Source organism: Terriglobia bacterium, assembly GCA_020073495.1.
GTDB lineage: Bacteria > Acidobacteriota > Terriglobia > Terriglobales > Acidobacteriaceae > JAIQFD01.
The window spans coordinates 634,386-684,211 of sequence record JAIQFD010000003.1 but is presented as its reverse complement, the minus strand read 5'-3'; the positions used below and the strand labels follow the sequence as shown (position 1 = coordinate 684,211).

The following is a 49,826-nucleotide window of genomic DNA, read 5'->3' as shown; positions in this document are numbered from 1 at the left end:
GACGGAAACAAGTTCAACATCAGCGCCGTGGTGGTGGATACGGACAAGCACTCCGGCACCAGGGTCACCGACGAAGGCAAGATCAAGGGTGCGGGAGCGACGGGCGGGGACAAGAAGGAGATCGCGATCGGCACCGGGGCCGGGCTTGGCGTGGGGGCGCTGGCCGGCGGCGGCAAGGGCGCGCTGATCGGCGCAACCGTGGGCGCCAGCGTCACCGTGGCCCATTGGCTGACCAAGCGTCACTCCGCGGAGTTGCCGGCGGGCTCGGAGATCACCATGGAGTTGAGCCGTCCGATGGCGATGACGGGCGCGGGAAAGTAAACCGTTGGGAATCGGCAGTCGAAGGGAGCGCGAAAGCGCTCCCCTTTTCGGTCTTCAAGTCCCAGAATCAGCCCGTAACCGGTCGGAGCGCCGAACAAGTTGGCGATTTGGACGGCGGCGGCGGCACTTTCCAACGCGGAAATCGCGTGGCTGACAATCGTGCCGAGCGCGCGTAAGCTGTACGCCGCTGGACATGGGCTGGGAGCTTGGTTGGCGAACTTCCCGCGGCCCTGTACCCGTCGTCAGGGACCGGCGCAAACGGCCCCGCACATTTTCGATGCCTGTCATTGTTTGCAGGAAAAGGTCATGAGGGCCCTCCAAGCGACAGCCTGGATGCTGGTGTTATTCTCAGGGATGTTTGCCGCCGCGCAGTCCATCGTGGAAGGGCGTGTCAGCGACAATCACGGCCGGGTGCTGCCTGGGGCCGCGGTCGTCCTGAAGCACGGCCGCATCGAGCAGCGACAAACGACGGATGCCGAGGGGAATTTCCGCTTCCTTGGAGTGCCGCCCGGAGAGTACGAGATCACGGCGTCCGCGACTGGGTTCTACAGCGCGGAGTACGAGTTCGCGGCCAAGCCGCGCCAGCCGATCGTGGTGCAGATCGAACTCGTCGCCAAGACCACAGTGAAACAGGAGGTCGAGGTCCGCTCGGCCGATATCAGCATGAGCGAGACAGGCAACTCGCGGCTGCTGACGCACGCCGAACTCTCCGCCATGCCGTCCCCGCTCAAGCGGGACATCCCCACGCTGGCCTTGTACAACTTTCCCGGCGCCACCCTGAGCCACGACAACTTCGTCCACGTGCGCGGCAACGAAGTGTCGCTGCAGGAATTCATCAATGGAGTCTCGTTCCTCGAGAATCCGCAGGAGCAGTTCAGCCCGGGGCTGAGTCCGGACATGTTCGAGACGGTAGACATGGTGTCGGGGAGCTTCCCGGCGGAATTTGGGAACCGTTTTGGAGGCATCGTCGATGTGACCACGCGCTCGGGACACGATCTGAATGGACACGGATCCGCCAGCGTGGGAGGCGGCACATTCAAGAGCAGCGACACGACCGCGGAATACGGCGGCGTGTCCGGCAAGTGCGGCTATTATCTGTTCGGCAACGGATTCACCAGTGACTGGTTCCTGAACCCACCCGAGCCCCGGCAATTGCACGATTTCGGTTTCGGGCTGCGGGGAGCGGGACAGTTCGATTGCCGGCTCACCCACGACACGTTGAGCCTGTTCCTCACCGGAGGGGGCACGAACTTCGAGTTGCCGAATCTGGCGGAAGACCAGGAGGTGGGGCGCAACGCCACGCGCCGACTTCGCTCGCAGACCGCCGTCTTGAGCTGGCAACACACGTTTACGTCTCATGTCCTGCTCTCGACCTCGCTGTACGAGAGGACGCTGGAAGACCGGCTGGCGCCGACGACAGACCCAATCACGCCCTACGGCGACGGATTGCGAAACAGTCTCACGGCCGGGATCAAGTCCGATCTGGTTTACTCCCATGGCCGGCACATCTTTAAGGCCGGCGTCGATCTGACCCGGTTGCGTCTGCGGGAGAACTTCACGTTCGACTCGCGCGAGGTCCCGCTGCCGCCGGAGGACCCGCCAGCCTTCAGCTTCCGCAGCGCAATCCTCGGCGGACAGGCGAGCCTGTACGTGCAGGACCACATCTCGCTCACTCCCAACCTGAGCACAGATCTTGGAGTGCGCTGGGACCACTTCGACCTGACGAACACATTCGTGCAGGTGAGTCCGCGGTTCGCGCTCGCATACCACATCCCCTCGAGCCGGAGCACGATCCACTTTTCGTACAACCGGTTCTTCTCGCCGCCGCCGCTGGAATTCGTACAACTCGCGGACTTTTTCGGCACGTCGGCGCCGGACCCCGGCGACCGGGTCGGCACGATGAAGCCCTACCGCCAACACTACTTCGAGTTGGGCCTGAACCAGGAGCTTCACCCCAAGCTGACGTTCGAGTTGACCGGCTTCTATCACAAGGGGAGCACGCCGTTCGAGTACCGGGAGATCAGCGTCACGCGCCTGTTCCTGCCGATCAATTCGGCGGCCGGCCGAACCTACGGCGTGGATGCCGGATTCACGCTGAAGCAACTGGAGAAGATCGGGATCACGGCGCGGCTGCAGTACGCGTACCAGCGGACGTTCTTCTTCGGCCCAGCTTCGGGAGGGTTTGCCGTCGGCGAGGACATCGCGCCGGGGCAGATGTTCCTGCCGGCGTTCGACGAACCGCACAGCGGTACGGTGAGCGTCTACTACCGCAACAAATGGCGTGACCTGTTCGCCGGCACCAACGTGCGCTACGGCAGCGGCACGGCGGCCCAGAACGGGCAGGTGCGGCTGCCCAGCCATGGGACCGTGGACCTGGCGGCGGGGCTCAACATCTGGCACGCGGAACACCGCCGCGCGGTGTTCGAACTGAACCTTTTGAACCTCGGCGACAGCCGCTATCAGATCGCCAAGGAAAGCGAAGAGACCCCGATCCAGTATGCCTCGCCGCGGATCTGCTCCGGCCGCATCAAGCTCTACTTCTAACCTGCGAATGCTCGAAGCTCATCGTCGGAGAGGAGCTGGAGGTCGAGAGAGCCCTCGAGCGGAAGAGCGTCGATGGGAAGGCGGTCCCGCCAGAGGCTGAATCGGAGATGAAGCTTGTCGCCGGCCTGGGAACCGAGAGCGGCGAGCGGCAGCTTCATTTCGAAGGTCTTCTTCAGGTGGACCTCGAAGCCTTCGGGGGCAACAGAGGCGGCTTCCTTCCCGCCGGTGGTGGAGGTCACGGACGTGATCTTGCGATCGTCGATGGCGAGGTCGAAGCGGAGCTCATGCTGGGCGAGACCTCCAGCCGCTCTGGCGGCGGAATCTTTTGACTTCCCTTTGCCTTTGGTGCGAGCGCTGATGTGCTGCGCCAGGATGGCATTTGCCGCAACGCGGCCCTGACGAATCCGGGTGCGGCCGGAGGTGCTGGTGAGAGCCACGGTCTCCGCCTGGGACTTGGACGGGGCCGCGGCGCCCGCAGGTTCGCGTTCGATGCTGATGCGGAGGTCGAAGCGCCCGTCGGGGACCCCGCCGGCGAAATCCAGGCGTGCGTAGAGCCACTCTTCGTCGATGCCGGCATAAACGGCATCGAGCAGGAACTGCTTCCCGTGCATGGCCGAGGAACGGCGGTCGGCGGTGTACATGGCGGCGCCGATCCAATCGAAGTAGCCCGTGAGCTGGCCGTCGATGCGCGGATGGATGTGCGTGCTCTGGGGGACGAAGTAGGGGCGCACCACGGCGGCGGCGATGGGCTGCGCGAGGTGCTCGGGCGGGGTGGCGCCGAGCACGTGGTAGACGTTCGACAGGTGCTTGCGGTAGAGCTCGTCGAAGTCCCGGTCGTTGGCGGAGTGGTGCTCGGGGCCGTACCACCAGTTCCAGTCGCTGCCCTCGGCAATGAGGATCTCCTCGAAAGCGACGCGGCGCTGCGGCTCGGCCGCTTTGGGCGCGGCGGCGGAATAGAACTCGCGCGCGCCGTGCAGGTAATCCCAGGAGCGATTGTCCTCGGGCGCGCCGATCCAAACGTTGAAGTTGGCATTGATCCATGAGCCGGGGACGAGCTGCTTCAAAGGCGCGAACTGCTTCTGGCGGGCGATGGCCTCGGAGATGGTCACGGCTTCGATCTCCGGATCGCGGCTGAGCGCGTCGTACACGCGGCGCAGGAACTCGCGGCCGGATTGAGGATAAAACTCCCACGCATTCTCGCCGTCGAGGATGATCGGAACAACAGCGTCTTTCCCTGCTTTCAGTAATGGTTGCGCGGATTCTTTCAAGCGGTGGATGAGGTGCGTGGCGGCGTCCTTGGCGGGCATGCCGGAGTACACGAAGCCGATGAGGTCGGAGAGCGAGTGATCGCGGAAGATCATGTGCATCGCCGCTCCCGACTTCTGGTAACGATAGATGGTGTAGAGCTGCTCGGGGCCACGGTCGAGCAGCCGGCCTTCGCTGTCCCGGTGGAAGAACTGGCCGAGAGAGCGGCCAAGGACGCCCTCGTCGGTGGCCATCCACTCCAGTCCGACCTTGTGGCCGATGGCCAGGACCTCCTCGGAGACGCTGCCTTCCGAAGGCCATGCGCCGCGCGGGCGCATCCCGAAAATGCGCTCGTGCAGATCGAGGCCGCGGCGGAGCTGCTCCTCGGCATCTCCGGGATGGCAGAAGCGCTTCTGCGGCAGGGGCAGACCGGGCACGGAGGCGCGGCCCTCGTCAGTGTCGCAGAGCAAAGGAAGGATAGGGTGGTAGAAAGGCGAGGTCGAGAGCTCGATGCTGCCCTTCCTGGCCGCGTCGGCGTAGGCGGGCAGGACGCGCCGCACCAACTCCTTCTGCTTCTGGACGACGAATTGCTGGTCTTCCAATGAATAATTGCGCGCTTTCTTGACCAGTGCGGCGACATCGGGCTCGGCGAGGAAGAATTCGTCGAACCAGGCGAGCTGCGACAGGACCTGGAGATCGGTGTAGTCCTGCGTCTGAAAATACCGCATGGCCTTGTCGGGGTTTTCGCCGACGCTGCGGAATTGCACCCAGAGTTCCCGGTAGCGCGGGTACCGGCCGATCATGTTGGCGACGTTGGCCTGGAACAGGTACTGGATGGCGAAGCGGCGGTCGTCGGGCGAGAGGTCGCGCGCGGGCCGGGCAGCGACGTCGAGGAAGGGATCGCGCGCGGCGCCGGAGGCGTACTCCTCGATCTGCGCCATCAGCGAAGGGACCAGATTGAAGTTCTGGTGGACGCGGGGGAACTCGTCCAGCAGCTTCACCATCCCGTAGTAGTCCTTGAGCGCATGCAGCCGGACCCAAGGAAGCCGGTACTCGCCAGTCACCAGGTCCTTATAGAAGGGCTGGTGCATGTGCCACAGGAATAGAACACGCAACATGACAGCGCTAGGATAGCGCATGACCTCTCGAATCGAGGCCTCCTGTCGCGAGGCAGTCTTATCCCGGGAGGGGCGCTCCTGATTTTTCCATTTTTCTGGTCGCGTGCCGGCGCAAAATAGTCCACAATTCAGAAACTCTGGACCAATCCTATGACTCTAGTGGGGCAGGCCATTGGCATGAAAACTGCCAGCCGTCGTTTCCTCGAGATAATCCAGTTTGGACTCCTGATCTGGATTCTTGCCGGCGTTGCCGGCGGACAAGAGGCGTCCGACAGAGCGCCCCTCTCGCCGCCGTTGCGCAGCCTGCCCAAACTGTCGGCGGTACCGGACCGGCGCGTCGTGCCATTGCACCACCTCCCCGCGAAGCCCGGTGCTCAAGCCAGGGCCAAGGGTCTCCAACCAGCCGGCGATGCCGCTGCGCAAACGCAGCCGGGACCTGAGACACCAGACGTCCAGACAAGCAATTTCGAGGGAATGGGCGAGGGCTTCTCGGGCCCGAACGGCACGTTCAACGTCAACGTCGCACCGCCGGACACGGGCGGCGCGGTCGGGCGGACCCAATACGTGCAGCTGGTCAATACCTCGATCATGGTCTTCGATAAACAGACATTGACGAAGCTTTCCGGACCGACGGCGACGAATTCGCTGTTCTCCTCGCTGGCTTCGAATAATCCTTGCCGGACGACGAACGATGGAGACGGGATCGTCCTCTACGACCACCTCGCCGATCGCTGGATCATCACCCAGTTCGGCAACGCCAGCCCCACACCGGCGACCGGACCGTACTACGAGTGCGTGGCGGTTTCCCAGACTTCGGACGCGACCGGCTCGTACTTTCTTTACTTCTTCTCGTACTCGCAGTTTCCCGACTACCCGAAGATCGGCATCTGGCCGGATGCGTATTACATGTCCTACAACGTGTTCACTAGCCCGACCGGCAGCTTCGTAGGCGGAAAAGTGTGCGCGCTGGATCGCGCGAACATGCTGACCGGCGCCGCGACGCGAGGCGCGCCCGGACCTGCCGGGACGCCAAGTTCGAATCCGCCCAACGCGCCGGCAGGCAATAATCAGGTCTGTTTCAACATCACCGATTCCGGCCTGCTCCCGGCCGACCTGGACGGAGCGGCACCGCCGTCAGCGGGGTCGCCGAATTACTTCCTGGAGTGGTTCGATAACTCCGACCTGGGACTATGGAAGTTCCACGTGGACTGGACCACGTTGACGAATTCGACCTTAAATGGCGTGAACTGGGTGAGCCCGAATGGGCCCTCACCTAACAGTATTTCTGCAGGTCTGATCGCGGTGACGGCGTTCACGGCAACTTGCGATCCGAAGCCGGGAAACGGATTCAACACGGTCTGCATCCCGCAGAAAGGCACGGGCCAGCTGTTGGACTCACTGTCGGACCGCGTGATGCATCGCCTCGCCTACCGCAACTTCGGCACGCACGAATCGCTAGTGGTGAACCACGCGGTGGTGGCGGGAACCTCTTCCGGCATCCGGTGGTACGAGATCCAGAACCCGAATGGCACGCCGACTGTGCCTCAAACAGGTACGTGGGCTCCAGACTCGAGCTGGCGCTGGATGGGGAGCATGGCGATGGACCAGCAAGGGAATATCGCGGTCGGCTACAGCGTGTCCAGCTCGTCGCTGTTCTTCCCCTCCATCGCATACGCTACGCGGCTGGCCGGCGATCCTTTAGGAACGCTGGGCACGGAGACCACGCTGATGTCCGGGGCGGGGTCGCAGACGGGCGGGCTTGATCGCTGGGGCGATTACAGCGCGATGAGCGTGGACCCAGTGGACGACTGCACGTTCTGGTATACGAATGAGTACCTCGCTGCCAGTGGGAGCTTCAACTGGCACACGCGCATCGCCAGCTTCAAGTTTCCTTCCTGCAGTTCCCAGCCTGCGAACGTGTCCGCGTCGCCCCTGGGCGGCTTTGGCAACGCTCAGACCTTCACCTTCGTGTACTCGGATACGGGTGGCGCCAGCCAAATCACCATCGCCCAGGCCATCTTCAACACCGCGCTGAGCACCATCGGCGGTTGCGCCCTGGTCTACAACAACGCCAACAACACCATCACCATGTACGACGACGGCGGCTTCAACCTGCTGACTCCGATCCCGCTGGGGCAGGCGGGCACCTTGTCCAACAGCCGTTGCAGCCTCAACGCCGGCAGTTCGTCGAGCACGCCTTCGGGCAACAACCTGACCCTGCAGCTGGCCCTGACCTTCACCCCGGCCTTCGCCGGACAGCAGTTCGTCCTCATGAACGTCAGCGATAGCGGGGGCAAGTCCGCCGGCTGGCAGAACATGGGCACGTGGAACACGGGCAGCGGGGCCTTCCAGCCCGCGAACGTGTCCGCGTCGCCCCTGGGCGGCTCGGGCAACACTCAGACCTTCACCTTCGCGTACTCGGATACGGGTGGTGCCAGCCAAATCACCATCGCCCAGGCCATCTTCAACACCGCGCTGAGCACCGTCGGCGCTTGCGCCCTGGTCTACAACAACGCCAACAACACCATCTCCATGTACGACGACGGCGGTTACAACCTGCTGACCCCGATCCCGCTGGGGCAGGCGGGCACCTTGTCCAACAGCCGTTGCAGCCTCAACGCCGGCAGTTCGTCGAGCACGCCGTCGGGCAACAACCTGACCCTGCAGTTGGCCCTGACCTTCACCCCGGCCTTTGCTGGACAGCAATCCATCCTCATGAACGTCAGCGATAGCGGAGGCAAATCCGCCGGCTGGCAAAACATGGGCACGTGGAACACAGGCAGCGGAGCCACGCAGCCGTCCAATGTGTCGGTGACGCCCAATAGTGGCAACGGCACCAGCAACGCTTTCAGTTTCGTCTATTCGGATACTGGAGGCGCCAGCCAAATCACCATCGCCCAGGCCATCTTCAACACCGCGTTGACCACCGTCGGCGCTTGCGCCCTGGTCTACAACAACGCCAACAACACCATCTCCATGTACGACGACGGCGGCTTCAACCTGCTGACACCGATCCCGCTGGGGCAGGCGGGCACCTTGTCCAACAGCCGTTGCAGCCTCAACGCCGGCAGTTCGTCGAGCACGCCATCGGGCAACAACCTGACCCTGCAGCTGGCCCTGACCTTCACCCCGGCCTTTACCGGACAGCAGTCCGTCCTCATGAACGTCAGCGATAGCGGAGGCAAGTCCGCCGGCTGGCAGAACCTGGGCACGTGGAACACAGGCAGCGGAGCCACGCAGCCGTCCAATGTGTCGGTGACGCCCAACAGTGGCAACGGTACCAGCCAGACTTTCAGCTTCTTGTACTCCGACACGGGTGGCGCCAGCGCGATCACCGTGGCGCAGGCGATCCTCAATTCGGGCTTGACCACCACGGGCGGTTGCGCCCTCGTCTACTACAATTCGAACAACACCATCTCGCTGTACAAGGACGATGGCAACACCCTGCTGACGCCTATTCCTATTGGACAGGCGGGCACCTTATCCAACAGCCAGTGTACGGTGAACGCGGGCACGTCATCGGCCACGCCGTCGGGCAACAACCTGACGTTGAGCCTGGCGCTGACGTTCACTGGCGCATTTGCCGGGCAGCAGGCCATCTTCATGAACGTGACAGACAGCGGCGGCAAGTCGGCCGGCTGGCAGAACAAGGGCACGTGGAACACCGGCAGCGGGGCAACGCAGCCATCCAATGTGTCGGTGACGCCGAATTCGGGCAGCGGGAGCAGCCAGACCTTCAGCTTCGTGTACTCCGACACGGGTGGCGCCAGCGCGATCACCAACGCACAGGCCATCGTGAACGGAGCACTGACTACGATCAGCGGCTGCGCCTTGATCTACAACAACAGCAACAACACCATCACCATGTACAACGACAGCGGCTTCAACCTGCTGGCTCCGATCCCGCTAGGCCAGGCGGGCACGTTGTCGAACAGCCAGTGTACGCTGAACGCGGGCACGTCATCGGCCACGCCGTCGGGCAACAACCTGACGGTGAATCTGGCGCTGACGTTCACCCCCGGGTTCGCGGGATCGAAACACCTCTTCGCGAATGTGAGCGATACGGGCGGAAAGTCGGCCGGTTGGTCGAACCTGGGTCTATGGACGGTGCCGTAACCTAACGGCCGGCGACAGCCATCACTTTTTCGACGGCACGAGCGGTGTCGGCCATGTCCTGCTCGCTCAGCGTGGGGTGGACGAGGAACATGAGGCTGGTGTCGCCCAGTTCACGCGCGACGGGAAGGCGACCGGCGGGCCGCATCTCAGGCGGAAAGGCTTTCTCCAAATAAATCTCGCTGCAACTGCCGCTCTGGCAGAAGATGCCCTCCGCGGTGATGGCGTCCATGATCCTGTCCCGGTCCCAGCCGGGAGAGAGACGGGCCGGGTCGAGATAAGCGTAGAGCCTGTAACACGCATGGCCGAAACCGGCGGATGGTACGGGCACGCAAAGCGAGGGGATGCGGCTGAAACGGTCAATCAGTACCTGCGCGTTGCGGCGACGGATCCGGAGGAACTCGGGCACCTTGGGCAGCGTGGCGCGCCCCAGCGCCGACTGCATCTCCGTCATGCGCCAGTTGGTGCCGAAACATTCGTGCAGCCAGCGGAAGCCAGGCGGGTGCTGGCGGTTGTAGCAGGCGTCCCAACTCTTGCCGTGATCCTTGAAGGACCAGATTTTCTCCACCAGAGCCGGATCGTTTCCGGTGACCATGCCGCCTTCGCCGCCGGTGGTCATGATCTTGTCCTGGCAGAAAGAAAAAGCTGCGAGGTCGCCCAGCGATCCGGTGGGACGGCCATTGTAAGTAGCGCCAAGGGATTGCGCGCAGTCCTCGATGACCTTGATGCCGCGCTCGCGAGCCAGGTCCAGGATGGGACCCATGTCGCACGGCCATCCGCCCAGATGAGCGGCGACGATGGCGCGGGTGCGCGAGGTGAGCGCGGCACGGACCGCAGCAGCGGTCAGCGTGCCGGAGTCGCGGTCCACGTCGGCCATGACCGGCGTGGCGCCGCGCATGACGGCGCAGGAGGCGGAGGCGATGAAGGTGCGGCTGGGTACTATGACTTCGTCGCCCGGTCCGATGCCCAGGGCGTAGAGGGCGGCCTCGAGGGCCACGGTACCGTTGGCCAGAGCGACCGCGTGCCGGCAGCCCACGAAATCCGCGAACTCGCGCTCGAAGCAGCGGCCGTGCTCGCCGGTCCAGTAATTGACCTTGCCGGAACGCAGGACGGCGGCGGCAGCCTCGACCTCATCGGGAGCAAAGTACGGCCAGGGCGGAAGGGGCGCGGTGCGCACCGGCTTGCCGCCTTCGATGGCCAGTTTTTGCTGTGTGGTAGCGACCTCGGGCTTCACTGCGGACATTCTAGCGGGACTGGAGACCCAACCCTCTATGGCTTTTCCCGGTTCATCAGCGTGGTCGCAATGGAAACCAGGAAAAACAGGAAAGAAAGCTGGAGGAAATTACGAGGCAGCACGTTGACCTCGATCATTCGTTCCGATATCGGCGTGTAGATCAAAATGCGCCCGATCACGGCCAGGGCGAAGAAGACCCACCCAAGCCAGTAGGTCAGTCGATTCAGTCCCTGCATGGCCCCTCCCCGGAGGATAGAAGAGTTCGCCAAGAGCGTACCCCGGACGGTGACAACTTGCAATGAGATGCGGTTCCGGGGAATCAAAGTCGGCAAAAAGTGGAGGCTCGAATTGCGAAGCTGCGGGAGGGTTGTCATAATGCACCAGTTCCCCGGGTCCCGCGAGACCGGGGATGCGTCCGTGGCGCGCGAAGGGCCGGGACGAGCTGCACGCAAGCCGTTGAGGCGCAATGGATCTAGAGAATAAGGTCATCCTGATCACCGGCGGCACCGGGTCGTTCGGCAAGAAGTTCCTCCACATCGCGTTGAAAGAGCACCGCCCGAAGAAGCTGATCGTCTTCAGCCGCGATGAACTCAAGCAGCACGACATGCAGCGCGAGTTCCCCGGTGGCCCGGGGTCGCCGATGCGCTACTTCCTGGGCGACGTGCGCGACCGCGAGCGGCTGAACCGGGCCTTCCACGAAGTGGACGTGGTGGTGCACGCGGCGGCGCTTAAGCAGGTCCCGGCCTGCGAATACAACCCCTTCGAGGCGGTGCAGACCAACATCGTGGGCGCGAAGAACGTCATCGATGCGGCGCTCGACCAGGGGGTGAAGAAGGTGCTGGCGGTCAGCACCGACAAGGCCGTGAACCCGGTGAACCTGTACGGGGCGACGAAGCTGTGCGCGGAGAAGATGTTCGTGCAGGCGAACGCGTATTCGGGCGACCGCGAGACGCGGTTCAGCGTGTCGCGCTACGGCAACGTGGTGGGCAGCCGGGGGAGCGTGATCCCGGTGTTCCTGGCGCAGCGCGCATCGGGAAAGGTGACGGTCACCGATCCGCGCATGACGCGATTCTGGATCACGCTGGACCAAGGTGCGCGCTTCGTCATGCGCTGCGTGCGCGAGATGCACGGCGGAGAGATCTTCGTCCCCAAGCTGCCGAGCATGAACATCCTGGACCTGGTGAAGGCGGTGGCGCCGGAATGCAAGACAGAGACCATCGGCATCCGCCCGGGCGAGAAGGTGCACGAAGTGCTGGTCTCGGAGGACGAGGCGCGGCACACGGTCGAGCTGGACGATATGTTCGTCATCAAGCCCAACCATCCCTGGTGGGGCCAGGACAACTGGGCGCACGGCAAGAAGTTGCCGGATGGGTTCCGCTACACCAGCGACAGCAATCCGCGCTGGTTGACGGACACCGAACTCCAATCCCTGCTGCAAGACGGGGGCCCGGCGGAGCCCCTCGCTCAGGAGCGAACCGGCAGTGCCGCACACTAGCTCCAAGACGGCGCCGGTGCGGGAAAAGATGCTGGGCTACGGCCGGCAGTGGATCGAGCAGGAAGATATCGACGCCGTGGCCGAAGTGCTGCGCTCCGATTGGCTGACCTGCGGGCCGATGGTGGAGCGATTCGAGCGCACCGTCGCGGAGTTCGTGGGCGCATCCCACGGGGTCGCGGTGTCGAGCGGCACGGCCGCGCTGCACGCGGCTGTGCACGCGGCGGGGATCGGAGCGGGCGATGAAGTGATCGTGCCGGCGATGACCTTCGCGGCCAGCGCGAATGCGGTGCTGTACGCGGGCGGAAAGCCCGTGTTCGCCGACGTGGACGCCGATACCCTGCTGCTCGATCCCGCCGATGTCCGCAAGAAGATCAGCGAAAGGACCAGGGCGATCCTGCCGGTCGATTACGCCGGCCAGCCGTGCGATTACGAGCAGTTGCGGAAGATCGCGCGGGAACACAAGCTCACGCTGATCGCCGACGCCTGCCACGCTCTGGGCGCCACCGTGAACGAGAGGCGAGTGGGAACGCTGGCGGAACTCACCGTGTTCAGCTTCCATCCGGTGAAACACATCACCACCTGTGAAGGCGGGATGATCGTTTGCCAGGACGAGCGGCTGGCGCGGGAGATGCGCACGTTCCGCAACCACGGCATCGACACAGACGCGCGGGAGCGCGCCGCCAAGGGCAGTTGGTACTATGAAATGGTGACCCTCGGATTCAACTACCGCTTGTCGGACGTGCAGTGCGCGCTGGGGGTGGCGCAGATGCGCCGGCTGCCGCAGTGGCTGGAGCGGAGGCGGGAGATCGCGCGGCGGTACGACGAGGCGTTCGCGACCATCGGCGGTGTGCGCCCGCTGGGCAAGCGAGAGGGCGTAAGCCACGCGTATCACCTGTACGTGGTCCGGTTCGACCTTCCCAAAGCGAAAAAAGAAGACATCTTCGCGGCGCTGCGCGCCGAGGGGATCGGGGTGAACGTGCACTACATCCCCGTTCATCTGCATCCCTACTATCGCAAGAACCTGGGAACGAAGCCGGGGATGTGCCCGGTGGCGGAGCGGGCGTACGAGCAGATCGTGTCGCTGCCCATGTTCCCGGCAATGAGTGACCAGGACGTGAGCGACGTGATCGAGGCGGTCGGCAAGGTCGTGCGCCGGTATGGCGGCTGAGCGCGGGGTCCGCGGCAAGCGCCTTCTGGTGCGGGCCGACGCGAACGTCGAGATCGGGACGGGGCACGTGATGCGCTGCCTGGCGCTGGCGCAGGCGTGGCAGGACGGGGGCGGCGCGGTCACCTACGCGATGCGGACGCCCGAGGCCAAGGTCCGGAATCGGCTCGAATCCGAGAACATCGCGACCAAAGAGATCCGCGGGGCCGGCGATGCCGCGGCCACGGTGGAGGCGGCGAGAGAGTCCGGGGCGAACTGGGTGGTCTTGGATGGGTACGGGTTCGGCGCCGAATACCAGCGACAGATGCAGGCGGCCGGCTACCCGGTCCTGTTCGTGGACGATTACGGGCACAGTAGCGAGTACAGCGCCGAGCTGGTGCTGAACCAGAACCTCGGCGCCGACGAGGGCTGGTACGGCAAACGGTCGCCAAACACGCGGCTGCTGCTGGGGACGGATTATTCCCTGCTGCGGCGCGAATTCCGCTCGCGCGGGCGACTGCGAAACATGTTTCCTGAGGTGGCGCGCAACGTCCTGATCACCATCGGCGGGGCGGACGCGGGGAATGTGACCGCGCTGGCGATCTCGGCGGTGGCGAAGCTGGGGCTGCAGGAAATCGCGGTGAAAGTGGCGGTCGGGCCGGCGAATCCGCACCACGGGGAACTCCAGGCGCTGGTCGCCGGGCTGGGATTGCCGATCGAACTGGTGAGCACTACGACGCAGATGCCGGAACTGATGGAATGGGCCGACGTCGCGGTGTCGGCGACCGGAAGCACCTCCTGGGAGCTGCTGTTCATGCAGGTCCCGTTCGTGGGCATCTGCGTGGCCGACAACCAGCGCCCCGGGACACGGCACTTGAGCGAGAAGGGGTTCGCGATCACACTCGACTTCACGCCAAACCTGGCGGCCGACGACATCGCCGACGCCCTGAAGAAACTGGTGCCAGACCAGCACAAGCGCTCGGCCATGGCGCGCCGCGGGCGCGAGCTGGTGGACGGCAATGGAGTGGAGCGAGTGATCGCGGCCATGTGCGAGACGCGGGCATGATGGAGATCCGCATCGGAAAGCGGGCGATCGGAGACGGGCATCCGTGCCTGCTCGCGGCCGAGGTCGGCATCAACCACAACGGCGACATGGAACTGGCGCACAAGTGCATAGATGCCGCGGCCGATGCCGGCGCCGATGCAGTCAAGTTCCAGAACTACCGCACGGAAGACTTTCTCAGCGACCGCTCGCTGACCTACGAGTACGTTTCGCAAGGCAAGAAAGTCGTGGAATCGCAGTGGGAGATGTTCAAGCGCTGCGAGCTGAGGCCGGAAGCGTTCGCGGCCCTGCGGGAGCACTGCGACCGGCGCGGGGTCATCTTCTTCAGCACACCCACAGGGGAGGCAGGAGTGGAAGAGCTGGTGCGTATCGGCGCGCCGCTGCTCAAGAACGGCTCAGATTACCTGGTGCACCTGCCGCTGATCCGGGCCATGGCGCGGACTGGCCTGCCCACCGTGCTCTCCACCGGGATGGCAACGGCGGAGGAGATCGAGGACGCGGTGCGCGCCTACCGGGAGGCGGGCGGACGCGATCTCGTCCTGCTGCACTGCACGTCGTCATATCCAACGCCGGTACAGGATGTGAACCTGAGAAAGATCGCGGAACTGCGGCGGCGCTTCGAGTGCCTCGCCGGCCTGAGCGATCACAGCGAAGGTGTGGTGGCCGCGATCGGAGCGGTGGCGCTGGGCGCGTGCATGATCGAGAAACATTTCACGCTCGACAAAACTTTTCCCGGTCCCGACCACCGCTTTTCTTCCGATCCCGCGGAATTCCGGCTGCTGACGCACAGTGTTCGCACGCTGGAGGCGCAGTTGGGCACGGAGAAAATCGGGCCGACGCCTTCGGAAGCCGAGGGACGGATGAACTATCGGCTGTCGTGCGTGGCGGTTCGCAATCTGCCGGCGGGACATCGGCTGCAGATGGACGACATCGCATACCGCCGTCCGGGCACCGGAATACCGCCGAAGAACGTGGAGCGGTTGGTGGGACGCCCGTTGGCGCGCGCGGTGGCTGCGGGACAATCGATCCGGGCGGAGGACCTGTCGTGAGCGAAGTCGGGGTAAGTCCGTCTTCACCACTCCAGATTTACCCCCCTACCCCCCTCCCCGGATCAATCGAAATAAAGGAGTTAGCGCTTGATATCAAGGCGGTCAGGAGGCCCTTCCGCTTCGCGTCAGGGTCTCGGCGGCGGGCTCCCGCCTTGCTCACGCCCGCCAAACGCCTCGACTTAGCGCTTGATATCAAGGCGGTCAGGAGACCCTTCCGCTTCGCGTCAGGGTCTCGGCGGCGGGCTCCCGCCTTGCTCACGCCCGCCAAACGCCTCGACTTGGCGCTTGATATCAAGGCGGTCAGGAGACCCTTCCGCTTCGCGTCAGGGTCTCGGCGGCGGGCTCCCGCCTTGCTCACGCCCGCCAAACGCCTCGACTTAGCTCCTGATATCAAGCAAATCAATTGTTTTCAAAGACCTAGGACCATCGAATATGGGACGGACGACGAGAATGATCTCGCTCATTCCAGTGTAGCAAGTCTGAAGTACAGGAAGACACGCGGACCATTCGGCAGGCCGTTTAGCAGCAACGAGATAGAGGTCTTAAAGATAAAGTTCTTGACATAGCTTTAAGCTATACTTTTTCCCAAAATGGGATCGCAATTATGAGTGAAGGGAATGTGGGGAACGCGGCAGTATCTTTGCGACCCGCTACCTTGGCGGACGCGGACCTAGTCTTCGGCTGGCGCAACGATCCTTTCATCGTGGCGCGTGGCTCATCGCAGAAGACCGTCAGCCGGGACGAGCATGCCAACTGGTTCCAGGCCACCGTCACTGGATCCGAGCGCAGGATGTTCATCGTGGAGGTCGACCAACAGCCGGCGGGACAGGTGCGCTTCGACCGTGTCGATGGCGAGAGCTGCGTGGTCTCCGCATATCTGCTGGAGAGATACACGGGTCGCGGCCTGGGCGTAGAGGCGATTCGCGACGGTTGCCGCCGAATCTTCGGCAAGTGGGACGTGCAGGTGGTAATCGCTTGCGTGCGGCAGGACAATCCTGCGGGAAGGGCGGGATTCCTGAAGGCAGGATTTCAAGAGAATTCATCACCCCGGCACTGTCCTCCGCAACACGTCGAACTCACGCTCACACGGACCGCAGGCGTACCCAACCGCAAAGGAGCGGTGCGGCAGTGACGAAGGCCGGTTGGCGAGAGGACAACCGCAGGAATGTGCGAGTGTTCACCCGCCTCGTCAAGAAATTCGGCGATGACTCCCGCGCGCTCGATTGGGGCAGCGCCGAATCGCAGCAGCTGCGGTTTTCGGTGCTGGCGCAGGTCGGAGACCTCGAAGGCGCACGCGTGCTGGACGTGGGATGCGGTTTGGGCCATTTCGTGGATTGGTTACAGTCAAAGAAGATCCAGACACGCTATACGGGAATCGACATCACTCCAAGAATGATCGAGAGTTCGCGCCACCGTTTTCCCGCGCTGGATTTCCGCGTGATGAACCTGCTCGAAGAGAAAAGCAGCGAGAAATATGATTACGTTGTGAGCAGTGGCATCTTCGCCCTGCGGCAAAAGTCCGCATTCGAATACCTGCAAGCCATGGTCAAACGCATGTTCGAGAGCTGCACGCGCGGCGTGGCGTTCAATTCTCTCAGCAGTTGGGCTGAACACAGGGACCCGGGCGAGTTCCACGCGGACCCGGTGAAGGTGCTGGCGTTTTGCCGCAAGCTGACGCCAAAGGTAGTCTTACGCCACGACTATCATCCACGGGATTTCACGATGTACTTGTACAGGAGCAGCGAACGTGTCCACGAAAGCTAAGGCAGCAACGCGGCCCAACCGGGAGAAGCGCGGAACCAAGCCGTACCGGTTCAATACGAGTTCACGCACGGACAACGAGCGTACCTATATAGAACGACTCGAGGAGAGAGCCGACGGGCAGTACTCCTTCGTCGAGAAGATGATGAACTTCCCGATGTACGTTCCGCGGCAGAACCTAACGAATTTCCTGATCAAGTATGAGATCTTCAAGCGAGTGCTGGACGTCCACGGCTCCATCGTGGAGTGCGGGGTGAACTTCGGTGGAGGGCTGATGACGTTTGCCCAGTTGAGCGCCATCTTCGAGCCGACGAATCATCCGAGGCGGGTGATCGGTTTCGATACGTTCGCCGGGTTCACGCGGATGTCCGTAAGAGACAAGGGTAGCGCCTCTCCCGACGCGCATGCCGGCGGGCTCGCGGTCGATTCTTACGCCGAGATCGAACAATGCGTGGAACTGTACGACGCCAACCGGTCCGTCGGGCACATCCCTAAGGTCGAACTGGTGCGCGGTGATGCGACCAAAACGATCCCGCAGTACGTGAAGAACAATCCGCACCTGCTGGTCAGCTTGCTGTATATGGATTTCGACGTCTATGAGCCGACCAAGGTCGCGCTGGAGTATTTCCGCCCACGCATGCCCAAAGGCGCGGTAATCGCGTTTGACGAGCTTAATCTGCGGGACTGGCCCGGCGAGACCCTCGCCGCCCTCGACGTGCTCGACATCAACAAGTTCCGGCTGCAACGGTTTGCGTTCGGGTCGACGATCTCGTACGGAGTCATTGAATAGAGTGATCCTGACGGCGCATCAGCCCGTGTACCTGCCATGGCTTGGGTTGTTCCACAAAATCGCCTCGGCAGACACGTTCGTTTCGTTCGACGAGGTGCAGTACCTGCCGCGCGATTGGAATAACCGGAACAAGATCAAAACGGCGAGCGGGGCGATCTGGCTGACGGTGCCGGTGCTGACAAAGGGACACCGCGAGAAGCCGATCCGCGAGATCGAGATCAACAACCGCGAGCCGTGGCGGCGCAAGCACTGGAACGCGATCTCGCTGAACTACCGCAAGGCGCCGTTCTTTGCGCAATACGAGGAGTTCCTGCGATCGGTGTACCAGCGTGAGTGGCAGTGGCTTTGGGAGTTGAACGAGCACATGCTGCGCTGGTTCCTCGAAGTGCTTGGCATCAACGTGAGGTTTCTGCGGGCGTCGGAATTGGGGCTGGTGGGCGCGAAATCCGATGTGGTGCTGGACATGTGCCGTAAGCTAGGAGCGAAAACGTACATCTTCGGAGCACTGGGGCGGGATTACGCCCGGGTGGAGGATTTTCAGCGGGCAGGGATTGAGGTCGTGTTCCAGGAGTACCGCCACCCCGAATACTCGCAACTGCACGGCGCGTTCATTTCGCATTTGTCATTGCTGGACCTGCTGTTCAACTGCGGCCCGAAGAGCCTGGAGATACTGATGAAGGATCAGGAGCGGATCCCGGCATGAAGATCCTGGTAGTGGCGGCGCATCCCGACGACGAAGTGCTGGGCTGCGGGGGCACGATCACGCGCCTGAGCCGGGAGGGCAACGAGGTGGCGATCGCCATCCTCGGGGAAGGCGTCACCTCGCGTTACGACGATCGGGAGAAGGCCGATCCGGCGCTGATCAAGGCGCTGCACGGCAAGGCCGGCGAGGTGGCGAAGCTGCTGGGGGCGAAGCAACTCTCGCTGCATTCCCTGCCCGACAACCGTTTCGATACCGTGCCGCTGCTGGAGGTGGTGAAGATCGTCGAGTCGCTGGTGGCGGGGTTCAAGCCCGAAGTCATCTACACGCACCACGGCGGCGACCTCAACATGGACCACGTCATCACCCACCGGGCGGTGCTGACGGCGACGCGTCCGATGAAGGGGCATCCCGTGCGCGAGGTCTACACCTTCGAGATCGCCTCTTCGACCGAGTGGGCCTTCCAGAACTTCGCGCCGGCGTTCCGGGCCAACGTGTTCGTGGACATCTCGGCGGGCGGGATCGAAGTGAAGCAGCGGGCCATGGCGCTGTACGAGAGCGAGGCGCGCGCGTTCCCGCATCCGCGATCGCCGGAGGCGCTGGCGGCAATCGCGCGGCGCTGGGGCAGCGTGGCGGGATGCGATGCGGCCGAGGCTTTCGAACTGGTCCGGTCGGTGCGCTAGGAGCTGGCGAGGTGCTGGAATGGGTCAGAGAGGGCGCGAAGTCGCTGCCGCACCCGCTGTTGATGCGCCTGTATGCGCAGGTGCACCGGTGGCGCGAGCAGCGGCTGGGAGAGCAGGCGCGGCGGCGCGCCGGCGTGCCCTCGCTCGGCGAATTCGACCTGGGCAGGATCAAGGGCAGCGATACGTTGTTCGTGCTGGGGAGCGGGGCCTCCATCAACCACATCCCGGCAGAACGATGGAAGGTGGTCGCGCGGCACGACACCGTGGGATTCAACTTCTGGCTGTTCCATCCCTTCGTGCCGAAGATCTATTTTTTTGAAAGTCTGGCGCGCGACAATCCCGCGTACAAGACGCTGCTGGATGCGCTGGCAGAGCGCGCGGACGGCTACGCCGAGACGTTGAAAGTCATCATGGACATGGAACCGCCGCGGGAATCGCTCTTCGAATTACCGGCGGGGATCCGCCGGAACCTGTATGCGGCGAAGACCATCTCCATGCTGGCGCGCAACGAGCGCGAACTGGCGGCCGCGGTGGCGTACCTGGTGCGAAGCGGCGCGTTCCGGCAAACGCCGCGTTTCGATTCCCTGCTGAAATACAACGGATCGGTCAGCAGCGTGATCAGCCTCGGGATCCGGATGGGCTACCGGCGGATCGTGCTGTGCGGCATCGACATGACGCGCGCGGAGTATTTCTATCAGGATGCGGCGCTTTATCCGGAACGGCAAGACATTCCCTGGCTGCCGCAGGACCGTGACGCAAAGCACCACACGTACACCTCGAACCCGTGGATGGTGCCGATGGACCTGGTGATCGCGGAGCTGACGAGAACAGTGCTGGAACCGGCGAAGATCGAGCTCTATGTCGAGAGCCGCTCGTCGGCTTTGTGGCCGAAAGTGCCGGAAGCGCCGGAATCCCTGTGGACGGAGCAGCAGAGCTCGTGAGGTTGCGCGATCTATCCTGCGGTGATGTATTTAAGGGTATGCCTGCGCGAAACGTCGATCCGGCGGTGGTCGAATCCTTCGGCCGGGAGTGGCAGAAGTTCGACCAGCAGGGACTTGCCGAGCCGGAACTGCGCCGGATCTTCGAAGATTATTTCGAGATCTTCCCCTGGGACAGTCTGCCGGCCGATGCGGTGGGCTTCGATCTGGGATGCGGGACGGGACGCTGGGCGCGATACGTCGCCGGGCGAGTGCGCGAGCTGCACTGCATCGATCCCAGCGCTGCGCTGGAGGTCGCCCGCCGCAATCTCGCCGAGTTCCCCAATTGCCGCTTCCACTGCGCCAGTGTCGACGACATGCCGCTGGCGGAAGGCTCGATGGATTTCGGCTACAGCCTGGGCGTGTTGCACCACGTTCCCGATACGCAGGCCGGCATCAAGGATTGTGTCAGAAAGTTAAAGCCCGGCGCGCCTTTCCTGCTGTATCTGTACTACGCCTTCGACAATCGTCCCGCCTGGTACCGGGCGGTGTGGCGAGTGAGCAACATCGTCCGGCGAGCCGTTTCGCGCTCCCCCGCCCCCATCGCGGAAGCTGTCGCCGCGGCCATCGCAGGAATCGTGTATTGGCCGCTGGCCCGATTTTCGAGGATGCTGGAGCGCAGCGGCCGCAGAGTGGACCACATCCCGCTCTCCGCGTATCGCGATCGCAGCTTTTACGTGATGCGCAACGATGCCCTCGACCGCTTTGGAACCCGGCTGGAAAAGCGATTCACCCGCGACGAAATCGAGCGCATGATGCGCGCCGCGGGCCTGGAGCGGATCCGGTTCAGCGACAAGGTATTCTGGTGTGCGGTGGGCTACAAACAATAGGGATGTGAGCGAAAGGCTGCTACACATCGGATCAAGATGAAGACGGCGATCATCATCCAGACGCGCATGACCTCGACCCGGCTGCCGGGCAAGGTGCTGATGGAGCTGGCGGGGCGTCCGATGCTGGCGCAACAACTGCGGCGGCTCAAGGCGTGCCGTAGCGCGGATGAGATCGTGGTGGCCACGACGACGAACAAGACGGACGACCCGGTGGTCGCGCTGGCGGAGAAAGAAGGCGTGCGCTGGTTCCGCGGAAGCGAGGACGACGTGCTTTCGCGCTACGCCGGGGCGGCGCGCGAGGCCGAGGCCGACATCGTGGTGCGCATCACGTCGGATTGCCCGCTGATCGACGCGGAGGTCACCGACCGAGTGATCGCGGAGCTGAAAACGCACGCGGGCGAATGCGACTACGCGCACAACATCATCCCGCGGACGTACCCGCGCGGGCTGGATACGGAAGCCATGTTCCGCGACACGTTGGAACGGATGCAGCGCATGGCGGTGTCGGCGGCGGCGCGCGAACACGTGACCCACTTCCTGCTCGAAGAGCGGCCGAAGCTGTTCGTCACGCGCGGCGTCACCGACACGGAAGACAATTCCGACCTGCGCTGGACGGTGGACACCGCCGACGACCTCGCCATGGTGCGCCGAATCTACGAGGGCCTCGGGCTGGGTGAGCGGCTCGCTCCCTATCGCGAGATCCTGCGATATGTGCGGGCGCACCCCGAGATCGCGGCCATGAATGCGCACGTGCAGCAGAAGCTGGTGTGAGACCCTGACGCGCCCGCATGAGCCAACCTGAGCAGGAACCCGGGATCATCGAGATCGAAGAGGTGCCGCAGGCGGGCGGGGCGTCGGCCGCTCCTTCCGTGCAGCAGGTGGCGCGCACGCTGGTGCGCGGCGCCGCCATCTACGCGGTGGCCAACTTCGGCATCCGCGCACTGAATTTTCTGCTGCTGCCGGTCTACACGCGCTTCCTGACCCCGGCGGATTACGGAGTCATCAGCCTGGCGGAGACCCTCGCGCTGGTCGTCTCCATATTCAGCGGGCTCGGGCTCGAGGGCGGCATCTCCCGGCTCTATTACCAGTACGTGGACCGGCCGCAGGAGCTGCGCGATTTCCTGACGAGCGTGCTGCGCTTCGGGGCATGGAACTCGGCGGGCGTGGTGGCGCTTTCGCTGCTGGCGGGACCGCTGCTGTTGAAGCTGGTCGCGCCGCGCTTCGACGTGCCTTTCTTCCCCTACATCGCGCTGGCCGTCGCGACGGTGGCGTGCGCGCAGATCGTCAATTACCGGCTGGCGCTCTATCAGGCGGAGACCCGGCCCAATCAGTACGCCTTGCTCGCGGCGGGATTCTTTGTGATGACCGCCACAGGTTCCCTGGCGCTGGTCGTGGGAAAGCGTGGGGGCGCGGAAGGGATGCTCGCGGGCAAACTGGCGGCGGCCATCATCGCTGCCGCGACGGCGTTCATCCTGATGCGCCGCTGGCTGGGAGGCCGCTTCGGCTGGAGGCATGTGCGCGAGATCCTGACGCTTTCCACGCCCCTGCTGCCACACCAGTTCATGGCGCTGGGTCTGGTCGCCGCCGACCGCTTCATCGTGGCGCGCTATCGCAACCTGGAAGAAGTCGGCATTTATTCTCTGGCTTACACCTTCGGCATGGTGATGGCGGTGGTGACCATGTCTCTAACGCAGGCGTGGTCGCCGCTCTACTTCGACGTGAACCGGCAGGGCGCGCCGGGCCGGCAGATCGTGGCGCGGATCGGCTCGGGGCTGGCCATCGGACTGATCGCGGTGGCCATCTTCGGCAGCGTGATCGCGCAAGACTTTGTTGCGGTCGTGCTCGACGCGCGCTATCGGGCGGTGGGTCCGCTGATCCCGTGGATCATTGGCGGCTACCTCATGCACGCCATGTTCTCCCTGCTGCACTTGGCGCTCTTCCAGGTGAAACGCACAGCCTTGCTCTGGCAGGTGAGCTTCGTGGCTTTCGCGGCCAACATCGCGTTGAACCTGCTGCTGGTGCCGCGGTGGGGCATGTATGGCGCGGCCTACGCGACGACGGCGGGCTATGCCGTGGAGGCGCTCATCATCTACTTCTACGCGCAACGCGTGTTCCCCCTTCCCTTCCGGACAGCCAAGGTGCTGGCCGGGCTGGCGGTGTTCGCCGCCGTGGTGGGGGTGACTCAGGTGCGGTGGCAGATGGCGCACGTGCTGGTCATGGTGGCTACGCTGGCGATCTCGTGGGGCGTTCTGGGCGCGATCAGCCGCGACGAATTGCAGGCCGCGTGGCGGACGCTTTGGGTGCAGCGAGGCGCCGCGAACACCCCGTCGTAGGATCAAGAACCGGCTCGGTGGCTCTTCAATGGCTTGGCGGGAATGCCGACGACGACGAGTTCCGGGCCCACGTCGCGCGTAACCACGGCACCGGCGCCCACCGTCGTTCCGGAACCCACATGGATGCCTGGAAGAACCGTGGCGCCAATGCCCAGTTGGGACATGGCTCCGAGGCTGGCGCCCCCGCCCAGTGCGGAGTTCGGCGATACGTGAGCGTAGTCGCCGATGACGACGTCGTGCTCGACGACGGCTCCGGTGTTGACGATGACGCCGAGACCCAGCCGGGCGTCTGCATTGATCGCGGCGGTGGCCATCACCACGGTTCCCTTGCCGAGCTGGACCGTAGGCGCCACGCTCGCGGTGGGATGAACAGCAACCAGGACCTCGATCCCGGCTGCAGTGCAGCGTTCCGCCACTTTGCAGCGCGCCTGGTTCGCACCGATTCCCAGAGCCACGGCCATGCTCTCTGAACGCGCCCGTTCGATCAGCCACGCGCCGTCCCCAAGGACAGGAAATCCAAGAACCTTGGTACCCTTCAATGCGGGGCTGTCGTCCACGAAGCCCGCGACCGGAACATGGGCGGCAAGAAGGATATCGGCGACCACCTTGCCGTGGCCGCCCGCACCGTAGATGAAGATCTTTTTCTGATTCACGGTTTGAATCCCGCTTCCGGACCGGAGCCCGATACGACGAGCGGCCGCTCCAGCCTACCCGGAGAAGATGCTGGAACGGGTGGGCTGCCCATGAATTTAGGCATGGTCGCGTGCCTGTCCTGGGAGATCCCGCGGCTGCGAAGCACCTGCCCCGCAGTCATCCACAGGATGCGCAGGTCGAGCCAGAAACTGCGGTGATCGGCGTACCAGGTATCGAGCGCGAACTTCTGTTCCCAGGTCAATGCATTGCGCCCCATCACCTGGACCCAGCCCGTGATCCCGGGTCGCACTTCGTGGCGGCGCGCCTGCTCTGGGGTGTAGCGGTCGAGATACTCCATCAGCAGAGGGCGCGGGCCGACCAGGCTCATGTCGCCGCACAAAACATTCCACAGTTGCGGCAGCTCGTCGAGGCTGAAGCGGCGCAGGAATCGGCCGAATGCAGTGAGCCGGTCGGCGTCAGGAAGCAATTCGCCCCCGGCGTCGCGCCCTTCGTTCATGGTGCGGAACTTGACTACGGTGAAGGGCCGTGCCTTGTAGCCGGGGCGCACCTGGCGGAACAACACCGGCGAACCCATGATCAGCCAGATCAGGAGCGCAAGCAGCACCAATACAGGCGAGAGCAGGACGAGCAGAAACGCAGAGACGAGGAAGTCGAACAGGCGCTTCATTGCTTCTCCCCGCCGGCGTCCTGGGCTTTCGGCATAGCGCAATTCTACCCCGAGTGAAAGGACGATAGAGGTCACCGCCTGGGTGCGACGCGGTCCTCCGCCCCGGCGATGCCGCGCTCGCTCAGCAGTTCTCGATAGACGACAAGCAAAGAGTCCCAAACCGCGGCGGGTTGGAAATCGCGGGCAACGCGTTCGCGTCCAGCTGCGCCCATGCGAGCGGCCAGGTCGCGGTTCTCCAGCAAGCGACCGAGAGCCTGCGCAAGTGCGCCGGCGTCGCCTGGAGGCACAAGGATTCCCGTGACCCCGTCCACCACCGAGTCCACCGCGCCGGTCGCGCGAGTTGTGACTACCGGCAGCCCGGCGGCCTGCGCCTCCAACACGCTGTTGGGGAAACCTTCACGATGTGTGGGGAGTGCGTAGACGGTCATGAGCGCGTAATACGGCGCCGCATCGGGAACCGAGCCGGTGCAGATGATCTGCGGATCGCGGTCGAGACGATCGTTGGTGGAGGCGGGCAGCGGGTCGCCCTGTTCCTTGTCGCCGATGAGCAGCAGGCGTAGCCCCGGGTAGCGGGACCGCAGCACGTCATAGGCGAGGATTAGCTCAGAGATCCCTTTATCGCGAGTCAGCCGGCCGACGAAGCCGACGACAGGCGCACCGGGGGGGATCTCAAGGTTCGCTTTGAGCTCCGCAGCTCGGCGCAGCAACTCGCCGGAAGGCTGAAATCGCGAGCTGTCCACGCCGTTGCTGCTTCCCTTCCCCAGCACCAGCGAGCGCTTTGCATCCGTCAGGCCCAGCAGGATCGCCCTCTCGCGAAGGCTTGGGCTGTTGCAGATGACGCGGTGCGCTGTGCGGCAGGAGATCCGCTCGGCGAACAGAAGCACCCGGCGCTTGAGACCGGTGGCGGTTTCGGAGCGCAGCCCGCGCAGCGTGTGCACGCGGCAGGGCACGCCCGCCAGCCAAGCAGCCACGCCCACCAGCAGGCCCGCCTTCGGAGTGCTGAAATTGACGATGTGCGGTCGCAGGCGGCGCAGCAGACGGTAATGGCGCCACAAGGCAGCCAGGTCGCTGAGCGGCGCAATCTCGCGCTGCATGGAGACCGCGGCCGTCTCCACGTCCTCTTCGACGCGCAACCGTTCCACTTGTTCACCGGGTGCGGAGATTGCGGTGACCTGGAATCCTGCACGCCGCAAGTACGAGAGTTGTCCGCGCATCAGCGCCAGTGTCAGCGGTGAGGTCACAGCATGGACGATGCGCAGCCCGGCCATCGTGCTTACGACGTCCTGGCGACCGCGGCGGGCGTGGCCGGAGGAACAGCCAGCGATTGCTTTCCCGTCGTCTCCAGCCAGGCTTGGAACATGAGGATGTCCCAGAGATGGAATTCCCAGTGGCGCCCGGCGAGGTGCTCGTCCCATTTCTCGCGGATGGGACGCGGATCGAAGAATCCTTCGCTCCGCAGGCGCCGCTCGTCCAGCAGGGCCTCCGACCAATCCCGTAGCGGACCGCGGAGCCACCCATCGAGGGGAACGCCAAATCCCATCTTCGGCCGCTCGAAGACGGCACGCGGTAGATAGCGCGCCAGCAGATTACGCAACACGCGTTTGCTCTCGCCCCGCTCCACCTTCATTTCCAGCGGCAGCGACCACGCGAATTCGACCAGGTTCGGATCCAGCATGGGCACGCGCGCCTCCAGGCTGACTGCCATGCTGGCCCGGTCGAGTTTGACCAAAATGTCGTCCGGCAGGTAGGAGACAGAATCCAGGAACATCATCTGCTGCGTGAAACTCGGGACCTCCGCCCATTGTTCCCGGTCGGTGATGAGCGTCGCCGGCTCCGTCGCTCCAAGAACGATGCCGGCAGGATCGAGCCAGTGGGAGGCGAAACGCACATAGATCTCTTCCAGGTCCGCGGCATCGAGCACCGCGGCCATCTTGTGAACCTTGAAGCCGGGCAGCCGATGTTTCCAGGCGCCGGGAAGAACCGGGTCGAGCGTGTTAAACAATCTCTCCCAGCGTTGCGGCGAAACTGACGTGATGGCCTCGGCCAGGGCGCGCCGGACCGGTTGCGCCATCCAGCCCACGCGCCGCCACAGTCGTTCGGTCCAGGTATAGCGGTTGTACCCGCCGAAGACTTCATCGCCGGCATCGCCGGAAAGGGCCACGGTGACGTGCCGCCGCGCCAGGCGCGAAACCAGAAACGTTGGGATCTGGGAGGAATCCGAGAACGGCTCGTCGTATGTCCCGGGCAGTTGCGGGATGAGGCCCATCGCCTCCTGCGGCGTGATGTAGAGTTCGGTGTGCTCCGTGTGCAGGTGCTGGGCGACGGCGTGCGCGTCCTCGGCCTCGTTGTAGGAGCTCTCATACAAGCCGATGGAGAAGGTGCGGACGGGGCGGCTGCTCTGCGCTTGCATGAGGGCCACGACCGTTGAAGAATCGATGCCACCGGAGAGGAAGGCGCCCAGCGGGACGTCGGAGACCATGCGCAGGCGCACCGCCGCGCGCAGCAGGACGTCCAGCTGCTCGACCGCGTCGTCCATGGTCCCGCGGAAGGAATCGACGCTGCCGCGTTCGGCGACCTCGCGCAGGTTCCAGTACGCGTACGTCCTCGCTGTAGCATCGCCCGCGGCATCGACCCGCATGCAGCTCGCCGGCGGCAGCTTGCGGACACCCTCATAGATGGAATAGGGCGCGGGGATGCAGTTGTGCCGCACGTACAGGGCGAGGGCGCCGCGGTCAAGCCTGCCTGCGAAAGCGGGATGGGCGCGCAGCGCCTTGAGCTCGCTGCCAAACAAGAGCGTCGAGCCCATCCAGCCGTAGTACAAAGGCTTCTCTCCGAAGCGGTCGCGCGCCAGGTAAAGCTGGCGCTCCGCCCGATCCCAGACGGCCATGGCGAACATGCCGTTGAATCGCGGCAGCGCGGCGGGAACTCCCCACATGTCGAACGCCGCCAGGATGACCTCGGTGTCGGAATGTCCGCGAAAGGGGACCTCGGAGAGTTCGCTCCGCAGATCCTCGAAGTTATAGATCTCGCCATTGAACGCGATCACGTAACGGCCGCTGGCGGAGAGCATCGGCTGGTGTCCGGCGGGCGACAGATCGATGATGGCGAGACGCCGCGCCCCAAGCGCGATCCCGGCGTCCGCATCTGCCCACGCGCCGGAGTCGTCGGGGCCGCGGTGCTCGATGGTGGCAGTCATGCGCACCACCGTGGCTTCCAGGTCCCGATGCGACGTGCGGGCCGAGGTGTCCCAGAACCCCGCAATCCCGCACATCAGCGTGTCTCCGTAAGTGGGGCGCGCCGGAACCGACGCCGGACCTGCCCCGGCCGCACGGCAGCGTGTGCCACCGCCGGCGGCGCGCACAGTAGCATCAGCGCGAACGGCAGCAGCATGACCCGCATGCGGCTCAACGTACCGAAGTTACTCGCCGCCGCGCTGAACGTGATGCAGAACTCGCCGGCAAAGAGCACGATGAACAGCACGTACGTGTTCGCGCGCCACCTGCGCACCAGCCTCAGCACTCCATTCCGATTGCGCCAGAGCAGGAACAGGAGCGCCAGGCCCTCGAGCGAGGCGATGGCCGACTGCAGGTTGTGGGCCTCCCAGGGAAGCGGCCGGAAAAGCAGGAAGGGCGCCATGGCGGCGCGAGCCGGCAAGGAACTTGTCTGGCCAAAAGCGGAGCCGCCCAGGCGCGTCTTGGAGGTGATGTTCTCGATCGTCGTCGACGCTTTCTTGAAGTCGCTGATCTGGAGGAAGTCCTGGGCCTGAGAAACCAGGAACGCGGACCCTGCGCCCAGAATCAGCAAGCCCGCCACTTTGTACAGGCCGCCCACGAGCCCGCGGCGGTTGCGCGCCAGCAGGTACGGGATCACCAGCGAGACTCCCAGCATCGCCGCCACGTGCGGCCGGATGGCCATGACGCCCAGCAGGCCGGCGCCAAGAACAAGGTACGAGCGCGCGCCAGGGCGCAGGCGCATCTTGGCAAATCCATATGCAGCGATCCCGAGGAAGAGCGCGATGACGGCGTCTTTGCCGATGCACGCCGTCCAGTACACGATCGAAGGAAGAAAGAACAGGAGGAGGGCTGCCGCGCCCCGATTCCCGTTGGGAAACGCGAGGCAGAACGCGCGATAGAAAAAGTACCCTCCCCAGAGCGCAAAAAACGCAAACAGCACGAACAGAGCCGGTATCGAAGGCCCGATGATCATGACCAGGTAGGCCGACAAGGTGTTGATCAGCGTCGTGCTCCACAGGGGCAGCATCAGGGGCCACTCGCCGCGCGCCCAGAAACCGTTCGCCAGATTCTGCCCCACGGTGAAGTAGTGCAGGGCGTCGGCGCCGGTCTCATAAACGCGAAAGGACACGAGCAGCGCCATGCCCGCGCCCGCCACTTTGAGCACCGTGGCTGCCAGCATGGTGATGCGGAGGAACGGATCGCGCCTGGAAACGCCCAACACCAGCCCGATGTTGAGGAGCACCAGCAGCGGGATGAGGCCGATCGCCGACGAATATTCATAATCGCCGGCGAAGAACAGCGCGCTGATCCACAGCGGGGCCAGCAGGAACACGACCAGGCCCACACCCTTGCTCACCAGGGAGTAGCGAGGGTCGAGCCGCGCCGTGGACAGCGCGCCCGTGCCGGCCCATTCCATTGCCGGTGCATGTCCGGCGTTCGCCGCGCGGGACATCGCGTAGTCGGGGGTTGGCATGTCGAGAGTGGTTATAGGTTACTACAGCTCCGGCGCAGAACCGGGCGCGGGGCGTTGAAATGAGCGCATCGCCATTCGGCGTGGGCGCCGCTTTTTTCATTGTAGAATGCACCTCAGACGACTCGGTCCACTCGACCAAGCGAATGCGCATCCTCCAGGTCATCGACTCTCTGCAACTGGGCGGGGCGGAAGTGTTGCTCCGCGACCTCGCCCTGCGCTGGCAGAAGAGCGGCCTGGAGGTGGACATCGCGGTCCTGCGCACCACCGGAAGCCCGCTGGAGCAGGAGCTTTCCCAGGCCGGCATCCGCGTGTTCCCCACCGGCGGCGGGGAGATCTACTCGTTATCGCAGGTGCGGGCGCTCGCGAAGCTGCTCCCCGGATATGACCTGATCCAGGTCCACCTCTTCCCGGCACAGTTGTGGGTGGCGATGGCGGCGAAGTTAGCCCGGACGAAGGCGCCACTGGTCACGACCGAGCACAGCACGCTCAACAGCCGCCGCCAGAAACGCAGCTTCCATGCCGTGGATCGCTGGATGTTCCGGCAGTACCGCAAGGTGATCTGTATCAGCGAGGCGACCGCAAACGTCCTGCGCGAGTGGGTGCCGGAGACCGCGCGCAATCTTCAGGTCATCCCCAACGGAGTGGATGCGGCGCGCTTCCGTGAGGCCACGCCCGCGTGCAAGAAAGATGTCGTGGGGTGTGACGCGCCGGTCGTAGTCAACGTCGGGCGCTTCGAGCCGCAGAAGAACCATACGTGTTTGCTGCGGGCCATGATGCGGGTCCCCGACGCGCACCTGGTGCTCATCGGCGAAGGACCGCTCCGGCCGGAAGCCGAAGATCTGGCGCGCAAGTTGGGAATCGCGGAGCGAGTTCACTTCCTGGGACGGCGCGCCGACGTGCCTCAGTTGCTCAAAATGGCTGATCTGTACGTACAGCCGTCGCGCTTCGAGGGTTTTGGCCTGGCGGCGCTGGAAGCCATGGCGGCCGGCATCCCCGTCGTGGCCAGCACGGTCCCCGGACTCGCCTCGGTGGTGGCCGGCGCGGGCGTCCTGGTTCCGGCGGGAAACGAAAAGCGGCTGGCGGCCGAGATCAATTCCATCCTGCGCTCTCCGGAGCGGCGCGAGCAGCTGTGCCGGGCAGGCGGGCGTCGCGCACAGGAATTTACTATCGAGCGTACCGCTGACTTGTATGCTTCGGCGTATCGAGCGGTGCTGGGTTATGATGCCAAGCTCGAGAAGCAATCGTGTTAGTTTTCCCGCTCACAAAATCCTTGGCACTCCAGCGACTGTCTGAGCTGACCGCTTTGGATCGCGAGGTACGCAACCGTCTTGGGACGGCGTACTCGCACGAATCCTGGGGTGAATCGCAATTCCTCCTGGAGCTGCCGGAAAAGTGGGAGCTCAGCCGCGTGGTGCTCGACGAAAATGCGGTTTGCGGTTTTCTGATCGCTTCGCGGAAAGGCGACCTGATGCATATTCACCGCTTCGCCGTCGCCGAGGCCCAGCGCAGCAGCGGGCTGGGCCGGCGGCTCTTGGATGAGCTCGCGGGAGGCGGCAACGAGCGGCATGCGGCGGGAATCACCCTCTCCGTCGCGGCCGGCAACGACCGTGCTGTGTCGTTCTATGAGCGCGCCGCGTTCTCGGTGGTGGAGCAGATCACGGTGGCAGGACATCCCTATTACAGAATGATCAGACATCTTTCGACTCAGCCAGTCCGGAGCAAGGCATGAACATCACTGTCATTGGTGCCCATCTGGACGATATCGAGATCGCGTGCGGCGGAATGATCGCGCGCAGCGTACGGGCCGGTCACGGCGTGCGCTTCCTCGTGCTGTCCGACTCGGCCTACGCTAACTACGATGGCAAGGTGCTGCGCACTCGTGAGGAAGCCATCCAGGAAGGACGCGAAGCGGCCGCCGTCCTCGGCGTGCAAGACATCGAGGTGCTGGACTTCCCAACCAAGGACGTCCCCTACCACTCGACGGTGGTGGAAGCGATCGAGGCACACCTGAATCGCTCCAAGACCGACGTGATCTTCACCCACTGGCCTTTCGACACGCACCAAGCCCACCATAACACCGCGTTATCCACCCTGTCGGCGGCGCGTTACTACCGATCCATTCTGATGTACGAGCCGATGATGCCCTCCGGGCGGTCGTACGTCGGATTTCGCCCGCAGTTCTACGTAGACATCTCCGATTTCATCGAACAGAAGCTCGAATCGATGCGGGCGCACGCTTCCCAGTACCGCAAGTATGGCGACGCATGGATCGAGGCCGTGGAATCACGCTCGCGTCTCCGCGGCTTCGAGATGGGAGTCAAGTACGCCGAGGCATTCGAGGCAGCCCGCTTCGAGTGGCGCCCTTGAAGGTCACGATCCATCAGCCCGAGCATCTGCCGTGGCTGGGATTCTTCAACAAGATGGACCAAGCCGACCTGCTCGTCCTGTTGGACAATGTCCAATACCGGAAGAACTACTTCCAGAACCGTAATCGGATCTTGGGGGCGAACGGCCCGATGTGGCTGACGGTGCCCGTGGTTTCGAAAGGCCACACCTCAAGCACAATCGCCGAGACTGAGATCAGCCAACAACATGAGTGGCGGATCAAGTGCGGGAAGTCGTTACGTATGGCTTACGCGAACCACTCTTTCTTCTCGGACCACGCAGGTTTTTTCGAGGAACTCTATTCCCGAACCTGGAAGCTTCTTGCCGAGTTGAACCTGGAGATCATCCGCTATCTTGCTTCGGCTCTAGGGGTCCGGACCGAGATGGTGCGCGCCTCGGAACTAGGTGTCGCTGGAGCCAGCAGCCAGCTTCTCCTGGACATTTGCCGGAAGACCGGCGCGAACACCTACCTGGCCGGTCAGACCGCTGGCGGCTACCTCGATGAGACCATCTTTCGCGAAGCGCGGATCGAGGTGACGATCCACCAGTTCACCCATCCCACCTATCCTCAGCGCAGACAAAAGGATTTTGTATCCCACCTGTCGGTCATCGATCTGCTTTTCAACTGCGGCCCCGATAGCCTGAAGATAATCCGATGCGGCCCATCCGGCGTTTCTAGCCCGGCTGGGGACCGTTAGCCACGCGGGGCGAGCGACTCCATTAATTTGCGGTAAAGGTCCGCGACCGCGAGGTAATCAAACCGTTTCAGCGCGTCGGGTGGAATAGGTTGGCGCGGCTCCTTTAACGCGGCGAGGATCGCCTCTGCCAGGCGGGCCACGTCTCCGACCGGCACGATTCGGCCGAGGGCTCCGTTCCCCAGAATGTCGCGCACTCCAGATCCACTGTCTGTTGATACGACCGGGCAGCCCACAGCCAAGGCTTCGACGAGGACAGCGGGAAGGCCCTCGCTGGTCGAGGAGAGGACGAAAACCCCGGCGGCGGCCATGTAAGGATGTGGGTTCAAAACACTTCCCGGCAGCAGCACATCCTTCTCCAGTCCCAGCTCACAGATCAGACTCTGAAGACGTCCGAGTTCTTCTCCTTCACCCAGGAGCACGAGCCGCGATGGACGGGTGGGTCGCATCCGATGAAACGCGCGAACGAGTGTCGGGTAGTCCTTGGCGACATTCAACCGGCCTGCGGACAGAACAACAGGAGGCTCGCCGGGTCCAAACCACGGGTGCTCCACCGGTCGGTGAGCCTTTTCGAGCAGCTCCGGCGTAAGTAGAGGCGTAGGAATGACACGGATAGATTGGGGCCGCAGTCCCGCGACACGAGAAAGGTCGTCGGCCACGTCCTGCGAGATCGCCACTACGGCGTCGGCCCAGGGATAGAAATGGTGCACAAAGTAGTCGGAAAAGCGGCCCCGGGCCGTCGTGGCGATCTGCTTCACAGCAGAGATGCTGCTGTGCTCGGTGATGATCAGGCGAGTGGGGACGGCGGCGATGCGTCGCGCCAAGGCGGCAGCGACGTTGGTCTGGATTGCGCCGGAGATGAGGACGTGCGGCCGCTCGCGGCGGAGATAGCGCACCAGCGCGGGAATGCTGGTGAGCGCCCTCCGGGCATTCAGATCCACCAGCCGGATGCCTGACGGAACCGCGGAGCGAAAGTCGCCGCCCGGCGTTGCTTGCACGAGGTCTACCTGGAGACCACGCTCGTGAAAGCCGCGCGCCAGGTTCACGAACACCCGCTGGATACCGCCATGGACCAGGGCGGGATGGAACAAAGCAACTCTGACGAGGTCTGGCACAGGCGCCAAAGTAACCGATTCGGCGCGGGACTGCCACACTGACGCGGGTCGATGATATGTTGGCGGCATGTCCCTGGCTCGTGCCCTGGCGGCTCTGCTGCCGTCCGGTGCGGTGAAGGAATTCCTACGCCTGCGCGCCTATAACCTGCAATATCGCGGACGGGCGCGGTTCTCCAAGGCGGCGGATGTTTTCACGACTCGAATGGCGGGAACGGAATTCCGTACGCGGCAGGCGCCGTACGGGATCCCCGCGATGCTGGATGTCTACGAGCGCTGGCACAGGATCGCCCCGGGAGATGTCATCATCGACGTGGGCGCGCACTACGGAATGGTCATGCTGGGACTGGCGGCCCTGGCCGGACCTTCCGGAAAAATCCTCGCCCTGGAACCGGACGACATCAACCGCAGGGTCCTCCTGGATAACCTGGCGCTGAACCCGGAGTTACGCCAAGTCGAGGTGCTCGCTGATGCGCTCTGGGACAGCGTCGGCAACATCGAATTTTGCGAGCGGGGATCGCTCGGATCGTCGGCGCTGTGGGATGGGCCGGGGTCCACGAAAACCACCAAGCGGACCATCACTCTTGATGCGGTGGCCGAGCGCTTCCGACTCGAGCGTCTCGATCTTGTGGTGATGAACGCCGAAGGGGCTGAACTGAAAGCTTTTGCCGGAGCCCAGCACGTGCTGCGCGAACTCCAGCCCGTGTTTGCCATCGCTTCCAACCACTTCGTGGACGGTAAGTACACCTACGAGACGATAGAGCGGCAGCTGCGGTCGTGCGGATACGAAGCCGAGACGGTATGGCACACGAAGGAAGAGTGTGTCACGTACGCCCGGCCGGAGCCAAGAAACAAAGCCTGAGTCACCTCTCCTTCAGAATCGCTGCCACAAGTTCCATGTCGCTGGCCGAGTAGCGCTGGTCGGTGGGAACGGTGAGCACGCACGACGCCAGCTCCCGCACTTCCTCGCTGACCGCGCCCGGCGCCTCCCAGTGGATGGGGCAACTCAAGCCACGGCTGGTCACAATTTGTGCCCCGCTTTGGCCGGACCGGGATGGGAACACCTTGGTAACCAGCCAGTGACGTTTATGGACGAGCGGGTGAACAGGCAATGCTACAATCGCTTCAATTCTTCTGACGCGCGACGAGCCCGCGGCGCGAGAGCCGTGAATGGGAGTGACCAGCCCCGATAGGGAGTTTTGATGGATTCTGGGAAGTTGGTGCCGACCAAGCCGGGCGGCGAGCTGGATCGCTACGATCACGGCGAACAAGCATCGTTTCCACGCTATGGGCCGCTGGACCCGTCGGAACCCTCGCTGGGCGACTACTGGCGCATCCTGGTCAAGCGCCGCTGGACCGTCATCACCACCCTGCTGGTCGTGCTCACCCTGGGCATCATCATCACCTTCCGCACCACGCCCATGTACGAAGCCGTGGGCCGGATCGCGGTCTTCCGCGAAAACACCGAGATCCTCAATTTTAAAGACATCGGTTCCTCCAGTTCGGAGGATTGGGATTACACCGTCGGGCTGGAGACGCAGGTGAAGATCCTGCAAAGCGACAGCCTGGCGAATCTGGTCGCGCGCAACGTGCTGTCGCAGACGCGCAACAGCTCCGGCAGACAGGAGAGCAACGGGACCATCGCGCTGGGCGGCCTGCGGCCCACCGATCCGGCGGCCGAGCGGACGTTGGCCAACGAGATCAAGGCCAACATGAAGATTTCCACCATCCCCAGCACGCGCTTGATCGAGGTGCGCTTCCTGAGTCCCGATCCCGGACGCGCCGCGCAGGTGGTCAACGCCCTGGCCAGTACCTTCATCGAAGAGAACTTCAAGACCCGCTACGAATCCATCATGCAGGCTTCCGACTGGCTCCAGCGCCAGTTGGCCGACCTGCAGATGAAGGTCGAGACCTCGCAGGAGAAGCTGGTCCAATACCAGAAGCAGAACGAGATCCTGGGGATCGACGAGAAGCAAAACATCATTACCCAGAAACTGGACGAGCTGAATAAAGAGTTGACGATTGCGCAAGGCGACCGCATCCAGAAAGAGGCCGCCTACAAGCAGGCTCAGAACGGCAGTTACGAGATTGCCAGCGCCGGGCAGCAGTTCGGGGTCATGGACAAGTTGCGATCGCAGGAAGCCGACCTGAAGACCCAGCTGGCGCAGCTCATGACCCAGTTCGGTCCCTCGTACCCGAAAGTCCGGGAGGTGAGCAACCAATTGGCGCAGGTGCAAGTCTCGATCCAGCAGGAGAACACCAAGATAGGTTCCCGGCTGCAGCGCGACTATCAGACCGCGGTGCGGCGCGAGCAATTGCTGCAAGTGGCGCTCGACCGCCAGAAGCAGGAAGCCAACAAGCTCAACGAGCGCGCCATCCAGTACAACCTGCTCAAGCGGGACGTGGACACGAACCGCCAGCTCTACGAAGGTCTTCTGCAGAAACTGAAGGAAGCCGGCGTGGCCGCCGGACTGAAGTCGGGCAACATCCGCATCGTGGATCGGGCGGAGGTACCCAGATCGCCGTCCAAGCCAGACATCCCGCGCAACATCGCGCTGGCGCTGATGCTGGGCCTGACCGGCGGCATCGGCCTGGCGTATCTCCTGGAAGCGCTCGACAACACCATACGCACTCCGGAACAAGTGGCGCAGGTCGCGGCTCTGCCCTCCTTGGGCATCATTCCCATGAGCCTGCGGCTGGCTCCGAAGGCGGGCAACGGCCGCCCCAACCTGGCGCTGGCGGCGGCTGCCGGACGCGGCGATGGCATCGAACTGGTTTCGCATTCGCGCCCCAAGTCCGAGATCGCCGAGGCCTACCGCGCGCTGCGCACCTCCATCCTGCTTTCCTCGCTGGGCGCTCCGCCTAAGGTAATCCTGGTCACTAGCGCGCTGCCTCAGGAAGGCAAGACCACCACCAGCATCAATACCGCCATCGTACTGGCGCAGAAGGGCGCTCGCGTCCTCCTGGTGGACGCCGACCTGCGCCGCCCGGGGATCCACCAAAAGATGGGCCTGAAACCGCGCGCCGGCCTGAGCACCCTGCTGGCGGGCAGCGACACCTTCGAGAATCTGGTCATCCCCTCGCCGCAGTTGCCCAACCTATTCGTCTTGCCGGCGGGCCCCCCTCCGCCGCACCCGGCCGAACTGCTCGGCTCCGAGCTGATGAAGAATTACCTGATGCAGTGGCGGGAGAAATTCGAGCACATCATCATCGACACGCCGCCCGCTCTCAGCGTCACCGACGCCGTGCTGCTTTCGGTGGACGTGGACTCGGTGATCCTGGTGATCCGCTCCGGCCAGACCACCAAGGAGGCGCTGCGCCGCGCGCGTGACATCCTGACCCAGGTGAACGCCAGGATCATGGGCGTGGTCGTCAACGCGGTGGATCTGCAGTCCCCCGACCTCCACTACTACTACTACGGCACCAAGTACGGCGGGCAATACTACGAAGAAAATCCGCGCAACTGAGCGTGTCTTCCCCGGCGACGAATTCGCGACCCCGAGAAAACGCGGCCGATACCTCCGATAAGGTACTGCGGTGGCCGTTGGAGTCGGCCTCGCACCGCACACGGTTCCTGGCGGCCGGGATCGCCGTGATCGCGCTCTTCGTGGCCTGGGTCGCGGGCGATTACGCGGCGAAGGTGCTGGCCGGCTCGCTGCGCCCGGAGCGCGTGGCGCTGGCGGCGCGCCTCGATCCTCTCAACGCCGCCTATCACCATATCCTGGGCCGGATCTCTTTCTACGATCGCCAGGATTTCCCCGCAGCGCTGGAGCACTACCGAACCGCGACGCGCTTGAATCGGTATTCGGCGCGCTACTGGCTGGATCTTGCCAACACCCAGCAGATCATGGCGCAGCCCGAGGACTCGCGGAAGTCATTGGAGAATGCGCTGGCCTCCGATCCCACCAATCCGCAGATCGCCAGCGAGGCAGCGAACTACTACCTCGTGCTTGGGGACACCCCCCGCGCCCTGAATCTACTGGGCATGACGGTCCGCTATAGCCCGGAGGATGCGCGCAGCGCCATCGAATTGAGTTGGCGGGCAACGCAGGATGCGAACGTGGTCACGGACCAGGTCCTGCCGCACACCCCCGAGGCGTACCTGATGTTCCTCCAGTTGCTGATGGAGCGCCGCCAGACCGACGCCACCGCGCAGGTCTGGCAGGCACTGATGGAACTGAAGCAAAGCGTCTCCCCGGAGGCCACTTTCCCCTACATCCAGTACCTGCTCGACGAAGGCGAGGTCGGGCGCGCCCGCGCCGCATGGGACCAGCTCATGCGCCGTGACGAAGCGCTGCGCGGCTACATCGCGGCCGGCAACCTGGTCAGCAATGGGGGTTTCGAAGAAGACATCCTGAATGGCGGGTTCTCGTGGCGCTACCAATCCGATCCGCACGTTGCGCTCGCCATCGACCAGCGCGAGGCCTACCAGGGGCGCCGGTCGCTTGCGATCGCTTTCGACGGCGAAGCGGTGCAGGACGCCGGCATCTACCAGTTGATCGTCGTCGAGCCCAATTCCGAGTACCGCGTCGGCGCGCGAGTGAAGACCGAGGGGATGGAGGGCGCGGGCGGCCCTCAGCTCGCCGTGATCGACCGCTACTCCCGAAAGCAATTCTATCTATCGGCGGAGTTCACCGGCACGACCGCGTGGCGCGAAGTGGGAGGTGAATTTCGCACCGAAGCGGACACGAAGCTGCTCATGCTGCGCATCGTGCGTGTGCCGGGGACGACGCGCGTGCGCGGGCGCATGTGGCTTGACGAAGTCTCGGTGGTGCGCAAATGAGCGTGCCCGCGGACATCCTCGACCCCGCCGCACAGGCGGCCCGCGATGCAGCCGCGCGCCCCGGCCGCCATGCTGCTTCGCTGCATAACACTCTTGTGTACGGCCTGTGCGCGCTGCTCAGCTTTGGACCGCTGGCCTTCGGCGCCACCGAGCCCTGGTCCGTCACCGTGCTGGAGATCGGCACGTCGGCTTTGGTGCTGGTGTGGATGGCCAAGCAGGTGTCCTTGCGGCGCATCAAGATCCGCTACAACCCGCTGTATCTCCCGATGTCGCTGCTGGCGCTGCTGGTGCTTTTCCAGTTGGTCTCTGGTATGACCGCCTACCGCTACATCACGACCACCCGCGCCACGCTGTTCCTTGCCTACGCGGCGATCTTTTTTGTTGTCGTTCAAACCTTGCGCAGCGACCGCGACTTGAAGCTTTTTTCCAACTGGTTCTCGATCTTTGGTTTCCTGGTCGCGCTGTTCGCCATCGTGCAGGGGCTCACCGACAAGACGGGCAAACTCTACTGGGTGCGCCTGCCGCGTTTCGGGGGCTGGACCTACGGTCCTTATGTAGACCACAGCCACTATGCCGGTCTGATGGAGATGCTGCTTCCCTTGCCCCTGGTGATGGCGGTGCTCGGCGTGCAGCGCGGCAACAAGCGCGTTCTGCTCTGGCTGTTCACAGGGACGATGATGGCCTCCATCTTCCTCTCGCAATCGCGTGGCGGTGTGCTCGCCATGCTGATCGAGTTGGCATTCCTGGCCGCCGTAGCGGTCCCGCGCAGCAGCGCGCGACGCCACCACAGGACCGGGTTTGCGGCGGTGGCGGCAGCCATCGTCTTTCTGGCGTTCGTCGCATGGCTCGGTGGCGACGCGCTCCTGGAGCGATTCTCGGTTCCCCGGCAGCAGGACCTGGTGGGACCGGGGCGCCCCCTGATCCTGAAGGACAGCGTGCGGCTGATCGCGCACAAGCCCGTGACCGGATGGGGACTGGGCACGTATCCGCTGGTGTTCCCGCAGGTCCGCAGCTTTTATACCAGCCTGTTCATCAACCACGCACACAACGATTACGCGGAGCTGGTCGCGGAGACGGGTATCGTGGGCGCGGTCGTGATCGCTTGGTTCCTGTTCGCACTCTACCGCGCCGGACTGAGCAAAGTGCGCAACCGCCAGAGCCGCACCATCGACGCAGTGACCCTGTACTCGCTGACTTCGTGCACCGCCATCGTCGCGCACAGCTTCTGGGACTTTAATCTTCAGATTCCCGCCAACGCGGCCCTGTTTTTCGCGCTTTGCGGCCTGGCCTCCGCGCGGCTTACGGCGCCACGCGTACGCGAGCAGGCCGCTGCGGAAACGTCGGCGGCCGGAGAAGCCGACTGGTGAGGTTGCCACACTCTCTTTTCCGAGGGCGGCCGCGCTGCCGAGCTCCCAAAAAACATCGGCACGGTCTCAGCCGTGCCGTTCGGGTACCGGGCTCTGGCGCTACCAGAGCGGTTTGCCCTGCTTGTCGCGGAACGCGTACGTGTTCTGCCCGCGCGTGATCTCCCGTGCCAGGATGGCGTCCTCACCGCTCCCCAGCTTGACCTTCGAGCCAAGCACGTCGATGCGCTCTCCCTTCTCGAAGGTGATCTCGTAATCCTTCATGAACTTGGATGCCGCGACGTGCACGATCTGGGTTTGGCCACCCGACCGGAGCACGATATGAAATCCCATGGTTCCGCTGACGGGACACTCGAACTCCTTCACCTCTTCGATCGTGCCGCTGATCTTGACCTCAGTCGTGGGGTCGTATTTCACTTTGGGGGCCTTCTGGGCGAGCAGCGATGTAGCAAGCAGACCAGCAACTAAGGTCACGAGGAACACGCAACGCCATCTACGCAGCATGATCCACCTCTTTCGTCGTCCACCGGGCGGTGGGGCCTACTTCAACCCTAGCCCCATGTCATAGGGGGGTCTGTGACGCAAATCACAGAGGATTGAGGGGGTGACGTCGTAGGGTCGATTGGGATTTTTCCCTGTTTTTTCCGGTCGAGTAGTGGCAGAATTCTGCCGCCCCCACGACTGAGGCGAAAGAACCGACGTGCCGCCGGTGTTCGTGCTGCGGCAGACTCTTGACCGCAAAGTCAAGGGCTCTAGGTTTGAAACATTTGAAGGCAAAGAAAGTAGCCTTTTGAATTGTAAAGTGATAGTAATTCAACGGCTTAGTAACCAGCGTAGTAATGGTGAGGCGACACTTATCGCCCACCCTTAGATGGAAGCAGGAACGATGCGCCATGGGAGCCGCTTCGCTTCAGGAGAGCCTTCCAGGAACCGATGAATTCTTCCACGGTCGCATCCAGCGGAGGAGAGGACATGAGCTGGAACACACGCTGCGCCATTCTACTTCTCGTGTTCGTTCTGGGTTGCGCCGGATCGCTGTTCGCGGCATCCCAGAACGCGGTCATTTACGGGACCGTGTACAACGCGGGCAGCAATCCGATGCCGGATGTCACCGTCATCCTGGAGAACCGCGCCCTCGGATTTTCGCGAACCGCCGTCACCGGCTCCGATGGCTCCTACACATTCTCGGAGGTGCCTCCCGCGGACAACTACACGGTGACCGCGAAGCATGGCGCCAAGCAGATCGACCAGCGCACCGGAATCACGGTCAACGTCGGCGACGAGCGTGTGATCCTTCCGCCGCTCACCGAACAGCCCGAGGTAGCGGCCGGCGCTCCACCGAAGCCGGCAGGCCCAGTCAAGACGCAGCCCACGGTTCGCAATGAGACGGTCAGTTCGGCTGTCAGCGGCGTGGTCACCGGCGACCAGTTGCGCTCCCTTCCTCTTTATAACCGGAACTTCCTCGTCCTCGGCCTGATCACTCCCAATGTCCACGATACTGAACAGGGCTCAGCGCTGACCGGGGCATCCTTCAGCGTGGCCGGAGCCCGTCCCAGCCAGAACGACTTCCTGTTGGATGGCACCGACAACCTGGCGAGCAGCAGCAACCAGGCCATTCCCTTCCAGGTCAATGACTCGATCCAGGAGTTCCGCGTCACCTCCTCCACCGCGAACGCCGAATACGGTCGCAACCTGGGTGGCACCGTCAACGTGGTGACCAAGCGCGCCGGCAACGCCTTTCACGGCAGCGTCTATGGCTACTTCGGCAGCGACGTCCTGAACGCCGACAATCCACTCTCGCTCTACAACGGCACTACATTTGATAAGGCCGCGGCCTACGCCGGTACGGTGGGCGTTGCGCCGGTACTCGACCCAACGGCAGCGCAGTATCGCACGCCGTTCAGCTACAACCAGTATGTGGCCAACGCTCAAGCGGCGGGCTATTGCACAAACTCCCGCGTTGGCGCCTTCCCGGCAAACACGTGCGTGGCCAACACCGATGGTCTGAACACGTTCTTCGATCCGGCCCAGATTCTCAAGGACCACAACCAGTTCAAGCAGCCGTTCGACTCCAAGCAGTTCGGCGCCAGTGGGGGCGGCGCCCTGATCAAAGACAAGTGGTTCGCCTTCGGCAGCTACGAAGGCACGCGCATCGACAACCCCAACCCGATCCTGGAGCGCGTTCCATCGAGCTTCGACACGACGTACCATGGCTATCCGTTTGCTTCGGGCCTGGGCGCGGCCGATCCCAACTTCGTCCAGGCACAAAACATCCTCAAGCTGTTCCCGGCGTCCAACATCAAGGCTCTGGGTTCGGGCGCGGTGCCTGGCGTCCTCGAGTTCTTCCAGGGCGAGACACCGAACTACACCCACGTCCACAACTTCCTCTTGCGCACCGATTTCAAGAAGTCGGAGAACACCGATTTCACGTTCCGCTACGTGGGCCAGATCCTGAACCAGTTGCATGACGACACCTTGCCCGCGGTCGGCTCGTATCCGGGTAATGGCGCCTTCCGCGAAGCAGTGAACCACAACGCGAGCTTGTCCTTCAGCCACAACTTCACGAAGACGCTGATCAATGAATTACGCTTCGGGTACAGCCGGTTCGACCTGGGCGAATCGGCGCAGGACGCCAGCTTCGACGCCACTACATTGGGTCTGCCCTTCAAGCAGATGCCTACCATCCTGCTGAACGGGATTGATACACAATCGAGCGGTGCCGCGCCGGGAGTTCTCGGGGCCTATGCTGGGTGGCTGGACTTCGGCGCCGGCGCCCCGAGCCTCATGTTCCCATGGTCCGATTCCCGCTTCCCGTTTGCGCGCCTGGGCGCGCCGCTGGGGGCACCGGCCGAGCGCCGCGATTCCACCTTCTCCGTTACCGACAACGTCTCCTGGAACCATGGTCACCACAACATCAAATTCGGCGGCGAATTCCGCCACCTGGACAACGACGTGTTCAACGGCGCCTTTAACCGCGGCCTCATCTACTCCGGGAACATCGGCGAGTTCACCAGCGACAGCGAAAGCTGCAACGTAGGGTCCGTTGCGTGTCCCAACAATGCCTTCCGCCGGCCGAGCTTCGATTTTGCCCAGTTCAACCCCGCCTACAGCGGCAAGTTCAGGTCCTGGGTGGTCGCAGGCTACCTCCAGGACACCTACCGCGCGCGCAAGAACCTGACCTTCAATTACGGTCTCCGCTACGAGTACTTCTCGGTTCCGCGGGAGATCAACAACAACATCTGGAACTTCGACCCGGCGTCGAACGGCATGGTGCAGCAGAACGGCACCGCCGTCCAGGACCCCTACGGCAATCTTTGCGGGGCTGTCGATCCCCCGTGGGGCGTCCTTACGGCCGCGTTCGGGGGCTTCCCGGTGCAGGATTCCTTCGGCAATCCTACCTGGATCAATGGCACCGGCTGCAAATCGACGAGCACCAACGGCTACAACCAGACCGCGCGTTCCAACACCTTGAATTTTGCCCCGCGCGCGGGCATTGCCTGGAATGTCCGCGGCGATGAAGTCGCCCACCCCACCGTGGTGCGCGTCGGCTTCGGCATCTTCTACGACCAGGCGCCGATCAGCCAGATCTCGCAGTTGATGTACAACCGGCCGATCACGTCCCCGAATGCAATCATCGGACAGGGCTTCAGCGGCCAGGCCGGTTTCCCGCTCGGTGGCGCCTGCGGCGGCAATTACCAGTGCGGCTTCGGGAACTCCCTCGTACAGGCGGGCGCGCTGGCAGCCACCACGCTCGACGGCGTGAATCCGAACAGCTTCTATGCTTCGATGCAGCAACCCTTCGCGATCTACGCGCGTGACACGGGGCACTCCAATACCCCGCATTCCTTGCAAGCCAGCGCCTCGATCCAGCAACAACTTTCGCCCAAGGTGACCGCGGAAGTCGGATACGTTGGCATGATCGGGTATTATTTGCCGGTTGTGTACGACCAGAATTACGCGAACGAATGGGGCCACGTCCGCCTCTGCACCGGAGGCGTTGGCAGCCCAACCTGTCCCGACGCCAGCAGCCCCGGGAGCAACCTGTGGTTTGACAACATGTCCCAGTTCCCCATCTACACTGTCACCAACCGGGGCGATTCCAACTATCACTCGGTGATGGCGCGCGTACGGACGGCCGGCTGGCACGGCCTGCGCCTGAATGTCGCCTACAGCTACTCCAAGTCGCTCGACAATTCCTCGACCGGCATCTACCCCACTCTCCCCATTTCTCCTCGCAACCTGCTCTTGGGATATCAATTCTTGGAGAACGGGAGTTTCCCGACACAGAATCTCCTAGGTACCTTCACGGGGGCACTGCCCCCTGCGGGCTTAGGCTTCGCCCAGCCGGTGTTTCCGTTCATCGACTTCAGCACCGGAGCTTTGACCACCACCGGCGCCGGGCGCGTGCTGACCAGCCCGTACCTCATCCCGCAGGACCCGTTCCACTTCCTCGCCAACGACTACGGCCGCTCGGACTTCGATTCCACCCACCGCCTGACCGTGGACTACGTCTGGGAAACGAAATCCTCCAGCAAGCTCTGGGATATGTGGGCATTCAGCGGCATCTTCACGGCCCAGACGGGCCAGCCGTTCAGCATCTTCGGCGGGCCGATCGCCGGAGGGATCACGCAGCGCGCCGAGCTGGGAGTCCCGCAGAATCAGATCCTAATCACGGATAACCCAAACGGAGCGATCGACCCCACCCAGTTCATCTTCCTGCTCAGCGACGTCTGCCCGGCGCAGGTGGTGGCCAACAATGCATCTACCTTCATGCCGATCCCAGGTCAGGCCTGCATCGGCCGTACCGGTCGCAACGCGTTCATCGGCCCGAATTTCGTCAACATGAACTTTGCCATCCAGAAGGGCTTTACGCTCGGAGGTGAGGACAAGAAGCTGTATCTCCGCGCCGAATTCTTCAATCTTTTCAACCGCGCCAACTTCTATAACCCGATCAGCTCGATCAGCGACAATGGCTTTACCCCAAGCGGCGACTTTGGCACCATCAAGTCGGCGCACGATCCGCGCCAGATCCAGTTGGCGGTGCGCTTCAGCTGGTAGACATTCACCGGCCCTCCTGGCGCAGGAGGGCCACTTCCCAGCCGCAGCTTCGAAGACTTCGACCTGCGGCTAGGAAGTGACGAACAAGGGCCCGCAGACCGTTCGGCGCGGCCTGGATCGCGGCTCGCAGTGCCTTGTGTGAGTACGCGACGTCACGGGATTGATTGAAGAGGGTTTTGGTAGCAAGCCAGGTTACCAAAGGCACCGGCAACGGGCCCTAGGTGCTTGACTGTGGCAGGCCAACAAAAATAGCATTTCAGGCCCTGCCACGTGCACTCCCCCAGTCGCGCCTATGTCTCTCCTCCTCCGAGGAGGCGCGCTTTGTTGGCTGTGAACTGAGACGAGTCAAGCAGTCGGGCGTTTAAACGAGATTCTTAAGACCGCTTCACCGAGGAAGCTGCAGTGCGCATATCCAGAGTAGCTGGATGGATGTCAGGGAGGAATGCCACCATGAGCCGGACCCGCCTCATTGTTTCCGCGATTTTCATCGTCATCCTTGGATTGATCGCCGTTCCCGCCGTTTGGGCCGGCGGATTGACTCCGTCCTCGGCGTCGCCCCTCGCCACCAGCGCGAAGGGGAGCGCCGTGTTATTGGTCGACCTGGACGGCGACGGCAAGCTCGATCTCGTGGTGGCGGAAGGCGCGCCCGCCAATCAGGTCGACATCTATCAAGGCAATGGCTTGGGCGGCTTCACGCTGAAGCAGACCATAGGAGTGGGCGCAAACCCGATTGCGTTGGCGGCAGGTTCCCTGACCGGCGCCGCAAACCCCGACATCGTGGTGGCGAACGCCGGCAGCGGCAACATCACTGTCCTACAGAACAACGGTGCTTTCGGCTCCCCATTCACTACTCTTGGGCCCTATGCCCTTCCCGGTGGAAGTCCCAGTCCACTGGCGGTGGCCGTTGCGGACATGAACGGCGACGGATTCCCTGACGTGATCGTGGCCGATGGCGCCAACGATCAGGTCGACATCCTGCTCGGCAATGGCATCCCCGCTCTGGCGCTGACGCCTACCGCCAGCACTCCCTATGCCGTGGGCTCGATTCCCGCCGCTCTGGTCGTATCCGATTTCAATGGTGACCTCGAGCCCGACGTTGCCGTAGCCAACTCTGGCGGCGGCACGGTAACCATCCTCACCAACACCACGGTCTTCCCCGATCTTCTCGACGTGACCTTCGCGGCGGCGGCGACGTCGACCGTTGGGACTGGGCCGATCGCGATCGCAGCGGGCTTCGTGGGCCCGAGCGGCTCACTCGACCTGGTGGTCGCGAACACACTCAGTTCGGACGTCAGCGTGCTCCTGAACAACGGCGCGGGCGTCTTCCCCGCTGCCGCGGCCAACACCGCGGTTTCCGGAGCACCCACGGGCATCATCCTCGGTGACTTCAATTCGGACGGCAAGAACGACATCGTCGTCTCCGCCTCCGATGGCGCCGACATCCTCTTCAATAACGGCTCCGGGGTATTTGCCCCACCGTCCGTGAATTTCCCGACCGGCGGCGGAACCAACCCGGTCGCAATCGCCGTTGGCGACGTTGGCAAGCCTCCGAACCTTGCCCTGGACGGCCGCGCCGACGTGGTTATAGCCGATGCCAGCGCAGCCCAAGCGTTCATCCTGCTTGGCACCCCGTTCTTCAAAATGACTGCTGTACCCGTCAGCGCGCAGGAAGGCGTGGCCTTCCCGCCGCCGCCAACGTCCATCTTCACCTTCCAGTACGACAACGACGCCAACCCCGCACACTTCACGGCCACCGTCACCAACTGGGGCGATGGGGCCGTTTCCGATGCGGAGAATGTCACCTGTGCCGCTCCTCCGGTCTGCGTCGTCGATGCTTCGACCACGCCTCACACCTACGCAGATCCGGGTGCGGAAGGCGCGAAGATTATCAATCTCACGCTCACCAACACGACGGACAGCCAGTCCATCAATGCGACCAGTTCGGCGACTGTAGCGGATGCCCCGCTCAGCCCGGCCGCGACCCCGGATCTCCCGAACGCCGCTTCGCCGCACACCTATACCGGCGTGACCGTCGCGAACTTCACGGACGCCAACACCACGGCATTCAACACCGACTTCAGCACCAGCATCGACTGGGGCGACGGTAGCCCGGTGGACAACTGCGCTGCCCCGTGCGCTACTGTGACCGGGCCGCAGGGTGGCCCCTTCGTCGTCGCGGGCACGCACACCTATAACGCTGTCGGCAATTTCGCGATCACGACCACCATCACCGACAGCGAGGCGACCCAGTCGCCGTCGGCGCCGATCCAGGTCACGATCCACGCCAACATCACCTCCATCACGGCGACGCCGGTGACCTTCGCCGCGATCGAAGGCAAGCCGATGGCCAACGGAGTCACACTGGCCACATTCATTTCCGGCCGTGCCGGCGCGGTCCAAGGGGATTTCTCCGGTGTCGTCCAGAACTGGGGCGACGGTGCATCGGAGACCGAAACGGTCACGGGCGTCTTCCCCAATTTCTCCGTCGTCACAAATGCCTCGGCCCACAAGTATCCGGACGAGGGCACCTTCACGCCGGTCGTCATCGGGATCACGGACAACGTCGACTCGAGCGTTGCGACTGTGAACAGCACCGCCAATGTGGCCGATGGCCTGATAACCGTGACTGTGAACGGCGCCGTGACAGCTACCGAAGGAGCGGCCTCGATCGGCAACATCGGCAGCTTCACCGACGAGAACACGCTGACCACGACGGCCGCCTACACGGTCACCATCGATTGGGGTGATTGCGGCGGCCCCTGCGCCTTTGTCCCTGCCACCAACGTGAACGGCAACACCGGCGCCTTCACTGTGGACGACACTCACACCTATGTGGAAGAGGGTTCCTTCACCGTGCGTATCAAGGTGGTGGACATCGACTCCTCCCAGACGGTGACCGGCTCCGGCGCGATCACCGTGAACGACGCGCCATTGGTCGTGGGCAGCCTGGCGGTTCTCCCGGTCACCGGCGCGACGTGTAATCCTCCAGGCTGCGCAACGGGTCCCGGCAACACCCTGCTGGCCAACGTGGATACGTGGAATGGCACTCTGGCCGCGTTCCAGGACAGCAATACCGGTGCTCCGACTACGGACTTCACCATCGACATCGCCTGGGGTGACACCCAGACGACCAACTGCCCGGCACCTTGCGCGCTGGTGCAGACTAACGGGCCGGCCGGCGACTTCAAGGTCGTGGCCAACCACATGTTCATCAAGGCGGGGACGCAGTTGACCCCCGTCACGGTGACGGTCATAGATAAGGGCGGCGCTGCGCCGCTAGGCCCGACTCCGGGCACTGCGGCCGTGGTCACAAGCATGAGCAATCCCGGTCCGCAGGCCATCACCCCGACCGAAGGTGTCGCGTTCACCAACCAGGTGGTCGCGACCTTCACCTCGAATCGCGCGGGCGCTGTGGCCGGCGACTTCAACGCAGCCGGCACCAGTGTCAACTGGGGTGACGGGAACACGGACAACGCCCCCAGTGCCAATCTCTCCATCGTGTCGCTCGGCGGCGGAAACTTCCAGGTGCAGGGCAACCACAAGTACGCCGAAGAGAACCCGATCGCCTGCGGGGCGGCAAGCTGCCCGCTCGGCGTCACCGTCAAGGACAACGTCGACGGAAGCTTACTGAACGTCAACGGCGGCACCGCGACCATCGCGGATGCTCTACTGACGCCGTCGGCGGTGGCGGGGCTGGGCCCGGTCAATGAGGGCACCGCTCTCACCAACGTGACCGTGCTCACCTTCACCGACGCCAACACCGGCTCACCGGCTTGTCCGGGCGCAGGCTGCGACTTCACCGCCACCATCGACTGGGGTGACGGCACCGCACCCAGCGTTGGCACCGTCACCGGAAACCTGGGTGGACCCTTCACCGTCACTGGCACGCACACCTACGCCGAAGGCGGCCTGGACGCTGCAGGGCCGTTCTGCGTGGCTGGGGCGCCGGCGACCTGCCAGATCCATGTGACCGTCAATGACGAGGGCACCCCCAGCGCCATCCCCAACTTCAACAGCACGTCCGCGCTAGTGAACGACGCGCCGTTGTCGAATCCGGTCGGTGTGATCCTCACGCCTCCGGGCCTGACCGTGACCAACGTGGTGCTTGGCACCTTCCACGATGGCAACCCGAACGCGACTGCGGCCGACTTCAATAACGCCGGCAGCACCATCAACTGGGGTGACGGCAACACCGATACTGCTCCCAGCGCGAACATCTCATTCGTTCCTTTGGGCGGCGGCAACTTCCAGGTGAGGGGCAGCCATACCTACGCGACTCTCGGCCAGTTGTTCTCCGTTACCATCACGGTCGCTGATGCAGGCGGAGCGGCGGCGGTCGTAATCCACAGCAGTATCACCACGCCGACCACCGCGGGGGCCGTCTTTAACGGCTCGGCGTCGCCCCCGCAGTCGCTGATCAAAGCAGGTCAGTCCGTGGACATTCTCATCACGGTGTCACCCAACCCGAACGCCCCACCCTTCCCCAACGCGGTGCAGTTCACGGGATGCACCATCCTGTCGGGTCCGGCGGCGTCTGGCCTGACCTGCACCTTCAACCCCACCTCAGTACCTGACGTGCTGAACATCCACCAGGTCCACATGATCGTCCAGTCCTTCGCCCACGTCGCCATGCAGACGGCGCCGCCGCGGCCGGGACGCAATGGTCTGATGCAACTGGCGCTCCTGCTACCGGCGTTCGCGGGAATCTTCGGCATGGTGCTGCTTGGTTCGCGGAAGAGCAAGCGCCGCACCCTCCTGTGGTGGGGCGCCGGCTTCCTGCTGCTCGCCGTCCTGTTGGCGGGTTGCGGCGGCACTGGTCTCACGCCTCCCCCGCAGGGTGGCAGCGGGACTCAGCCCGGGACGTATGTGCTGCAGGTCAACACCAACTTCGGCGCGGCGGTGGCGCCCTGCAACATCAACGGCACGGGGCCCTGCATCACCGCGACGGTGACGGTTACCCAGTAATCTCAAACTGAATCTCCGCCCCGGCAGAAATGCCGG

General features: G+C 63.7%; 37 protein-coding genes. 26 read left to right on the top strand and 11 right to left on the bottom strand.

What is annotated here, in order from left to right; all coding sequences use genetic code 11:
• Positions 1-321: hypothetical protein (locus tag LAN37_10335; GenBank protein MBZ5647609.1), on the top strand; the 321-nt coding region annotated here is incomplete at its 5' end.
• A gap of 306 nt (positions 322-627) precedes the next feature.
• Entirely contained in the window at positions 628-2,865 is a 2,238-nt protein-coding gene (locus LAN37_10330) for a TonB-dependent receptor (GenBank protein ID MBZ5647608.1), read from the top strand.
• Here LAN37_10330 and LAN37_10325 read toward each other — a convergent pair.
• Positions 2,862-5,228, bottom strand: a complete 2,367-nt coding sequence (locus tag LAN37_10325) for a glycoside hydrolase (protein MBZ5647607.1) — start codon at positions 5,226-5,228, stop codon at positions 2,862-2,864. The genes LAN37_10330 and LAN37_10325 overlap by 4 nt on opposite strands.
• 474 nt (positions 5,229-5,702) lie before the next feature.
• On the opposite strand from LAN37_10325, the gene LAN37_10320 reads away from it, so the two are divergent.
• Positions 5,703-9,344 (top strand): hypothetical protein, encoded by a 3,642-nt coding sequence (locus LAN37_10320; GenBank protein MBZ5647606.1) that lies wholly within the window; start codon positions 5,703-5,705, stop codon positions 9,342-9,344.
• A 1-nt stretch (position 9,345) separates the two neighbouring features.
• Here LAN37_10320 and LAN37_10315 read toward each other — a convergent pair whose 3' ends face one another.
• Positions 9,346-10,584: a DegT/DnrJ/EryC1/StrS aminotransferase family protein gene (locus LAN37_10315; GenBank protein MBZ5647605.1), complete on the bottom strand. Its 1,239-nt coding sequence runs from the start codon at positions 10,582-10,584 to the stop codon at positions 9,346-9,348.
• A 26-nt stretch (positions 10,585-10,610) separates the two neighbouring features.
• Positions 10,611-10,811, bottom strand: a complete 201-nt coding sequence (locus LAN37_10310; GenBank protein ID MBZ5647604.1) for a hypothetical protein — start codon at positions 10,809-10,811, stop codon at positions 10,611-10,613.
• 230 nt (positions 10,812-11,041) lie between these two features.
• On the opposite strand from LAN37_10310, the gene pseB reads away from it, so the two are divergent.
• The 13 genes from pseB (at position 11,042) to LAN37_10245 (ending at position 23,400) form a co-directional block, all read left to right on the top strand.
• Complete coding sequence (gene pseB / locus LAN37_10305; protein MBZ5647603.1) at positions 11,042-12,070, top strand: UDP-N-acetylglucosamine 4,6-dehydratase (inverting); 1,029 nt, start codon at positions 11,042-11,044, stop codon at positions 12,068-12,070.
• A gap of 28 nt (positions 12,071-12,098) precedes the next feature.
• The gene (gene pseC / locus LAN37_10300) at positions 12,099-13,238 is read left to right on the top strand and encodes a UDP-4-amino-4,6-dideoxy-N-acetyl-beta-L-altrosamine transaminase (protein ID MBZ5647602.1); all 1,140 of its coding nucleotides are present in this window, start codon (positions 12,099-12,101) and stop codon (positions 13,236-13,238) included.
• Complete coding sequence (pseG, locus tag LAN37_10295) at positions 13,228-14,280, top strand: UDP-2,4-diacetamido-2,4,6-trideoxy-beta-L-altropyranose hydrolase (protein ID MBZ5647601.1); 1,053 nt, start codon at positions 13,228-13,230, stop codon at positions 14,278-14,280. Before pseC ends, pseG begins: the two co-directional genes overlap by 11 nt.
• On the top strand, positions 14,277-15,326 hold the full coding sequence (locus LAN37_10290; GenBank protein ID MBZ5647600.1) for an N-acetylneuraminate synthase family protein: 1,050 nt from the start codon (positions 14,277-14,279) through the stop codon (positions 15,324-15,326). The genes pseG and LAN37_10290 overlap by 4 nt, the downstream gene beginning before the upstream one ends.
• Before the next feature lie 604 nt (positions 15,327-15,930).
• Positions 15,931-16,458, top strand: coding sequence for a GNAT family N-acetyltransferase (locus LAN37_10285; protein MBZ5647599.1), 528 nt, complete (start codon positions 15,931-15,933; stop codon positions 16,456-16,458).
• 41 nt (positions 16,459-16,499) lie between these two features.
• Entirely contained in the window at positions 16,500-17,090 is a 591-nt protein-coding gene (locus tag LAN37_10280; protein ID MBZ5647598.1) for a class I SAM-dependent methyltransferase, read from the top strand.
• A gap of 139 nt (positions 17,091-17,229) precedes the next feature.
• Positions 17,230-17,877 carry a class I SAM-dependent methyltransferase gene (locus LAN37_10275; protein ID MBZ5647597.1) on the top strand — a complete coding sequence of 216 codons (648 nt, stop codon included), beginning with the start codon at positions 17,230-17,232 and terminating at the stop codon, positions 17,875-17,877.
• Positions 17,870-18,580, top strand: coding sequence for a WbqC family protein (locus tag LAN37_10270; protein MBZ5647596.1), 711 nt, complete (start codon positions 17,870-17,872; stop codon positions 18,578-18,580). Before LAN37_10275 ends, LAN37_10270 begins: the two co-directional genes overlap by 8 nt.
• The gene (locus LAN37_10265) at positions 18,577-19,260 is read left to right on the top strand and encodes a PIG-L family deacetylase (GenBank protein ID MBZ5647595.1); all 684 of its coding nucleotides are present in this window, start codon (positions 18,577-18,579) and stop codon (positions 19,258-19,260) included. The genes LAN37_10270 and LAN37_10265 overlap by 4 nt, the downstream gene beginning before the upstream one ends.
• Positions 19,261-19,271: 11 nt before the next feature.
• Positions 19,272-20,201, top strand: a complete 930-nt coding sequence (locus tag LAN37_10260) for a hypothetical protein (GenBank protein MBZ5647594.1) — start codon at positions 19,272-19,274, stop codon at positions 20,199-20,201.
• Positions 20,202-20,239: 38 nt separating this feature from the next.
• Positions 20,240-21,067, top strand: a complete 828-nt coding sequence (locus LAN37_10255; GenBank protein MBZ5647593.1) for a class I SAM-dependent methyltransferase — start codon at positions 20,240-20,242, stop codon at positions 21,065-21,067.
• 36 nt (positions 21,068-21,103) lie between these two features.
• A complete protein-coding gene (locus tag LAN37_10250; GenBank protein ID MBZ5647592.1) occupies positions 21,104-21,838 on the top strand; it encodes a glycosyltransferase family protein in 735 nt (244 codons plus the stop codon).
• A gap of 17 nt (positions 21,839-21,855) precedes the next feature.
• Positions 21,856-23,400, top strand: coding sequence for a lipopolysaccharide biosynthesis protein (locus LAN37_10245; protein ID MBZ5647591.1), 1,545 nt, complete (start codon positions 21,856-21,858; stop codon positions 23,398-23,400).
• 2 nt (positions 23,401-23,402) lie between these two features.
• Here the strand turns inward: LAN37_10245 and LAN37_10240 are convergent, their stop codons facing one another.
• The 5 genes from LAN37_10240 to LAN37_10220 all read right to left on the bottom strand — a co-directional run bounded on the left by LAN37_10240 (position 23,403) and on the right by LAN37_10220 (position 29,428).
• Entirely contained in the window at positions 23,403-24,053 is a 651-nt protein-coding gene (locus LAN37_10240) for an acetyltransferase (GenBank protein ID MBZ5647590.1), read from the bottom strand.
• On the bottom strand, positions 24,050-24,721 hold the full coding sequence (locus LAN37_10235; GenBank protein MBZ5647589.1) for a sugar transferase: 672 nt from the start codon (positions 24,719-24,721) through the stop codon (positions 24,050-24,052). The genes LAN37_10240 and LAN37_10235 overlap by 4 nt, the downstream gene beginning before the upstream one ends.
• Before the next feature lie 71 nt (positions 24,722-24,792).
• The gene (locus LAN37_10230) at positions 24,793-25,989 is read right to left on the bottom strand and encodes a glycosyltransferase family 4 protein (GenBank protein MBZ5647588.1); all 1,197 of its coding nucleotides are present in this window, start codon (positions 25,987-25,989) and stop codon (positions 24,793-24,795) included.
• Positions 25,990-25,994: 5 nt separating this feature from the next.
• Positions 25,995-27,992, bottom strand: a complete 1,998-nt coding sequence (gene asnB, locus LAN37_10225) for an asparagine synthase (glutamine-hydrolyzing) (GenBank protein MBZ5647587.1) — start codon at positions 27,990-27,992, stop codon at positions 25,995-25,997.
• Complete coding sequence (locus tag LAN37_10220) at positions 27,992-29,428, bottom strand: hypothetical protein (GenBank protein ID MBZ5647586.1); 1,437 nt, start codon at positions 29,426-29,428, stop codon at positions 27,992-27,994. The genes asnB and LAN37_10220 overlap by 1 nt, the downstream gene beginning before the upstream one ends.
• A gap of 59 nt (positions 29,429-29,487) precedes the next feature.
• Between LAN37_10220 and LAN37_10215 the strand changes: the two genes are divergently transcribed.
• The 4 genes from LAN37_10215 to LAN37_10200 are packed head-to-tail and all read left to right on the top strand — an operon-like array spanning position 29,488 to position 32,511.
• Positions 29,488-30,678 (top strand): glycosyltransferase, encoded by a 1,191-nt coding sequence (locus LAN37_10215; protein MBZ5647585.1) that lies wholly within the window; start codon positions 29,488-29,490, stop codon positions 30,676-30,678.
• Positions 30,679-30,698: 20 nt separating this feature from the next.
• Entirely contained in the window at positions 30,699-31,157 is a 459-nt protein-coding gene (locus LAN37_10210) for a GNAT family N-acetyltransferase (GenBank protein ID MBZ5647584.1), read from the top strand.
• Complete coding sequence (locus LAN37_10205) at positions 31,154-31,795, top strand: PIG-L family deacetylase (GenBank protein ID MBZ5647583.1); 642 nt, start codon at positions 31,154-31,156, stop codon at positions 31,793-31,795. The genes LAN37_10210 and LAN37_10205 overlap by 4 nt, the downstream gene beginning before the upstream one ends.
• Positions 31,792-32,511 carry a WbqC family protein gene (locus tag LAN37_10200; GenBank protein ID MBZ5647582.1) on the top strand — a complete coding sequence of 240 codons (720 nt, stop codon included), beginning with the start codon at positions 31,792-31,794 and terminating at the stop codon, positions 32,509-32,511. Before LAN37_10205 ends, LAN37_10200 begins: the two co-directional genes overlap by 4 nt.
• Here LAN37_10200 and LAN37_10195 read toward each other — a convergent pair.
• Positions 32,508-33,692 (bottom strand): glycosyltransferase, encoded by a 1,185-nt coding sequence (locus LAN37_10195; GenBank protein ID MBZ5647581.1) that lies wholly within the window; start codon positions 33,690-33,692, stop codon positions 32,508-32,510. The two genes, LAN37_10200 and LAN37_10195, sit on opposite strands and share 4 nt — an antisense overlap.
• On the opposite strand from LAN37_10195, the gene LAN37_10190 reads away from it, so the two are divergent.
• Positions 33,691-34,482 (top strand): FkbM family methyltransferase, encoded by a 792-nt coding sequence (locus LAN37_10190; protein ID MBZ5647580.1) that lies wholly within the window; start codon positions 33,691-33,693, stop codon positions 34,480-34,482. The genes LAN37_10195 and LAN37_10190 overlap by 2 nt on opposite strands.
• Before the next feature lies 1 nt (position 34,483).
• Here LAN37_10190 and LAN37_10185 read toward each other — a convergent pair whose 3' ends face one another.
• Complete coding sequence (locus tag LAN37_10185) at positions 34,484-34,645, bottom strand: hypothetical protein (protein ID MBZ5647579.1); 162 nt, start codon at positions 34,643-34,645, stop codon at positions 34,484-34,486.
• A 177-nt stretch (positions 34,646-34,822) separates the two neighbouring features.
• Between LAN37_10185 and LAN37_10180 the strand changes: the two genes are divergently transcribed.
• The 3 genes from LAN37_10180 (at position 34,823) to LAN37_10170 (ending at position 39,770) form a co-directional block, all read left to right on the top strand.
• Positions 34,823-37,087 carry a polysaccharide biosynthesis tyrosine autokinase gene (locus LAN37_10180; GenBank protein MBZ5647578.1) on the top strand — a complete coding sequence of 755 codons (2,265 nt, stop codon included), beginning with the start codon at positions 34,823-34,825 and terminating at the stop codon, positions 37,085-37,087.
• Positions 37,088-37,164: 77 nt separating this feature from the next.
• Entirely contained in the window at positions 37,165-38,403 is a 1,239-nt protein-coding gene (locus tag LAN37_10175; GenBank protein MBZ5647577.1) for a carbohydrate binding domain-containing protein, read from the top strand.
• Positions 38,400-39,770 (top strand): O-antigen ligase family protein, encoded by a 1,371-nt coding sequence (locus LAN37_10170; protein MBZ5647576.1) that lies wholly within the window; start codon positions 38,400-38,402, stop codon positions 39,768-39,770. Before LAN37_10175 ends, LAN37_10170 begins: the two co-directional genes overlap by 4 nt.
• Before the next feature lie 99 nt (positions 39,771-39,869).
• Here the strand turns inward: LAN37_10170 and LAN37_10165 are convergent, their stop codons facing one another.
• On the bottom strand, positions 39,870-40,271 hold the full coding sequence (locus LAN37_10165) for a hypothetical protein (GenBank protein MBZ5647575.1): 402 nt from the start codon (positions 40,269-40,271) through the stop codon (positions 39,870-39,872).
• Positions 40,272-40,739: 468 nt separating this feature from the next.
• Here LAN37_10165 and LAN37_10160 point away from each other — a divergent pair, with 468 nt between their 5' ends.
• A complete protein-coding gene (locus LAN37_10160) occupies positions 40,740-44,825 on the top strand; it encodes a TonB-dependent receptor (protein ID MBZ5647574.1) in 4,086 nt (1,361 codons plus the stop codon).
• A gap of 450 nt (positions 44,826-45,275) precedes the next feature.
• Positions 45,276-49,790, top strand: a complete 4,515-nt coding sequence (locus LAN37_10155) for a VCBS repeat-containing protein (GenBank protein MBZ5647573.1) — start codon at positions 45,276-45,278, stop codon at positions 49,788-49,790.
• The last annotated feature ends 36 nt before the right edge of the window (positions 49,791-49,826 follow it).

Excerpts from the sequence above, each read along its gene's own strand:
- LAN37_10330 (MBZ5647608.1), top strand. The coding sequence starts at position 628 with ATGAGGGCCCTCCAAGCGACAGCCTGGATGCTGGTGTTATTCTCAGGG.
- LAN37_10325 (MBZ5647607.1), bottom strand. The coding sequence starts at position 5,228 with ATGTTGCGTGTTCTATTCCTGTGGCACATGCACCAGCCCTTCTATAAG.
- LAN37_10320 (MBZ5647606.1), top strand. The coding sequence starts at position 5,703 with ATGGGCGAGGGCTTCTCGGGCCCGAACGGCACGTTCAACGTCAACGTC.
- LAN37_10315 (MBZ5647605.1), bottom strand. The coding sequence starts at position 10,584 with ATGTCCGCAGTGAAGCCCGAGGTCGCTACCACACAGCAAAAACTGGCC.
- LAN37_10310 (MBZ5647604.1), bottom strand. The coding sequence starts at position 10,811 with ATGCAGGGACTGAATCGACTGACCTACTGGCTTGGGTGGGTCTTCTTC.
- pseB (MBZ5647603.1), top strand. The coding sequence starts at position 11,042 with ATGGATCTAGAGAATAAGGTCATCCTGATCACCGGCGGCACCGGGTCG.
- pseC (MBZ5647602.1), top strand. The coding sequence starts at position 12,099 with ATGCTGGGCTACGGCCGGCAGTGGATCGAGCAGGAAGATATCGACGCC.
- pseG (MBZ5647601.1), top strand. The coding sequence starts at position 13,228 with ATGGCGGCTGAGCGCGGGGTCCGCGGCAAGCGCCTTCTGGTGCGGGCC.
- LAN37_10290 (MBZ5647600.1), top strand. The coding sequence starts at position 14,277 with ATGATGGAGATCCGCATCGGAAAGCGGGCGATCGGAGACGGGCATCCG.
- LAN37_10285 (MBZ5647599.1), top strand. The coding sequence starts at position 15,931 with ATGAGTGAAGGGAATGTGGGGAACGCGGCAGTATCTTTGCGACCCGCT.
- LAN37_10275 (MBZ5647597.1), top strand. The coding sequence starts at position 17,230 with ATGATGAACTTCCCGATGTACGTTCCGCGGCAGAACCTAACGAATTTC.
- LAN37_10265 (MBZ5647595.1), top strand. The coding sequence starts at position 18,577 with ATGAAGATCCTGGTAGTGGCGGCGCATCCCGACGACGAAGTGCTGGGC.
- LAN37_10255 (MBZ5647593.1), top strand. The coding sequence starts at position 20,240 with ATGCCTGCGCGAAACGTCGATCCGGCGGTGGTCGAATCCTTCGGCCGG.
- LAN37_10250 (MBZ5647592.1), top strand. The coding sequence starts at position 21,104 with ATGAAGACGGCGATCATCATCCAGACGCGCATGACCTCGACCCGGCTG.
- LAN37_10245 (MBZ5647591.1), top strand. The coding sequence starts at position 21,856 with ATGAGCCAACCTGAGCAGGAACCCGGGATCATCGAGATCGAAGAGGTG.
- LAN37_10235 (MBZ5647589.1), bottom strand. The coding sequence starts at position 24,721 with ATGAAGCGCCTGTTCGACTTCCTCGTCTCTGCGTTTCTGCTCGTCCTG.
- LAN37_10230 (MBZ5647588.1), bottom strand. The coding sequence starts at position 25,989 with ATGGCCGGGCTGCGCATCGTCCATGCTGTGACCTCACCGCTGACACTG.
- asnB (MBZ5647587.1), bottom strand. The coding sequence starts at position 27,992 with ATGTGCGGGATTGCGGGGTTCTGGGACACCTCGGCCCGCACGTCGCAT.
- LAN37_10220 (MBZ5647586.1), bottom strand. The coding sequence starts at position 29,428 with ATGCCAACCCCCGACTACGCGATGTCCCGCGCGGCGAACGCCGGACAT.
- LAN37_10215 (MBZ5647585.1), top strand. The coding sequence starts at position 29,488 with ATGAGCGCATCGCCATTCGGCGTGGGCGCCGCTTTTTTCATTGTAGAA.
- LAN37_10205 (MBZ5647583.1), top strand. The coding sequence starts at position 31,154 with ATGAACATCACTGTCATTGGTGCCCATCTGGACGATATCGAGATCGCG.
- LAN37_10190 (MBZ5647580.1), top strand. The coding sequence starts at position 33,691 with ATGTCCCTGGCTCGTGCCCTGGCGGCTCTGCTGCCGTCCGGTGCGGTG.
- LAN37_10195 (MBZ5647581.1), bottom strand. The coding sequence starts at position 33,692 with ATGCCGCCAACATATCATCGACCCGCGTCAGTGTGGCAGTCCCGCGCC.
- LAN37_10180 (MBZ5647578.1), top strand. The coding sequence starts at position 34,823 with ATGGATTCTGGGAAGTTGGTGCCGACCAAGCCGGGCGGCGAGCTGGAT.
- LAN37_10170 (MBZ5647576.1), top strand. The coding sequence starts at position 38,400 with ATGAGCGTGCCCGCGGACATCCTCGACCCCGCCGCACAGGCGGCCCGC.
- LAN37_10165 (MBZ5647575.1), bottom strand. The coding sequence starts at position 40,271 with ATGCTGCGTAGATGGCGTTGCGTGTTCCTCGTGACCTTAGTTGCTGGT.
- LAN37_10160 (MBZ5647574.1), top strand. The coding sequence starts at position 40,740 with ATGAGCTGGAACACACGCTGCGCCATTCTACTTCTCGTGTTCGTTCTG.
- LAN37_10155 (MBZ5647573.1), top strand. The coding sequence starts at position 45,276 with ATGAGCCGGACCCGCCTCATTGTTTCCGCGATTTTCATCGTCATCCTT.